47 protein-coding genes (1 of these 47 running past the window's edge) are annotated in these 57,671 nt (G+C 49.8%); 29 read left to right on the forward strand and 18 right to left on the reverse strand.

Going from position 1 to position 57,671, the window contains the following annotated elements:
• Positions 1-20 precede the first annotated feature (20 nt).
• The 4 genes from MO867_RS05765 to can all read right to left on the reverse strand — a co-directional run bounded on the left by MO867_RS05765 (position 21) and on the right by can (position 3,953).
• Positions 21-773, reverse strand: a complete 753-nt coding sequence (locus MO867_RS05765; protein ID WP_252465291.1) for a glycerophosphodiester phosphodiesterase — start codon at positions 771-773, stop codon at positions 21-23.
• Positions 774-943: 170 nt separating this feature from the next.
• Positions 944-1,456: a flavin reductase family protein gene (locus tag MO867_RS05770; protein WP_252465292.1), complete on the reverse strand. Its 513-nt coding sequence runs from the start codon at positions 1,454-1,456 to the stop codon at positions 944-946.
• Between the two features lie 103 nt (positions 1,457-1,559).
• The gene (locus MO867_RS05775) at positions 1,560-3,200 is read right to left on the reverse strand and encodes an FAD-dependent oxidoreductase (RefSeq protein WP_305884233.1); all 1,641 of its coding nucleotides are present in this window, start codon (positions 3,198-3,200) and stop codon (positions 1,560-1,562) included.
• 96 nt (positions 3,201-3,296) lie between these two features.
• Complete coding sequence (gene can / locus MO867_RS05790; protein ID WP_252465293.1) at positions 3,297-3,953, reverse strand: carbonate dehydratase; 657 nt, start codon at positions 3,951-3,953, stop codon at positions 3,297-3,299.
• Between the two features lie 469 nt (positions 3,954-4,422).
• On the opposite strand from can, the gene MO867_RS05795 reads away from it, so the two are divergent.
• Positions 4,423-4,950 carry a GNAT family N-acetyltransferase gene (locus MO867_RS05795; protein WP_252465294.1) on the forward strand — a complete coding sequence of 176 codons (528 nt, stop codon included), beginning with the start codon at positions 4,423-4,425 and terminating at the stop codon, positions 4,948-4,950.
• 416 nt (positions 4,951-5,366) lie between these two features.
• On the opposite strand, the gene MO867_RS05800 is transcribed toward MO867_RS05795, so the two are convergent.
• Positions 5,367-6,089: a hypothetical protein gene (locus tag MO867_RS05800; RefSeq protein WP_252465295.1), complete on the reverse strand. Its 723-nt coding sequence runs from the start codon at positions 6,087-6,089 to the stop codon at positions 5,367-5,369.
• A gap of 611 nt (positions 6,090-6,700) precedes the next feature.
• On the opposite strand from MO867_RS05800, the gene MO867_RS05805 reads away from it, so the two are divergent.
• The 5 genes from MO867_RS05805 to MO867_RS05825 all read left to right on the forward strand — a co-directional run bounded on the left by MO867_RS05805 (position 6,701) and on the right by MO867_RS05825 (position 12,329).
• The gene (locus MO867_RS05805; RefSeq protein WP_252465296.1) at positions 6,701-7,423 is read left to right on the forward strand and encodes a hypothetical protein; all 723 of its coding nucleotides are present in this window, start codon (positions 6,701-6,703) and stop codon (positions 7,421-7,423) included.
• A 238-nt stretch (positions 7,424-7,661) separates the two neighbouring features.
• Complete coding sequence (locus MO867_RS05810; RefSeq protein ID WP_252465297.1) at positions 7,662-8,774, forward strand: phospholipase A; 1,113 nt, start codon at positions 7,662-7,664, stop codon at positions 8,772-8,774.
• A gap of 82 nt (positions 8,775-8,856) precedes the next feature.
• Positions 8,857-9,261 carry an NUDIX hydrolase gene (locus MO867_RS05815; protein WP_252465298.1) on the forward strand — a complete coding sequence of 135 codons (405 nt, stop codon included), beginning with the start codon at positions 8,857-8,859 and terminating at the stop codon, positions 9,259-9,261.
• Between the two features lie 234 nt (positions 9,262-9,495).
• Positions 9,496-11,556 (forward strand): aminotransferase class I/II-fold pyridoxal phosphate-dependent enzyme, encoded by a 2,061-nt coding sequence (locus MO867_RS05820; protein ID WP_252465299.1) that lies wholly within the window; start codon positions 9,496-9,498, stop codon positions 11,554-11,556.
• 32 nt (positions 11,557-11,588) lie between these two features.
• Entirely contained in the window at positions 11,589-12,329 is a 741-nt protein-coding gene (locus MO867_RS05825; RefSeq protein ID WP_252465300.1) for an SDR family NAD(P)-dependent oxidoreductase, read from the forward strand.
• A 271-nt stretch (positions 12,330-12,600) separates the two neighbouring features.
• Here the strand turns inward: MO867_RS05825 and MO867_RS05830 are convergent, their stop codons facing one another.
• Positions 12,601-14,259 (reverse strand): acyl-CoA dehydrogenase family protein, encoded by a 1,659-nt coding sequence (locus tag MO867_RS05830; RefSeq protein WP_252465301.1) that lies wholly within the window; start codon positions 14,257-14,259, stop codon positions 12,601-12,603.
• Between the two features lie 695 nt (positions 14,260-14,954).
• Between MO867_RS05830 and MO867_RS05835 the strand changes: the two genes are divergently transcribed.
• The 6 genes from MO867_RS05835 to MO867_RS05860 all read left to right on the forward strand — a co-directional run bounded on the left by MO867_RS05835 (position 14,955) and on the right by MO867_RS05860 (position 19,325).
• Positions 14,955-15,638: a helix-turn-helix transcriptional regulator gene (locus MO867_RS05835; RefSeq protein WP_252465302.1), complete on the forward strand. Its 684-nt coding sequence runs from the start codon at positions 14,955-14,957 to the stop codon at positions 15,636-15,638.
• Positions 15,639-15,685: 47 nt separating this feature from the next.
• Entirely contained in the window at positions 15,686-16,066 is a 381-nt protein-coding gene (locus MO867_RS05840) for a CsgE family curli-type amyloid fiber assembly protein (protein WP_252465303.1), read from the forward strand.
• The gene (locus MO867_RS05845) at positions 16,063-16,473 is read left to right on the forward strand and encodes a curli assembly protein CsgF (RefSeq protein WP_252465304.1); all 411 of its coding nucleotides are present in this window, start codon (positions 16,063-16,065) and stop codon (positions 16,471-16,473) included. Before MO867_RS05840 ends, MO867_RS05845 begins: the two co-directional genes overlap by 4 nt.
• A gap of 40 nt (positions 16,474-16,513) precedes the next feature.
• Positions 16,514-17,365, forward strand: a complete 852-nt coding sequence (locus MO867_RS05850; protein ID WP_252465305.1) for a CsgG/HfaB family protein — start codon at positions 16,514-16,516, stop codon at positions 17,363-17,365.
• A 250-nt stretch (positions 17,366-17,615) separates the two neighbouring features.
• Positions 17,616-18,092, forward strand: a complete 477-nt coding sequence (locus MO867_RS05855) for a hypothetical protein (protein ID WP_252465343.1) — start codon at positions 17,616-17,618, stop codon at positions 18,090-18,092.
• Positions 18,093-18,146: 54 nt separating this feature from the next.
• Positions 18,147-19,325 (forward strand): hypothetical protein, encoded by a 1,179-nt coding sequence (locus MO867_RS05860; RefSeq protein ID WP_252465306.1) that lies wholly within the window; start codon positions 18,147-18,149, stop codon positions 19,323-19,325.
• Between the two features lie 100 nt (positions 19,326-19,425).
• On the opposite strand, the gene holA is transcribed toward MO867_RS05860, so the two are convergent.
• The 3 genes from holA to leuS form a co-directional block, all read right to left on the reverse strand.
• Positions 19,426-20,430 carry a DNA polymerase III subunit delta gene (gene holA, locus MO867_RS05865; RefSeq protein ID WP_252465307.1) on the reverse strand — a complete coding sequence of 335 codons (1,005 nt, stop codon included), beginning with the start codon at positions 20,428-20,430 and terminating at the stop codon, positions 19,426-19,428.
• A 14-nt stretch (positions 20,431-20,444) separates the two neighbouring features.
• Positions 20,445-20,969, reverse strand: coding sequence for an LPS-assembly lipoprotein LptE (locus MO867_RS05870; protein ID WP_252465308.1), 525 nt, complete (start codon positions 20,967-20,969; stop codon positions 20,445-20,447).
• 86 nt (positions 20,970-21,055) lie between these two features.
• Complete coding sequence (gene leuS, locus MO867_RS05875; protein ID WP_252465309.1) at positions 21,056-23,653, reverse strand: leucine--tRNA ligase; 2,598 nt, start codon at positions 23,651-23,653, stop codon at positions 21,056-21,058.
• Positions 23,654-23,813: 160 nt separating this feature from the next.
• Here leuS and MO867_RS05880 point away from each other — a divergent pair, with 160 nt between their 5' ends.
• From MO867_RS05880 to MO867_RS05890, 3 genes are all read left to right on the forward strand, one after another.
• Positions 23,814-24,263, forward strand: coding sequence for a zinc ribbon-containing protein (locus MO867_RS05880; protein ID WP_252465310.1), 450 nt, complete (start codon positions 23,814-23,816; stop codon positions 24,261-24,263).
• Positions 24,260-25,042, forward strand: a complete 783-nt coding sequence (locus tag MO867_RS05885) for a YdcF family protein (RefSeq protein WP_252465311.1) — start codon at positions 24,260-24,262, stop codon at positions 25,040-25,042. Before MO867_RS05880 ends, MO867_RS05885 begins: the two co-directional genes overlap by 4 nt.
• Positions 25,043-25,203: 161 nt before the next feature.
• On the forward strand, positions 25,204-25,617 hold the full coding sequence (locus tag MO867_RS05890) for a hypothetical protein (protein ID WP_252465312.1): 414 nt from the start codon (positions 25,204-25,206) through the stop codon (positions 25,615-25,617).
• 14 nt (positions 25,618-25,631) lie between these two features.
• Here the strand turns inward: MO867_RS05890 and MO867_RS05895 are convergent, their stop codons facing one another.
• The 6 genes from MO867_RS05895 to miaB all read right to left on the reverse strand — a co-directional run bounded on the left by MO867_RS05895 (position 25,632) and on the right by miaB (position 32,428).
• The gene (locus MO867_RS05895; protein WP_252465313.1) at positions 25,632-26,549 is read right to left on the reverse strand and encodes a TIGR01777 family oxidoreductase; all 918 of its coding nucleotides are present in this window, start codon (positions 26,547-26,549) and stop codon (positions 25,632-25,634) included.
• Positions 26,550-26,679: 130 nt separating this feature from the next.
• Positions 26,680-28,197: an apolipoprotein N-acyltransferase gene (gene lnt / locus MO867_RS05900; protein ID WP_252465314.1), complete on the reverse strand. Its 1,518-nt coding sequence runs from the start codon at positions 28,195-28,197 to the stop codon at positions 26,680-26,682.
• A gap of 152 nt (positions 28,198-28,349) precedes the next feature.
• Positions 28,350-29,246 (reverse strand): CorC family transporter, encoded by an 897-nt coding sequence (locus MO867_RS05905; protein WP_373565870.1) that lies wholly within the window; start codon positions 29,244-29,246, stop codon positions 28,350-28,352.
• A 70-nt stretch (positions 29,247-29,316) separates the two neighbouring features.
• Complete coding sequence (ybeY, locus tag MO867_RS05910) at positions 29,317-29,787, reverse strand: rRNA maturation RNase YbeY (RefSeq protein ID WP_252465316.1); 471 nt, start codon at positions 29,785-29,787, stop codon at positions 29,317-29,319.
• Between the two features lie 17 nt (positions 29,788-29,804).
• Positions 29,805-30,866: a PhoH family protein gene (locus MO867_RS05915; protein WP_373565871.1), complete on the reverse strand. Its 1,062-nt coding sequence runs from the start codon at positions 30,864-30,866 to the stop codon at positions 29,805-29,807.
• A 194-nt stretch (positions 30,867-31,060) separates the two neighbouring features.
• Positions 31,061-32,428: a tRNA (N6-isopentenyl adenosine(37)-C2)-methylthiotransferase MiaB gene (gene miaB, locus MO867_RS05920; protein ID WP_252465318.1), complete on the reverse strand. Its 1,368-nt coding sequence runs from the start codon at positions 32,426-32,428 to the stop codon at positions 31,061-31,063.
• 180 nt (positions 32,429-32,608) lie between these two features.
• On the opposite strand from miaB, the gene MO867_RS05925 reads away from it, so the two are divergent.
• The 3 genes from MO867_RS05925 to olsF all read left to right on the forward strand — a co-directional run bounded on the left by MO867_RS05925 (position 32,609) and on the right by olsF (position 35,735).
• On the forward strand, positions 32,609-32,941 hold the full coding sequence (locus MO867_RS05925) for a DUF1820 family protein (RefSeq protein WP_252465319.1): 333 nt from the start codon (positions 32,609-32,611) through the stop codon (positions 32,939-32,941).
• Positions 32,942-33,258: 317 nt separating this feature from the next.
• Positions 33,259-34,050 carry a UDP-2,3-diacylglucosamine diphosphatase gene (locus tag MO867_RS05930; RefSeq protein ID WP_252465320.1) on the forward strand — a complete coding sequence of 264 codons (792 nt, stop codon included), beginning with the start codon at positions 33,259-33,261 and terminating at the stop codon, positions 34,048-34,050.
• Positions 34,047-35,735, forward strand: a complete 1,689-nt coding sequence (gene olsF, locus MO867_RS05935) for a bifunctional ornithine lipid synthase OlsF (protein ID WP_252465321.1) — start codon at positions 34,047-34,049, stop codon at positions 35,733-35,735. The genes MO867_RS05930 and olsF overlap by 4 nt, the downstream gene beginning before the upstream one ends.
• Positions 35,736-35,826: 91 nt before the next feature.
• Here olsF and MO867_RS05940 read toward each other — a convergent pair whose 3' ends face one another.
• Positions 35,827-37,101, reverse strand: a complete 1,275-nt coding sequence (locus MO867_RS05940; protein ID WP_252465322.1) for an aspartate aminotransferase type Ic — start codon at positions 37,099-37,101, stop codon at positions 35,827-35,829.
• A 214-nt stretch (positions 37,102-37,315) separates the two neighbouring features.
• On the reverse strand, positions 37,316-38,182 hold the full coding sequence (locus tag MO867_RS05945) for a DUF6279 family lipoprotein (protein ID WP_252465323.1): 867 nt from the start codon (positions 38,180-38,182) through the stop codon (positions 37,316-37,318).
• 240 nt (positions 38,183-38,422) lie between these two features.
• Here MO867_RS05945 and nagB-II point away from each other — a divergent pair, with 240 nt between their 5' ends.
• Both nagB-II and nagA read left to right on the forward strand, forming a co-directional pair.
• Positions 38,423-39,421, forward strand: a complete 999-nt coding sequence (gene nagB-II, locus MO867_RS05950; protein ID WP_252465324.1) for a glucosamine-6-phosphate deaminase NagB-II — start codon at positions 38,423-38,425, stop codon at positions 39,419-39,421.
• A gap of 22 nt (positions 39,422-39,443) precedes the next feature.
• Complete coding sequence (nagA, locus tag MO867_RS05955) at positions 39,444-40,586, forward strand: N-acetylglucosamine-6-phosphate deacetylase (RefSeq protein ID WP_252465325.1); 1,143 nt, start codon at positions 39,444-39,446, stop codon at positions 40,584-40,586.
• A gap of 46 nt (positions 40,587-40,632) precedes the next feature.
• Here the strand turns inward: nagA and MO867_RS05960 are convergent, their stop codons facing one another.
• Positions 40,633-41,682, reverse strand: a complete 1,050-nt coding sequence (locus tag MO867_RS05960; RefSeq protein WP_252465326.1) for a LacI family DNA-binding transcriptional regulator — start codon at positions 41,680-41,682, stop codon at positions 40,633-40,635.
• An 862-nt stretch (positions 41,683-42,544) separates the two neighbouring features.
• Here MO867_RS05960 and edd point away from each other — a divergent pair.
• The 9 genes from edd to MO867_RS06005 form a co-directional block, all read left to right on the forward strand.
• Complete coding sequence (edd, locus tag MO867_RS05965) at positions 42,545-44,362, forward strand: phosphogluconate dehydratase (protein ID WP_252465327.1); 1,818 nt, start codon at positions 42,545-42,547, stop codon at positions 44,360-44,362.
• 53 nt (positions 44,363-44,415) lie between these two features.
• Positions 44,416-45,876 (forward strand): glucose-6-phosphate dehydrogenase, encoded by a 1,461-nt coding sequence (zwf, locus tag MO867_RS05970; RefSeq protein WP_252465328.1) that lies wholly within the window; start codon positions 44,416-44,418, stop codon positions 45,874-45,876.
• A gap of 69 nt (positions 45,877-45,945) precedes the next feature.
• The gene (gene pgl, locus MO867_RS05975) at positions 45,946-46,656 is read left to right on the forward strand and encodes a 6-phosphogluconolactonase (protein ID WP_252465330.1); all 711 of its coding nucleotides are present in this window, start codon (positions 45,946-45,948) and stop codon (positions 46,654-46,656) included.
• Positions 46,657-46,677: 21 nt separating this feature from the next.
• The gene (gene eda, locus MO867_RS05980; protein ID WP_252465331.1) at positions 46,678-47,304 is read left to right on the forward strand and encodes a bifunctional 4-hydroxy-2-oxoglutarate aldolase/2-dehydro-3-deoxy-phosphogluconate aldolase; all 627 of its coding nucleotides are present in this window, start codon (positions 46,678-46,680) and stop codon (positions 47,302-47,304) included.
• Between the two features lie 74 nt (positions 47,305-47,378).
• Positions 47,379-48,413 (forward strand): type I glyceraldehyde-3-phosphate dehydrogenase, encoded by a 1,035-nt coding sequence (gene gap, locus MO867_RS05985; RefSeq protein ID WP_252465332.1) that lies wholly within the window; start codon positions 47,379-47,381, stop codon positions 48,411-48,413.
• A gap of 120 nt (positions 48,414-48,533) precedes the next feature.
• Positions 48,534-49,970, forward strand: coding sequence for a pyruvate kinase (gene pyk / locus MO867_RS05990; RefSeq protein WP_252465333.1), 1,437 nt, complete (start codon positions 48,534-48,536; stop codon positions 49,968-49,970).
• Between the two features lie 984 nt (positions 49,971-50,954).
• Positions 50,955-55,949 (forward strand): RHS repeat-associated core domain-containing protein, encoded by a 4,995-nt coding sequence (locus tag MO867_RS05995; protein WP_252465334.1) that lies wholly within the window; start codon positions 50,955-50,957, stop codon positions 55,947-55,949.
• A gap of 2 nt (positions 55,950-55,951) precedes the next feature.
• On the forward strand, positions 55,952-56,383 hold the full coding sequence (locus tag MO867_RS06000; RefSeq protein WP_252465335.1) for a hypothetical protein: 432 nt from the start codon (positions 55,952-55,954) through the stop codon (positions 56,381-56,383).
• Between the two features lie 187 nt (positions 56,384-56,570).
• Positions 56,571-57,671 carry the 5' portion of an RHS repeat-associated core domain-containing protein gene (locus MO867_RS06005; RefSeq protein ID WP_252465336.1) on the forward strand. The gene runs 174 nt beyond the window's last position, so the window shows 1,101 of its 1,275 coding nt (coding positions 1-1,101); its start codon is at positions 56,571-56,573; its stop codon lies off the right edge, out of view.

Here is a 57,671-nt window from a genome sequence, read left to right on the forward strand (position 1 = left end):
TCGACCAGAGCGCTGCTTGATCAGGCCTGTTGAACACCAGAATTGACAATAACTCTCTTGGCCGCAGTACGAGCGTTAAAATCCAGAACGATTTGTGGCTCATCGGTGAAAACCCCATCAACTCCCTGGGTCGCGAGTAATATCAAGTCATTGGGATCGTTGACTGTAAATACAAAATTCTTGAGACCGCGCTGTCTGGCATCCGCAATCAGGTCAGTGTTGACGAAGTCCACATTGGTATGAAGTGAATAGGCCTTAAGAGGCGCTGTACAGGCGGCCAGATCTAATGGCACTCCGGCGATGAGTACGCCCCGGCGAACTTCAGGAATCAACTGTAGGCACTCGTAAAGTTGGCGGTGGTCAAAAGATGAAACAATATATTGTTGGTAGGATGTGTCGCGATCATGTACGAAGGCTCGGATTTCACGGGCCAATAAAGCCGCGCAGTGAGGCCCTTTGAGCTCGATATTCAGCTGGGCACTATTTCCCACCAGTTCCAAGACCTCCCGTAACGTGGGAACTAAATTGCCACAGGGCAGGGGTCTTTCCCTAAGCGCTTCTGGACGCATTTCTGTAATCAATTCGGAGCCGGCGATCAGGCGCCCGAGTCGTCGATCGTGCTTTACTAGTAGTTGCCCACCGATATTCCATACATCAATCTCAACCCCCCCCACGGCGAGCTCCAATGCGTGCCCTATTGCCTGGAGGGTATTTTCGCTGGCCCGCTGTTGATAGCCTCGGTGGGCGAAACAGAAAAGCGTAGCTGAAGTCATGGTTTATCGGTCCAATCCACGGAAGAACTACAGACTGTTATTGAAGTATTACGAGCATATTCTGTAGCCACCAAAGTTTGTGCTGTTTGATGAACAATTGGAATCAAAAAATTATTGTTATAGCACTTGGTAATTATTTGAAGGACTGTATCCCAGATTTCGGCTGAGAATCAATCTCCGGCCAATGCGCGGTAGCGGCCTTGGTGAAAAAGTAGCGGTTCACCGCCAAAAGCAGAAAACTCCAGCACTTCCCCTAAAAGTATGGTGTGATCGCCACCTTCGATGCACTGTGAGCGACGGCAGTGAAAATAGGCTGCACACTCTTCCAGGCGGGGAATTCCATTGGCTCCCTCGAACCAGCTGATCTGCCCGAACTTGTCTGCGCCACGGCCCGCAAAAAGGTTGGAAACATGCTGCTGGTCTGCGCGCAAAATATGTATGGCAAAGTGCTCGCGGGTGGTAAATGCCTTATAACCCATCGACTGCTTATCGATACTCCAGAGCACCAGAGCCGGGTCCAACGAGACAGAGTTAAAACTATTGGCGGTCATTCCTGCTGGCTGCCCGTCGGCGTCCTGTGTGGTAATGACGGTGACACCGGTAGCGAAGTGGCCGAGCGTATCCCGCAGCAGCCGGCTTTGTTCGGGAGACGGGGAAATAGTACTGCTTTTCTCTGTCGTCATACTAAGGCTACTTGTACCAAAACTGTGCGGGGCGGCCATTTTAAGGCAAAAGTGTCGAGTTTGCGCGTTTTACCTCAAGCAGTTATTAAAAAAGAGATGATTATTAATCAGCTTGTGACCGGTCGTCCATTATCGGGCGGCATTGGCTGCTCAGTCTGTCTCGATGGGTTATGGCATTGCCGGTGAGCGCAAAGCCGAGCAAATCTCCGTTGCGGTTGCGATACTCAGCGCGCACGCCGGAACTGTCATGTGCAACCTGCCAGTGGCCTTCTGCTGTGGGACTGGGCGGACAAATCGTAGTCGGGTGCAGGGTAGTTTTGACGGCCACAGGAATCGCGCCATAGTGAACTTTACAAGGCTGGCCGTTCAGGGTTTGCGCCAGCACTCTTGCGCAGGCGATCAGTGGTGCGACATAAAACAGTTGGTGGCCGTCGACCTCAGCACAATCCCCCAGGGCGTAGATGGCAGGATCGCTGGTTTGCAGGTACCGATCGACAGTAATACCCCGCTGGACCTGTAGGCCTGCCATATTGGCCAGTCCGATATTGGCCTCCAGACCCAATGCGGCGAGAACTATGTCTGTTTCAATTTTATCGCCATTGTGCAGTTGAGCGCACAGGCCCGAGTTCGATCGTTCAATGCTTTTCAGTGAGGTTTCGCCATGAAATCGAACGCCATAGTTTGTCAGCTTGTGTTGTAGGTCACGACCGGCTACTTCGGGCAGAAGTGTTGCCAGGGGCCAAGCCTGCAGGTCGACCAAGTCCACTGCGAAGCCGGCTTGGATCAAGTCATTGGCAAATTCACAACCGATAAGCCCTGCGCCCAATAATGTGATGCGTTTACGCCCAGTGACAGCTGTGCGGAAACGGTGGTAGTCCCTCAAATTATTGATGCGGAAAATATCTGTATGGGCATCCCCTTCATAGTGCGGTAGTTTGCGGCACTTGGCACCGGTAGCCAGAATCAGGCGTCCGTAGAGTATCTTTGAAACATGCTCGGAACCTTCCTGTTGTAGGGTCAGGGTTTTGTTAAGGCGATCTATAAGAATTACGCGTGTATGCACCAGAATTTCTGCGTATAGCTCACGGGACATTTCTTCCGAGCTCGAGTTGCAGAGTTGCTGTGCTGTTTTTCCATGGGAGAAAGAAGCGGATAATAAGGGCTTGGAATAAAAGGCGCCGTCGTCGGCGCTGATCAAGAACAGCGAAGTGAGTGAGTCCAGCTTACGAAATTCTCGCGCCAGGTTGTAGCCGGCCAATCCGGTGCCAATAATTACCACGGGCATTGAGTGGCTGGAGCCAGATTGAGGCGGCACTTTAGGGGCTGCAGCAACAGGAGTTGCAGATACCAAAATCATATCGAACTCTTGTTTGCTGACACCACATTGGGGGCAGCTCCAATCATCCGGTATATCTTCCCAGCGGGTGCCCGGGGCAATGCTATCCTGCAGATGCCCTTTCGCTTCATCGTACGTCCAGCCACAGACCATGCATTCCCAAATACGAAATCCGCTGGTGGCCGCAAGTTCTTGCGGGGAGGTGTCAGAAGCACTAGCGGAGCGGTCTTTACCGATGACTTCCAGCATAGAGAAGTCTTGCTTGGCAGCGCCGCATTCTGGGCAATACCAATCTTCGGGTATGTCTTCCCAGTGGGTTTCGGGCGCAATACCCTCTTCGGGCCAGCCTTTGGATTCGTCGTAAATCCAGCCACAGTTCTGACATTGCCACTTTTTGAATGCCGACATATTTCTCCACCAAGTAAGGAAGCCCCGCTTGTCGCGAAATGGTCGAGGCCTCATCCATTTATAGTGGCAAAATCAGTCGAAGTACGTTGCGAAAGGCTAATCAGTACCGCGCTGGGCAATTTTGCTCAGAGCACGCTGGTAAATATTGGCTATCTCCCCAGGGTGCTTGATTGAGATGCCCGGATCGTGAACCAGGCCATCTTTCAGACCGTATACCCAACCATTGACACTAAGCTCCTGCCCAGCGCGCCAGGCATCGCGGACTATGGTGGTCTGGCAAACATGTATAACCTGCTCCAGGACATTCAGTTCGCACAGTAAATCCGTACGCTGCGATTGTTGAAACAGGTCGATTAAGGTGTGATGTTTATCCCTGACATCCTGAATATGTCGCAGCCAATTGTCGATCAGGCCCAATTGATCGTTGTTTAGTGCTGCCTGTACACCACCACAACCGTAGTGACCGCAGACAATAATGTGTTTGACCTTAAGAATCTCTACGGCGTACTGCAGTACAGATAGGCAGTTGAGATCTGAATGCACTACCACATTGGCTACGTTTCGGTGTACAAACAGCTCTCCGGGCAACAGACCTACAATCTCATTGGCTGGCACACGACTGTCAGCACAACCAATCCATAAGTATTCGGGAGTTTGCTGTTCGGATAATTTGAGGAAGAAGTCGGGCTTCTCTTGGCGTGTTGCCAGGGACCACTGCTGATTGTTTTTAAATAAGTGATTGAGCGGGTGCAATGCGATTGTATCCTAGGGTGACCAATTGGACATTTAGACGGCAGGATAGCGGCTTTGTTCGTGCGGGCCAAGTGTGGGTGGTCTAACCTAAAAAGTGACTAATAACCCGCCTTGAGTCTAACAGGAATTTAAAAATCATGGGAAGAAAGAAAAGTGCTGTATCCAGAAGGAGGCAGAGCGTTTCTCGGCACTCAACCTCCGTCGGTCGCCACCGTTTAAGAGTCCGCCAGTTATTGGCGCGGCGCACCCGATTGCGCAGCTACCTACAATATTTTTTGGCGGATGAGACAATAGATTTAGAAGCCAGGTTGGAAAAGACAGATACTGAAGTTATGGAATAAATTCGATATTGAGCACCGGAGCCGATATTCTTTGCTTTGCCCCAAGTTTGGTTCGGTTGAGCCCGATTAGTATAGGAACCTGCGGGTGCCATATTTCTGTTGCAAGGTCGTTGGTGAGAGAAGAGTGAATGAATAAAGAGAGTTTTACGGAATTATCAACATCTGAGGTTGCTCCGCCTGTGAGCGTTATTTTGGCCGATTATGGTGATCCACAACACGCAAGGGATATTTTGGCGCTGATGGATGAATACGCTCAGCATCCGTTCGGAGGTGGAGAAGCTCTGCCAGAACATACTCGTTCTGATTTAGTGCCTGCTTTGAGAGAATTTCCCGGAGCATTTAGTGTTCTAGCCTATAAAGGCGCTATACCCGTGGGGCTGGTGAATTGTTTAACGGGTTTTTCTACATTTTTGTGTAAACCACTGGTCAACATCCATGATGTCGTCGTTAACGAATCTGCCCGTGGTGCGGGTGTGTGTACCGCAATGTTAGACTTTGTGGCACGAAACGCAAAAGAAAAAGGCTGCTGTAAGCTCACTCTGGAAATATTGGAAAAAAACTTTGCTGCCCAGGCAGCTTACCTAAAAGTGGGATTTAAGCCCTACACATTGGATGAAGAGTTCGGGCGAGCCGAATTTTGGCAGCGTTACCTCTAATAGGCCATTGAAGACTTTCCCATAGGCTTTTCAATCTGGGGTTAGGGTCCAATTTTTGGTTCGGCTTAGCAGGCTATCGAATAAATGTTGTTGTCAGCTGGTCAAGGCGCCGTTTTCTGATGTTGATATTCTTAACAGCGGAAAACGGCAAAAGTCCTTAGTTTTGAAGTATATGGTAAGTTTTGTCTTCAGCTAGGCGAAAAAAATTACCCATACTTTTGACGGGGCATTGCATGATCAGCAGAAAGTAGTCATTCGAGCCAATGGACTGGGGTAAAGGTGGTTTATTAGGCCGGCAGAGCCGTATTGATGAAAATAATCCGCAACCAAAATATTTAATAGATTAATAATTTATTTTTCAGCGGATTATTATTCCAACAGACAATTAACCATTGCGATCTAAGTTTATCACTGCATTACTTGGTCACATCAATGAAAATGCCCATATGATCGGTTATTGCGGCAGCCATACTGGTGCCATTTACGGAAACCGGTGTACTTTGTGAAAGATAGTCCACTTTGATGACACTTATCGTTCCGGTATTATAGGCCGCCATATCGTATTTCTTACTGGCAGTACTGTTTGTGCCTGAAAAACTGCGTTGATAGGAGTCAGAGGGATTGATACTAGTGCCGGTATGAGCATCAGAGAAAGTGGAACCAGTGGCATTGCTGAGCACACTTGGGGTGAAGCTGGGACTACTTTGATTGGTGTCGCCCATAACGAGATCGATAGGACCGTTGCCGCTTTGTATTAACTGGTTATTGATACTGCGATAGAAAGCAATGGCTTCGTTTTCCTTTTTAGCGATGCTGTTAGGGACGTGGACAAAAACAGCATTCACATTGCCTGTCCTAACCGCAACCCACCCCATATTAGAGCCGATGACTTGATGCTGAGTGGTATTGGCTGCGTGCAGACTGAAACTGTTACATGCCTTTCCTGTTGAACTTGAGCCAACCAGCCCTCCTGCGTGCTGCTGCATAGAGCTCCATTCTTGATTCAGTCCATCCATTTCGCCATATACCAGTAAATCACAGGTCTGACCGAGAGATCGGTACAGATGTTGATGGGTCTGACGAGCCTTTCCCTCGATCATAGATAGGAATTGGTTGTTACCGTGCTGGTTTTTGGCCATGTATCCCTGTGGGGCTTGTGTGACCAGCTGGGCCGGTCCATGGATTGGCACTTGGGGCCTTAGACTGTTTGCTGTTGGCATGACCAGATGCCAGTGACTTTGACTGACAGCTTGATGATTGTGTGTCATCCGTGTGAAATATTGGCTATTAGACGCACCAACCCCATGATTGGCACTGGCATTTGAATTAATGGATTGATAAGCGAAAGTAGGCATGAAGTCAGATCGTCCCTGATTTAAATATTGACTTGGATATTACCCGGAATATCACGGCTTACGGAACTAAAAACCTCTGAATAATTCCATGAATCGCTTTAAAAATATCACCCGATATCTGCAGTATTCTAGCCCTGCAGCGACATTACGGAATGATTCAGAAGCGCCCTAGGTTGTTAAGTAAATGATTCAAATGGCTTTCCCGCTTTCTCCGCACGCAGGTTTTCTTTGGGAGCCTGTTGTTTTCATAGGGTTATTCAAGCGTTGACTTATCCGAGTAAGAAATACCGCGAAAGGTGGCGTTAAACTCGGCGTCATCATCCCTCCTTGTGCAATACTTTTTGGGTACTGAACCACTGGTCTCGTACATGCAGTGAACAAGGAGGGAATCTGCAATGCGGTTAAACTCAACTTTGGCACAAGGGCGCTACCACTACAGTTGTGATGGGCGAGAAATGCCCGTGCAGGATAGTTGGCAGTTGGGTGATGATGAGCAGGGGCGACGCTCTCTCGTCAGTCGACGCCTCGTGGGTGATAGAGGGTTTGGCATTGAAGTCGTCGCACTTCTTACCGGGGGATTGGTCAGTGAGTGTTTGGTACATTGGCGGGATCAAGTGGATGATGTGAGCGCTCACTATCGGCTGGTGCCTTTAGAGGGGCATAGCCCCGTCTTGGGAGATGCGATTGAAGCCAGTTGGACCGGTCCCAATGGACCTCAACAACTGAATCTTGCGGGAGACCAGCGACTGCTCTTTCCGCTTATGCGCGTATTTATGGGGCCGATATTGCTGAAACTGGTGAAACATCAAGAGGGGCTCGAGGTCGTATCCCCGGATATTGTTGACCCATCACAAAGAGGAAAATTGCTTTCCCCTAGGGTTAGTCATCGCTCAGCGAAGCCAATGGCCGGTGACATGCCCAGTCAAAGGGCGCAGGAATTGGGGCCCGATATCAGTGGTTATGTCTATCAGGGGGATGAAGCTGAGCGCGATGCTCACTGTTATGTCGATAGCCGCAGTCTGTTGGTTGGATATGACTGGCCGTCTAGTACCGGCCGCCTATGGCAGGTCCGGTTGAGGGATTTGGAGTGGTCACCAAACCTGGGAAGCCTGTTGTAAGACAATTATTAAAACTAAAACCCTTTATCAAGTCATTAAAGTTAATCTCTCTGGGCTAATAATTGCCAATATATGGGCAATGAGTGCGCAATCTGTCTTTATTGCTATTGACATGAAAGTCAAATTTGTTCGATTAGACATATTGTCAATTTAATCGTGAATTTATGTAGTGGGACTTGCAATGATCCACAGTGTAAGCTTGCATCCTACTTGCAAGAAATGACTGAGGAGGAGCGTTTTGTCCCGCTTTCGAAGAGGTTTTCCTGTTGGGCTCACACTGTTTTCTTCTGTCGCTCTTCTAACGTATTTGCCAATGGCCAGCGCTGAAGGTACGCCTGAGACGGCATTCTCCATCGAGGCTGAGAAGGGGCCGCAAACCTTGCATACACGCTGCCTTCATGAACAGATCCTTATTTCTGACGCCGACGTCACTATGCGGGAGATTCGACGGATTTGCGCTGAAAGGGTCCGGGCCCAGCTCACCCTGGAAGAGGACCCAGTTATTGCGGATTCGATAGTGCAAGAGTATGAGGAAGAGCTGCCAACCGATGACATTTTATTGGGGGGGCGTTCTCAAGCCATTAGAGATGCGGCAAATAACCCGTTCACACTGGCATCCCACAAAGCCAACTATGTATTGCCAATGGTTTACAACCCCTCTCCTGAAAAGGCTGGGTTGGCGAATATTGAGGGTCAGTCCGAGGCGAAAGAGCTGGACAACATTGAAGTTCAGTTCCAGCTCTCGGTGCAGGTTCCGGTATGGCGTGGCTTTCTGGGGCAGGCCTCAGTATTGAGTGTGGCTTACACCAACCGAAGTTTTTGGCAGGCCTATAATTCCGATGATTCTGCGCCTTTTAGGGAGACCAATCACGAACCGGAGGTGATTTTGAGTTGGCTTAATGACTGGAGCTTGTTTGGCTGGAGTAACGTTGCCAATCAAGTGGCAATCAATCATCAGTCAAACGGCCGCAGTGATCCTTACTCACGCAGCTGGAATCGGGTTTATGCCAATTTTATTTTTGAGCGTGACAACTATTCAATCAGTGTAAAACCCTGGTACAGGATCCCAGAGGAAAGGGAAGATGATGATAACCCGGATATTGAACACTATCTGGGTCATTTCGAACTGGGTGGGCGTTACCGGGATGGAGATCATACGCTCTCACTTATGCTAAGGAATAATTTACGTTCCGATAATCACGGTGCGGTAGAATTGACTTGGGGTTTTCCCCTCGGAAATCGTGTTGATGGGTATGTCCGGTACTTCAATGGTTATGGTGAAAGCCTGATCGACTACGATGAATCCGTACAGACTTTGGGTTTCGGTTTCATTTTGGCCCAAGGGTTTTAAGCTCTTTAATCGCGACCCGCAGGTTGTGCGGGTTTCTCTCCAAATATTCCATTCTTTTCCGACCAGCCAGCAGGTTTCGTTCATGGCATTTGATGATAGCTATCGCCTCAGTGCTCATGCCGTTATCACGAATGAAGCCGAAGAGGTTTTACAGTTGCGAGCCACTTATGCTGAGTGTGCTTGGGGTCTGCCTGGCGGGGCTTTAGATCCCGGAGAAACTATCCATGAGGCCCTGGTGCGGGAGTGCCAAGAAGAGCTGGGAAGAGAGGTGAGAATTGAGTACCTGAGTGGTGTTTACTTCCACCATTGCTATAACTCTCATGTATTTATTTTCCGTGCGCACTTTGCCGGTGAAGGGAATTGTATCCTTTCTACTGAACACTCCGACTTGGCTTATTTTCCCTTGCACCGTTTGTCAGAGGTGCAGCGTCATAGAATTAGGGATTGCCTGAGGTTCGATGGTGTAGTGCGTAGCGCAAAGTTCTAACTTTACTCGCTTCCTTGGCAATAGATCTGGTGCACCAAGGGACATTTGGCGAAATTCGCCAAATGTAAAGCAGTCGCGGAATTCCCCCCTTTCCTCCATTAATATTTGCTTCCTGGTTTTTTTACCCTGGAATTCCAGAGCCTCCGCAAAAGCAGGAGGGCTTATAAAAAGCGAATAAAATCAAATAGTTAAATAATTGATACGGCAGGCTGTAGACAGATACAGGCTATGCTGATGGATAAGATTATGGGTTTGGAATTGAAGATGCCTGATTTGGGCAACCTGAATGAAAGTGGTCACAAATTGGAATGTCGGGTGGCTTTGGTCAGCTCTGATAGCAAATTGGCCAATGAATGGATCAGTGCTCTCAATAGTACGGCTGCAGTGCACGACAATCCTTTTGGCCTCCAGTTTGAGGCGGTGGCACCGGCCGATGTCGAGCGATTGGCCCAGAGTGAGGATCACTTACAGGCAGTGATTGTAGATGGCGGTAGCGATGGCCAGGGCCTTGAAGCTGCTGATGATCTTGCTGACCGAATTCATGCACTTCGTTCTCAACTCAATATTTTTTTAGTGGCTCACAGCGGCTTTGCCGGAGCAACGTCCCTTCCCGGTAAATCCGGCTCCAAATCCCTAGCGAACTTACGTCGTCGCTTTGACGAATTGTTTGATCGCCGCGAGGGCAATTTCAACCATATGTTCCGCTTGGTGCAGGCCTTTATTGCGCGGAGGGCATCAACACCCTTTGCCGACACCTTGAAAGAGTATGTTTTTTCAGCCCGGGACGCCTGGCATACACCGGGGCATTCCGGTGGCGATGGTTTGCGCAACAGTCCGTGGGTGGGTGACTTCTACCGCTTTATGGGCGAGCATATTTTCAATACCGATTTATCGGTGTCGGTTCAGGTATTGGACAGTTTGCTGGAGCCACATTCCGTCATTCAGGAGGCGCAGGATCTCGCTGCCCAGGCATTCGGTGCGCGACATACCTTTTTCCTGACCAATGGCACCTCGACGGCCAACAAAGTTGTCATCCAGCAGATCCTCGGGGGCGGTGGCAAAATTATTGTCGATCAAGCGTGTCACAAGTCAGTTCACCACGCTATTGTGATGAATCGGTGTGAGCCAGTTTATCTGAAGTCAGTGCTGCATCCTGAATTTGGTATTTACGGCCCCGTAAAACGCTCGGACATTGAGGCGGCACTGGATGAGCACGGCGATGCACGCCTGCTGGTAATCACTTCTTGTACCTACGATGGCTTGCGTTACGACCTAAAGCCCATCATTGACTACGCCCATGAGCGAGGCGTTAAAGTACTGGTGGACGAAGCTTGGTTTGCTCATGGCTTCTTCCATCCTGAGCTACGCCCAACGGCATTGGAGTGCGGAGCCGATTATGTTACCCAGAGCACCCATAAAATGCTGTCGGCCTTCTCCCAGGCCAGTATGATTCATGTGCAGGATCCGGAGTTCGATGAATTTCGTTTCCGTGAAAACCTGAACATGCATGCTTCCACCAGCCCGCAGTACGCCATGATTGCCAGTCTCGATGTGGCGCGAAAGCAGATGGCCATGGAAGGTTATGGCCGTTTGAAGCAGTGCCTGAAAATGGTGGAAATCTTGCGGAAAGCGGTAAATGAGACCGGTGTTTTCCGTGCTCTCACCCGCGATGACCTGATTGCTGAACCCCTAGCCAGTGACAATATCCGTCTTGACCCCTCCAAGGTGACTATTGATATTTCTCAGAGTGGTTATTCTGGCAACGAGATGCAGATTAAATTGTTTGATCAGTACGGCATTCAGGTGGAAAAGACCACCTACAATACCATCACTGTGTTGGTCACTCTAGGCAGTACAGAAAGTAAATTGTTACGCTTGATTCACGCGCTCAAACAATTGGCGGGCAATACTCATAAACGCATCCATGTAGGGTCGCCACGACGCCTGCCAGAATTCACCCGTTTTACCTGCTTACCGGCAGATGCATACTTTGCGGATACGGAAGAGCTACCGTTAATGGACAATGGTATCGAGGCCGCTAAGCAGTTAACTGGGCGTACCAGCGCTGACGAAATTGTGCCTTATCCCCCTGGCATTCCTGTACTTGTACCAGGCCAGGAAATTTCTACTCAGATAGTGCAATTCTTGCAGCAGTTATTACAGGGGCAAAATACCACAGAAATTCACGGCCTGATTTTCCGGTCAGATGAACCGATGTTGAGGGTAGTAAGCGAAATTCCGGTCAATAAGGCGGAAAAAGGCTCTTCATCCGCTAAGAAAAAGGCTGGGAAATAGACTAAATTTTACTCTCCGGCACGGAGGCCGGTATGTTTGAAAATCCGCAGACAGTTTTAATCGCCGGAGCTTCTGGCGGTCTCGCACAGGCTATAGGCGCAGAAATTGTTCGGCGCCACCCTCAGATTACTTTGATGACCTTGAGTCGTATTACCGTCGATATGATCCCGGGTCATACGGGGGAGCGTCATCACCTGTCAGTCTCTTTAGAGGAGGCTGAATCGATCGATATCATCGAAAATTTTATGGCAGAACACTCGGTCCCTCCGGACTGGGTGATTAATTGTTGTGGGATATTACACGATGATTTTCATGGTCCAGAGAAGTCGCTGTCGCAGTGTGATGATCACTGGTTGATTCAGTCCATGCAAATTAATGTACTCTCTCATCTACATTTGGCACGGGCTCTCGATGGATTTCTGCAGCGTAGATTACCGGTATTATGGGTTTCACTTTCGGCAAAGGTGGGTAGTATCGGTGATAATCAATTAGGTGGTTGGTATAGTTATCGTATCAGCAAGGCGGCACTAAATATGCTGGTTAAAAACCTGTCTATTGAATGGGCGCGTAAGCTAGAGGATAGCTGTGTTGTTGCGATTCATCCAGGAACAACAGATACTTCGCTTTCCAAGCCATTTCAATCAAACCTGCACCCCGATAAGCTTTATGCTCCAGAACTAAGTGCCAAGCGAATTGTTGATGTTCTTAGCCAATTAAGCACTGCAGAGACGGGGCAGTTGCTTTTTTGGGATGGTAGCCAGCTCCCCTGGTAAACATTCTAAGGATCCTTAGCACATATATTGCAATAAAGAGCTATGGACAAAAAACGTTGTTATCAGATGGGCGATTTCCATCCCCTTATCTTTTAGTCAATTATTGGTAGAGTCAAATTGATAGGGCTCGTAGCAGATTACTTTACTGTGAGCAAGCTGCTTAAGAACATTGACTCTATTTTTTCCGTGGTCACACGAACAGCTAAGGTTGTTTAAATTCTATTATTTAATAAAACAACTCAGCGAGCACTGAGCTATTTTATCGGATATGTTATATCACGAGTGGGTTGGCGCGTTTCAGTAGTGTCTCTATGTCAATTCCTTTTGGTAGGCATCCAGTATTGTGTGCCCCAGTATTTTCCAGTCGTGATTTTATAAAGGCATCGCAAACTGCTTCGTTATTATTTTGAAGCAGCAAGTGTATTTGCATTGTAATGGCCATTTGATCAACAATATACCGGGCTCGGTACTCAAACTGATTTAGATCCGAGAGTTCTTTTCGTAAATTGTCGACGGCCTTATCAAATCGGGTATCTATCCCACGACTTATCCCAAGCTCATCAAACCAATGGCTCACTGCGGCAGGTGTTTTCGTGATGGCCCGAAGTACATCCATGGCCTGTATATTGCCTGAGCCTTCCCAGATCGCATTAATGGGAGCATCGCGGTAAATTCGTGCAGTAATGAAGTTCTCAATAGCGCCATTACCGCCCAAGCATTCCATCGCCTCGTATGCATGGTGAGGACTGCGTTTACATATCCAATACTTGCCAACAGCAGCTCCCAGCCGCAGCAGCATTTTTTCGTGCTCAATTTGTTCCTGATCCATTGCTCTGGCTATACGCATGGTGAGTGCGAGCGATCCTTCTACCTCCAAATGCAGATCGGCAAGGACATTCTGCATTAGTGGATAATCGATCAATGTCTGTCCGAAGGCTTTCCTTTTGGAGGCGTTATAAATTGCCTGCACAACAGCTTGACGTTGCCCCGCGGATGACCCAACCATGCAATCAAACCGGGTAATGGCAACCATCTTGATGATAGCGCTAACACCACGCCCTTCTTCTCCGATCAGCCAGCCAAATGCACCGCGGATTTCCATTTCGGAAGATGCATTGGAGACATTGCCACACTTCACCTTTAGACGCTGAATTTCGAGTGGGTTTTTTGTACCATCTGGTTTCCAGCGGGGGACAAGGAAACAAGAGAGGCCGCCGGGAGCTTGCGCCAGAATGAGAAACCCATCACACATGGGTGCGGACATAAACCATTTGTGCCCTAACAACTCATAGATACCATCACTAATAGATACTGCAGTGGTGGTATTGGCTCTTACATCTGATCCGCCCTGTTTTTCAGTCATCCCCATACCGATGGTGAGGGAGCTTTTCTCAAAATATGGGCGATTACTGCCGTCATATCCTCGGTTGGTAATTTTGGGAATCCACTCTTTTGCGATCTCTGGGTTTAATTCAATGGAGGGAACGGAGGCGAATGTCATAGTGACTGGACACCCATGCCCAGTCTCCAGCTGGGAGTGCAAATAATTTTTCGCTGCCCGGGCCACATGTGCCCCAGGGCGAGGGTCGGTCCAAGGGGAGCTATGCAGACCTTCGGAAAGGGCCAGCTGCATTAATTGGTGATAGGAGGGATGGTAGCGAACCAGATCGATACGGCGGCCTATACGGTCATGACTCTCAAAAATAGGTTTGAATTCATTGGCTGCATAGCCACGCTCTATCATCTCCGGCCGGCCACATACCTCTCCGTAGCGTTGTAGCTCATCTTCGGCCCAGTGTCCCCCATTGATATGTATATTTTCTTGTAAAGCCTGGTCAGCACCATAGAGGTTGTGTCCTGACAAGGGAAGCACCTGATTGTTCATCTGATAAGACGAGCTGCCATTAAATACTGGGTGATCGTTGCTCATAGCTTTGGTCCGAAGAGATACGTATACAATTTGTTCGACGCAATATTCAAACTTGAACGAATGTACTATTTGCCGTGTGGAAAATGGATCGCTGATAATATTTTAGAAGTATAAAACCAGATTATCTTGTTTACTATTTAGCCTATTTTTCTCTGTGTCGCAATTTTGTTGATTTTATTTTCAAGCATAAAGCCCGTGAATTTAACGGGAACAATATTCAAAGAAATATTGACTTAATTTTGCTGCAACTTATTTTTATTTGACTGGTATCGAATACCTTTTCATCAACATTCTTTTCGTGGGTGACAAGTACTCCATAATTTGTCGTGGAATTAATCAGAGGGGTGCTTTCCTACAGTAATTGATCGAATTATTTGCAACAATAGTGTGCGCCAGTACAAATTTTTTGATGTTGAGCGAATTATATTTTCACTTGAGAATCTATACCAAAGCATGTATTTTTTTTGTTCGAATTTACCTGATGGTAATACCTTTGTATGGCTAGTTGGCATGAATGAACCAAGTTGGCACACTTAAGATTGAATTTTTGATATCTAGATCACTACTGGTTGCAGGACGAGGGTTGATCGAATAGATTTAGCTCACGGCGTAAGGTGAGCGCAGAAAATTGATAAGAAATTATTAGCCCAGTGACATACTGGGTTACAAAAGGAACGCACATTGGGGGAACCCAGATGAATTTGCATAAGGATTATGCACCACTAAAGGTTGTTAGCTCCGCATCAGAAAAAAAGGAGCTAACAGTTGCTTTATTGACCGCTAGTGTCAACCTGCAATCCTCTATTTTTGCAGGAAGAATTGAAGATGAGTTTAAAACCAGTTGCGCTATTTTACAGCGTTCGACACTACCATCTCTGAACGACATAAAAGCGGAGTACCTGCTTCTGGATTGTGCTGATGTTAATGCATCGGATCTGGAGAAATTGTTGAGAGGTATCCACTCTTCGTCCAGCTCTCCAGGTATTGTGTTAATTAATGTTGACAAGGCCGGTGATATTGATTTTGTTCTTCATTGGGAGAAGGTGCTTGGGTTGATTCCCTTTGAATGTGATGGAAAAGTCATTATGGGGAGGTTGGGCAGGATATTTTCTGGAGAATATTGGTTTCCTAGGGATGTTCTTCATAACTTTCTGAGGCAACACAGAAAGCCCAGGAAATGGTGTGATAAGGCTTCCAATTTGACGCAAAGAGAACGGCAAATATTGCAGCTAATCTGTGATTGTAATACCAATGCAAATATCGCAGAGGCTCTTTGTGTAAGCGAGCATACGGTTAAAAGTCACCTGTATAAGATTTATCGAAAAATAGGTTGTAGAAACCGTTTGGAAGCCAGTAGCTGGGCCAGTCAAAATCTATAAAAATTATGAATTCACAGTTTCTAAAATCGGCTGTTTTTACAGCCGTGTTGTCCTTTTTTTCTTGCAATTGCCTTGCTCAAGAGGAGGATGACGCGGAAGATTCTCTACTGACGGGGTTGGTAATTGACAACACGGTGAGTGGTATTGGTCATGAATTTGCCCGCTCTTTATCGATATATATATCGTCTAATTTCGGCAGTTTTGATTACAACCTCACCGTCCACGAGCGGCCCTCAGCCAGGTGGGGTAGTGTTGTTTGGGTAACCTATGATGCCAGCCAGGTTTTTAAAACCGTGATTTACCCAGGCCGCAGGAAATTTGGTGAAGTGGTCGAGCAGGCAGCCTCACAAATTAATAATAATGTACGTCAGCAGCGGTTACAGGAGCTTTTTTCCCAGAATATTGATTTAGCGGGGGATGAGATATGATGAGATCGTCTTTTAGTTTGGTGTTTTTATTTTTTATTTTTTCTAGGGTTGCGGTGGCAACAGAGCTCGTATATACGCCGGTAAATCCATCTTTTGGAGGAAATCCACTAAATGGAAACTATTTGTTAAATAATGCAAGCGCACAAAATAGCAAAAAGGATCCCGATTCAGGGAAGTCACCTTATTCAGATTCCTCGTCCCTAGATAGATTTACGGACACGCTTGAGTCTCGATTACTTTCACAGCTGCTTACAGATGTAGGTAATGGCAACGATGGGACGCTGGTGACGGATGATTATATTGTAAATATCATCGACTTAGATGGCCAGTTGACAATAACCATTACAGATGCAGTAACTGGTGAGATATCTGAGATTGTCGTAGTTGGACTCAATCCAAGCAACTAATTTTCTTGGATTAATGGCCGTGGTTTTTTAAGGTGGCGTGATGTTATCTAGAATTTTTCTTATTGGTTTTATATTTTTCATTGGTGGTTGTGGTTCTTTCGAAAATGCTGGGGAAGCGCTGTTTGGGCCGGGGGAGCAGAAAGCCACTCTAACGGATCGGATGAGTACTTATGCTGATCTCGTAAGTTTGCCTTTGCCAAGAGGGAGAATAGTTGCTGCAGTATATGGGTTTAGTGACCAAACCGGACAATATAGGCCTGTGCCGTCCAGTTCATTTTCTACGGCTGTCACTCAGGGGGCTGCGGCGATGTTGGTTCAGGTGTTAAATGAATCTGGATGGTTTGTCACTTTGGAGCGTGAGGGTCTACAAAATCTGTTGACCGAAAGAAAAATAATTAGGGCTGCGCTTAAAGAGCATGATGAAAATACCCCGGCCTTTGATTTACCGTCTCTTATGTCTGCGAACATTATGCTTGAGGGCGGAATTGTTGGATATGATACAAATATTAAAACGGGAGGTGCAGGAGCGCGATATTTTGGTATTGGCATTTCCGAACAGTACCGAGTTGATGAGGTGACTGTTAGCTTGCGTGCGGTAGATGTGCGTAGCGGAAGAGTTTTAAGTAGTGTCTTAACCAGTAAAAAAATATTGTCCAGGCAAGTGCAGGGTGATGTGTACACGTTTGTCGAGTACAAGCGATTGCTGGAGATAGAGGCTGGGATGACCACTAATGATCCCACTCAGTTATGTGTCCTATCTGCTATCGAGTCAGCAGTTATTCACTTGATCTCTCAAGGTGTAAATTCCAATTTGTGGGCGCTAGAAGATAGTAGCCAGTACCCTCTGTCGGTGCTCAGCGAATACGCCGGGACGCCAATTAAAATTCTTTGATTTACCTGTTTATTTTATTTGTATGTATCACGTGACATACCGTGTAATTTAATCTTGTTTGTCGTTTTTTTCTTTCCTGCTTTTTATTGAATTCGTAATTTAATACGAAAGTTCTACGTTCTTCTTTTTGTTGGCCTTTGATTCTATTCTTTCTGCTGATTTAAGTGGTTTTGTTTTTTCTCTATAGTTGCTTTAGCTGGTTCATTGAGATGTTCATCTTTTCTTGATTGAGGAGTGGTTAGTGATTGCTATGGCTAAGCGGGTAACAATAGTGTTATTCCTTTTTTTAATTCTACCGCTTCCAATGGGTTGGGCTTCGGATCTAGATGATCATGATGAATTATCATCAGGGCAGGGGACTTTGGATCTTCTCTTGATGAGACAGGATTCGGTTATCGGTAATTTGGCTCAAGTTTCACAGGTAGGAGACTATAACGTCGCAGAAATCACACAGTCCGGTCTTTATAACCAGGCAGTGTTGATGCAGGAAGGTGATTCCAATACAGCTCTTGTACAGCAGGCCGGTGACTCAAATTATGCAGCGATATCTCAATCGGGAGCATATAACCAGGCAACTGCGGTTCAAAATGGCGTAGATAATGTTGCATTGATTAATCAGGTTGGTTACGGGAACTCTGCAAATATTATTCAAAGTGGCAATGGATTGTTTGGTTATGTCGCGCAGTTCGGTGACGACCATGCGGTGCAACTGGTGCAGTACGATTGAGGCATTGCACTATTTTACTTGTATTTAAAATTTTAGTCTGAGGGAGAACGTTAGATGAAAAAAATTACACTTGCTGCCGCTATAGCGTTAATTGCTGGTGCTGGCCAAGCCGTAGCCGATAGTAACTACGGGGATCAGGTACAGCTTGGTGAGAACAACCATGCTGATGTTTATCAGATGGATGGATCTACTAATAACGCTGCTTATCAGTGGCAGGAAGGCAGTAATAACATTGCTACTTCCCTGCAGGAGTATGCTGATGGCAACTATATTGATCAAACTCAAGTTGGTAATCGTAACTACGCAAATAGCGTTCAAAATGATCAGGTAGGTAGTGAATCCATTACCTACCAGAGTGGTGAGGGTAACAGTGGAACCGTCCACCAGTATGAAGGTTCTTATAACTCTAGCTATCTTGCCCAGATTGGCAGCGAGAATATGTTACATGTGGACCAATATTTTGGTTCAAATTTTAACTATGCAGATATGCTCCAGGACGGCAACGACAACATGGGCGTGCTGCAGCAGCAAGGCGATGGCAACTACTTTGTAAGTACCCAGATGGGTGATGCCAACGGTGTATGGAACAGCACCTGGTATCCCTCTGTAGATGGTTTTGTTGGTGGTCAGGTCGGTGATTTTAACGTTGGTACCGTCTACCAGTCTGGTTCCGCAAACACCGCCAACTTGATGCAAAATGGTGACTTCAACTTACTGGATCTTGCTCAATCAGGTGTAGATAATACTGCAACCATTTTGCAGGAAGGTGCTGGTAACACTGGAGTGGGTTATCAGTCAGGTGCTAATAACCTTGCCAATATTAGCCAAAACCAGACCAACAATTACGGTCTCATGGAGCAGGTCGGTAACGACAATACTGCCAATCTGGTGCAAACCGGTGATTCCAATACCACTGACTTTGCACAGTATGGTGATGCTAATTTGGTGAATATCGATCAAACGGGTAACAGTAACTATACCTTTGGTTACAGTGCTGGTGTTTCAAACACTGTAGATATTGATCAGGCTGGTGATTTGAATCTGGCAGAAATCCACCAGGATTTCGGTGGAGACAATATGATTACTGTTGCTCAAACCGGTCTCGAGCACACTGCTCATGTAGGGCAGGCTGGCTACGATAATATGGCAACGGTTAGCCAGACCAGTGCTTTGAATATGGCGAGTATTGAGCAAGTTGGTAGCAATAACTTGGCAACTATTTCTCAAAATTGATACTAATAAATTTTTGGTAATGAGCAAAACCGCCCCTTTGGGGGCGATTTTGCTTTATGTGTAGCTGGATATTTTATAGGTAGGGACAATTAAGAGAAGATCAGATCGTGCGCTGGCCACAAAAATTAAGGGTAAGTTCCAGTAGCCCCGCCCATGGAGACTGGTGTGTTGCGCCTCCTTTGATAGAGATGTCGATTGCGCGTGCGCGAATCAGTAGGCTCTCAAGTTGGCTTTTATTTAATCGGTGTAAAGCTCTCTGAACCAAAGGCTGTCTTTTTTGTAACCTCACCAGTCTAGATAAGGGTTGACCTTGATCCAGTTTCTCCGCGATATCAATCAGTGTCCGAAGCTCTCGCGCTATAGCCCACAGTACAATGGGAGGCTCAACACCCTCAACGCGCAGCCCATCTAAGGTTTTGATGGCTTTAGCAGCATCTGCTGCTAAAGATGTGTCTATCAGGTCGAAAACACTGTAACGTGCGGAGCTGGTTACGCTGTGTTCCATCATTTCTGTAGTGATTTGCCCTGCAAGCTTGGAAAGCTTGAGTTTTTCTATTTCCTGGCTTGCAGCAAGCAAGTTTCCCTCCACGCGTTCTGCCAGGATCTGCACGGCATCAGGCTCAGCCGAGAGGCCGGCGGTTGCAAGGCGCTGATTAATCCAGCGGGGCATTTCTTGAGAGCTAACTGGCCATATTTGGGTCAGTATTCCTGACTGCTCCAAAGTCTTTACCCATTTACTATTAAGCTGGGATTTATCAAGTTTTGGCAGTACGAGTAGCAGCAATAGGTCTTGGTCGGCCAGAGCAGTAAACTCCTGTAAAGCCTTACTCCCCTTGTCGCCAGGTTTTCCACCGGGAACACGAACTTCAATCAGCTTTTTCTCAGAAAAAAGAGACATGTTTCCAGCGGAGGCCAGTAATGTACCCCAGTCAAAGTTGTGCTCAGCATGAATAAGTTCACGTTCGGTAAAGCCGTATTTTTTAGCCGCGGAGCGAATTTGATCGCAGCACTCTTGCACCAAAAGGGGTTCATCACCGGAAACAATATAAATTGGTGATAGCCCCTTTTTCAGGCTTTGCTGTAATTGATTGGGATTAGTGCGCATTAAAGTCAATAAACCTAGTAACTTTTATCTTCCAGTGGTGCATTTACGTCAATGCGGCGAAGGCGGTCAATAATACGGCCGATGAGTTCTCGGCGCATTTCTGCTCGCAGTGTATTTTCCTCTTCACTTTTACTAACAATTTCAGAGATATCCCACTCTAAAGTACGGTATACATCGGCCTGGGCTTTATTGAGAAGTACTTCTCCCGTTCCAGTACGCACACTATAAATTGCACCGGTGATAAGTTCATATTCAGAGGCTCTGCCTTCTGAGTCTACGGCCACCGTCAGTTTTCGTTCTATTTCCTGATGAATGATCAATACATAATCGGCACTCATCGGTGACTCGGCAATGGGTACGCCGGCAGTGTTGAGTAACCGGGTCATTTGGTCTGCAATGTCACTGCGAGGGTTTTCACTGGAGATATACAGGGTGCTGCCGGGAGGGAAATTCTTTGGCGCACCTCTTAGGTGCCAGCCACAACTTGCGACGGCTATCGCGAGAAGAAAAATAAAGGCTCGACTAGTGATTGTTCTCATAAACTACCTTGCTTAATCGTGCCGGTCTTGGCGAGCCCGGCCATAGCAACCGAGAGCGGGGCTCCCGGTTGCTGCGTTGCGAGTTTTTACTTAGCGACTATATTTACCAGCTTGCCAGGAACGACTATGACTTTGCGTACGGTGGCGTCACCGATAAATTTCTGCACGCTGTCATTCTCCAGAGCCAGTTTCTCCAGGCTTTCCTTATCGGCATCTGCTGGAGCATCCAACTTTGCACGGACCTTGCCGTTGACTTGCACCACCAGGGTGATACTTGAGCGCACGAGTGCCTTTTCATTCACTTTGGGCCAGGGTGCATCAATCAGGCTGCTGGTATTACCCAAGACTTTCCACAGCTCGTGGCAAATATGCGGAGTAACGGGGGCCAACAGCAAAACCGTAGCCTGCAAAGCTTCTCGTTCAACCGCGAGGCCCTGTTCGCAATCGCGTTCTGCCAGTTTGCTCACTTCATTGAGGAGCTCCATAACTGCAGCGATGGCGGTATTAAATGTCTGGCGACGGCCGTAGTCATCACCCACTTTCTGGATGGTCTCGTGGGCTTTGCGGCGCAGTTGCTGCTGCTTGTCATTGAGAGATTGCTGATCAATCTGCGCATCACTGGAGCCCGCGGCAACATGGGTGTGAACAGTTTTCCAGAGTTTGCGCAGGAATCGGCTGGCGCCTTCTACGCCGGCATCGTGCCATTCCAGAGTTTGTTCGGGCGGTGCGGCGAACATAGTGAACAGGCGCAAGGTGTCGGCACCGTACTGTTCAACCGCCGCATGGGGGTCTATGCCGTTGTTCTTCGACTTGGACATTTTCACCACGCCACCAGCGGTAATTTCCTCACCGCTTTCACGCACAAAGGCCTTAATAGGCTTACCCTTGTCATCCCGCTCGACATCGACGTCGGCTGGGTTGAACCAGGTTTTGTGACCACTGTCGTCCTTGTAGTAAGACTCGGCCAAAACCATGCCCTGACACAGCAGTTGCTTAAAGGGTTCGTCGCTGTTGACCAGACCTTCATCACGCATCAGCTTGTGGAAGAAGCGAGCGTAGAGCAGGTGTAGAATCGCGTGCTCGATACCCCCTACATACTGGTCCACCGGTAGCCAGTAGTTGGCGCGGTCTGGGTCCAGCATCCCCTCCTCAAAATCTGGGCAAGTGTATCGGGCGTAGTACCAGCTGGACTCCATAAAAGTATCGAGGGTGTCGGTTTCCCGCTCTACGGGCGTACCGTTCAGTTCATCCTTACGCCACTCGGAATCGGCCTTAATAGGAGACTGGATGCCGTCGAGCTCTACATCTTCCGGTAACAAAATGGGCAGCTTCTCTGCCGGTACCGGAATCTCTCCGCCGTCAGCCAGATTGTACATGGGGATGGGCGCGCCCCAATAGCGCTGGCGGGAGACCCCCCAATCGCGCAGGCGGTAGTTGGTAGTCATTCGACCTTTGCCGGCAGCAAGCAGTGCGTCGGAGATCGCAGTAAAAGCGTCACTGAAATCCAGGCCGTCGAAATTGCCGGAATTCACCAGCTTGCCTTTTTCGGTATAGGCCGCTTTATCCAGATCGATGGATTGGCCATCAATAGATTCGATGACTTGCATCATCGATAATTGGTATTTGTGGGCAAACTCCCAGTCGCGTTGATCGTGGGCCGGAACTGCCATTACGGCACCGGAACCGTAATCCATCAATACATAGTTCGCGATCCAGATGGGGATTTCTTTGCCTGTGAGGGGGTGAATAGCCTTCAGCCCGGTATCCATACCGCGTTTATCCATTGTCGCCATATCGGCTTCGGATAGGGACTGCTTTTTGCACTCGGCAATGAAGGCTTTTAGCGCTGGATCGCATTCCGCCAGTTCCAGAGCAATAGGGTGCTCGGCCGCCAGGGACACATAGGTGACACCCATCAGAGTATCCGGGCGGGTGGTGTAGACGTCGAAGTGGTCCATGTCGGCGACGGTTTCGGGCAGCGCAAAGCTCAGCTCGACGCCGAGGCTCTTGCCAATCCAGTTGCGCTGCATGGTGCGCACTTGCTCTGGCCACTCGGGCAGTTTATCCAGGTCGGCCAGCAGTTCTTCCGCATAGTCGGTGATTTTGATAAACCACTGTGCCAGCTCACGGCGTTCTACGGTGGTGCCGCAACGCCAGCAGGCTCCGTCTTCCACCTGCTCATTAGCCAGCACGGTCTGATCGTGCGGGCACCAGTTCACTGCAGAGTTTTTCTTATAAACCAGACCTTTTTCGTACAGGCGAGTGAAAAACCATTGTTCCCACCGGTAGTAAGAGGGTTGGCAGGTAGCCAGTTCACGGGACCAGTCAAAGCCAAAGCCGAGGGCTTTCAGTTGACCTTTCATGTAATCGATATTGGCATAGGTCCACTTGGCTGGCGCGGTCTTGTTCTGGATTGCGGCGTTTTCTGCCGGCAGACCAAAAGCATCCCAGCCCATGGGGTGCAGCACGTTTTTACCCTGCATACGCTGGTAACGGGTGATTACATCGGTAATCGTGTAGTTGCGCACATGCCCCATGTGCAATTTGCCACTGGGGTAGGGGAACATGGATAGGCAGTAGAACTTTTCCCTGCCGGTATCTTCCTTAACCTCAAAGCTCTTCTGTGCCTCCCAGAATTCCTGGGCGGAAGCTTCGACTGCGGAGGGGTTGTACTGCTCTTCCATCGATTCGGGACCTATACTCTGTGATCAAAATTTGCGGGAAACTGTTCAGTGTTTTTCGGGAGCGATGAGTTAATGGCTATCGGAAATATTGATCGCGATCAAGTCTCGTCCCCGGTGCATCTTTTACGATGCGTAAACGCGGGATTATAGGAGGGATACCGTGACGAAGGAACCAAAGTTGCCGCCTAAGGATGATCTGATCAACGAGTTTCGTGAAGACTTGGAGGATTTGGTCGAGGGTGAGCTGGCTGTAGAGAACCTTACCGCCAATAAAATGGCTTTTTTACGTGCTTGGTTAAAAGATGATTTACATCAAGCGGCTGACTACCTGCGGGGGCTGGGGGGCGAGTTACAGACCCTGGAAGAGCGCAGTGGTAGTTGGCTGTTGGATGCGGCTGATCCGACAGAAACCGCCTGGCCAAATTTGATGCTTTGTATCAAGGATGGCAAGCCTTGGGCTCTGGCTGGAGAGTCTGTTGGGGCGGATGAGGAGCTGCAGTGTCTCGGGTGTGGTTATCGTGCTATGCCTCCTGAGAATGCCCAGATAACTCCCTGCCACCGTTGCGGCTATGGATGTTTTCGGCAGATTGAGGGTGGATTGGAGTATTGAGTGCGCTCTACTCGGCCGCTGCAACCTTATTAATGCCCCCGACGGCTCCACTCTTGGGGCTGCTGATTGCATTCTTGTTGCGATTTTTACCTGCCGGGTCACTGCTGGAGAAGTGCTCACTGCCGCTGGCTATATTCTCATTTGGCGTACTTTGGGTAAGTGCGACTCCGGCTTTTTCTTTCTGGCTGGGCAATCGCTTGGGGAAGGTGTCAGATCAATTTCAATCCAGGCCTGAAGCAGTGGTTATCTTGGGGGCTGGGCGCTACCGGGATCGGGTTTCAGGTAATGAGAGGCTCTCTGCCTCAAGTCTTGAGCGGGTCATCGGGGCATCCGAAGAAGCACCGAAAGGGCTGCCGATACTGGTTTCTGGTGGTCGAGTACATGACGGAGAGCGGCTGACAGAATCTCAGATGATGGCCTCCTTGCTGGAAGATAAGTTCTCTACCCCGGTCACTTGGCGCGATGATTGCAGCCGTAATACTGCAGAGAATGCGGTGAACAGTGCTGAAATATTGCATAGAGCCAAGGTAAAATCAGTCCTGCTGGTTACCCATTGGTGGCATATGCCGAGAGCTGCTGAAGTCTTTTCCAAGGCTGGTCTACAGGTAGAGCCCCTGTCGGTAGGTAGTGCTGAAGAATTGTTACCGCGAGCCCATCGCGGCATTGCGCGGTGGTTGCCGAATGCGGCCTCTCTGCTGCGTACCCAGGTTTACTGGCGGGAGGTGTTGGCAAGGGTTTGGTATCGCCGGAGTCCCCTGCCGCCAATTCGAAGTTGTTGAGGAACTTTTTCGAAAATGTGATCTCAGAGGCCTACAGAATATGAGGGATCAGGCGTCGCGCTGGATTATTTAGAGCTCTTGATTGCTAGTTGTACCGAGCTTAGGATGACTGGCGCCACAGGACATACCCATTGATTATTTTTTTATATGGAGTAGCAGCTGTGGACAAAAAACATAACAATAATCGAGATAACCTTATGATGAAGGGCATCCCACTTTCTTTCTCTCCGATACAGCTACACAATCGGTTGAACCGCGCAGTTTGGATCGGCTTCAAGCGTGTGGAGCAGGATGGTCGAACACTTGTATTTCTGTGTTCTGGTGTCGATAGTGGCGCCAAGCTCAGTAAGAATTTTGAGACCTTTGCGGGGCAGATAGTACGAGAGTTCGGTTTCGTCCCTGCAGAGGTGGAATTTATTGAGCTCCGTGAAAAAGCTGAGCAGTCTGACTGGTATCGCTGGCATGCCCAGTGGGTTGGCTCGGCGCCAATGGAGTGTCGCGGTGATTTGGTTACCAGTGAATCGAGCCGCCGCTACCTGGCTCAGGCGCTCGAAAGTAGTATGGCTGCTGCCTAGCGCAGCGATGTATATCAGGCGCTAGCCCTAGTGGTGGCGCTGTCTCCTTTAAGTAAGTCTGCGAGTGCCTGTCCAAGTGTTGGAAATTGGAAGGTGTAGCCACTTTCCAATGCCGTGCAGGGCTCGACTCTGTCGCTGGCCAATAGCAATTCGTCGGCCATTTCTCCAAATAAAACTCTTAGAGCCCAGATGGGTGTTCGAAGTATTGCCGGTCGATGTAACTCTTTGGCGAGAAGTCGGGCAAAACTGTTGTTTGTAACAGGTTCGGGGGCGCTGGCATTGAAAGGGCGGCACAGCTGGTTATCAATGGCGTGTAATATTAGCCCTACTTCATCCTCTTCATGAATCCAGCTCATCCAATGTTCGCCCGAACCCATGGGCCCTCCGAGGCCGAAGCGAAATGGCGGTAGCATCTGCGGGAGAGCGCCACCGCGCATAGACAGTACTATGGCGGTGCGTATGATACCTACGCTGACACCTGCCTGCTGAAGTGGCAGAGTTGCCCCTTCCCAGTCCCGACAAAGCTGTGCTGCAAAACCTCCCCCCGGAGCGCTACTCTCTTTTAATAGTTCTCCACCACGATCCCCGTAATAGCCGATGGCAGACCCTGATAAAAAATAACGGGGTTTATCCCGTTGGGCAAGGGTCCAGCGTACCAGCGTTTCAGTGGTGCCCAGGCGTGAGTTGCGAATCTCGGAGCGGCGCTTTTCGGTCCAGCGCTGGGAGATGGGTTCACCGGCCAGGTTGACAACAATATCTACCGGTTGCGTTACCTCACTCGGTTCGCGGCAGGCATCGGCGGATTCCCCGCAAAGAGCCCGGACTTTCTCCGGTTGCCGGGTTAGAACCGTAATGCTGTTACCTCGCTCCAGCCAGCGTTGGCAAAAGAGCCTACCTATAAGTCCGGTGCCACCGCTAATTAAGCAATGCATGGGGAATCACCTTGCCTTATATTCACTAGAAAATTGATTCAGCATAGCAGCCATATTTGACTGTCGCGGGCTCTCGGTAGTCGATCCCCCGTTTAGGCAGGGTTAGATAAGGGAGAGGGGTACCTCTCACTCAGTCGGGCAGCTCTCCGGTTAGGGATCTGTTGGGCTTAGGCTCAGTTCTTTTACGCAAAAACAGAGCCAGAGCCAGCATGGGCAGTGCCAAGGCAAATACTAATGAGACACCTCCCAACATAAAAGGCGTTGCGCCAATCATTGCTCTGATGTCGCCGGTCATATTGGCCTGTTCAAACTGCGGCAGTTTCTCAACGATGTGGCCCTGAGGGTCAACGATAGCGGTTATGCCAGTATTGGTACCCCTTACCAGAAAACGGCCGGTTTCGAGCGCGCGCATCTGTGCCATTTGCATATGTTGTAGGGGACCAATAGAGGCACCAAACCAGGCATCGTTACTAATAGTAAGTAGAACCTGGGCTGACAGGGCTGTGTCGGCCACCAATTGAGGGTACACAATTTCATAGCAAATCAGTGGCGCCCAGCTGGCTCCGGCGGCAGTCAGTGGGGGCTGTTCATCGGGTCCAGAGCGAATAAATGATGTGGGGAGATCGAAGAACTCTATTGTGCCTCGAATCAGCTCTTCCAGTGGAACATACTCGCCAAAAGGAACCAGATGACGTTTGTGATACACACTGGGGCTCTGCCCAAATACCGCAGCGGAGTTGTGAATTTGTCTGCCCCCCTGTGCCGGGTCCCTAGTGTCATAAAGAATGCCGGTGATCAGGTCGATATCGGTATTCTCGGCATTGCGCTGCAGTGCCTGCATCAGGTTGGGCGCTTGGCCATAGAGCATAGGCAGGGCGGCTTCAGGCCAGATAATGACATCCACATCCTGATCGCTGAGTGATCGGGTCCCCTCCTGATAGCGATTGATGGTCTCGCCACGGAATTCGGGTAACCACTTCTTCTCCTGAGGGATATTTGCCTGCACCATCCCTACGCTGATGATGCCGCCTTTGGGGCTTGTCCAGTCGATCTGGGAAAGGAGTGCGCCTATTGGCCAGGGTACCAGGGCGGCGACAATCAGGACGAGATGGCCGCGCTGTTTGATGGGTGCCAGACGGCCGCTGGCGGCCAGTGCCAACACGGCTGCGGTCAGGGCTAATAGCAAGCCTATTCCGTACACGCTGAACACGGGTGCCCAACCGGATAGCCAAGTGTCAGTATGGGCGTAGCCGGCGAAGAGCCAAGGAAACCCGGTAAATATCCAGCTGCGAAACCATTCGCTAATAAACCATATTGCAGCAAAGGCGAGGGCAAAGCTGAATCGGTTATCGGTAAACCGGCCGAGAAAGTAAAAAGGAGCCGCCAGCAATAGCGCCATTACGGCTACAAAACCGCCGGTTAGGGCCAGCCCCAAAGGTACTGATGAGTTGCCAAAATTCGTGATCGAAATGTAGACCCAGGATGCGCCGGTTGCGAAGAGCCCCACTCCGTAAAGGAAGGCCAGCCAGAGGGTGGTACGGCCTGGCAGTAGCTGATCTTTGGCGCTTGAGATGAGTACCCAGGCAAATATTGCCAGAGACAGAAGGCTACAAACCCAGTAATCAAACGGGGCAAAGGAGAGTGTCATAAGCCCACCAGCTCCAGCGCTGGCGAGCGGAGAAAATAATCTGCGCATAAAATTGCTAATCAGGACACCCCGGAATCACAGGGTATCTATGTGTTGAGACTTACTGAGTCAAACTGGTTCGAAGTACCATAATTCAAAGAGCGGTACGGCTTTTAGTTGTCCTCTTCCGGAGGCTTGCGCATATGGGCCACTCGCAGCAGATGTATCTGGCGGCTATCCGCATAGAGTACCCGGAACATAAAGTCCCCCAACCTAGTGACTTCATCCCGGCCCGGCAAATGGCCGAATGATTGCATAATGAGACCGCCAACAGTGTCGAATTCTTCGTCACTAAATGCGCTATCGAAAAATTCATTAAACTCTTCGATGGGGGTGAGTGCTTTGACTATGTAGTCGTTTTCTCCGACTTTGCGGATAAAGCTATCTGCTTCTTCCTCATCGGTTTCATCCTCAATTTCCCCGACTATTTCTTCGAGGATGTCTTCAATGGTGACAACTCCCGAAACACCGCCGTATTCGTCAATCACCACCGCCATGTGGTAGCGGTTCTCACGGAACTCCCGCAAGAGAATATTCAGGCGTTTGCTCTCAGGAATAATATTCGCGGGTCGAATCAGATTTTCGAGCTGAAATTCATCGAAGCCTTTCAGCAAAAGGGGTAGAAGGTCTTTGGCCAGCAGTATCCCTCGGATGTCATCGACACTCTCTCCGACAACGGGGAAGCGGGAGTGGCCCGACTCAATAATTTTGGGGAGGAATTCTTCAGGCTTGTCGTGGATGCCTACTACAACCATTTGCGAGCGGGGGATCATGATCTCTCGAACCTGCTGGCTGGATACATCCAGGGCGCCTTCGATGATAGATAGCGCCTCTGCGTCTACCAGTTGGTTCTCGGCAGCATCCTTGATGATATCCAGCAGTTCATCGCGAGATTTGGGTTCAGCGGAGAAAGCGCTGAACAACTTTTCCAGCCAACTTTTTTCACTCGGCCGGGATTTACCCGTTGAGTGGCTACTTGGGGGCTCGTCTGTGGTCATGGAAGTGGCCATGCTCCGGGATTCTCTCGTTTGTGGGTAAATTCAGTAGCAGCTTGCTATTAACTCGGTAGTACAGCGGCTATCACCCGGCTTCTTCAAGCGGGGTGTAGGGGTCTGCAAAGCCGAGGCTGGCCAGCAACCCCGTTTCCAGGTTTTCCATCTCTTCGGCATCTGCATCCTCGATATGATCGTAACCTAGAAGGTGCAGTGTGCCATGGACCACCATATGTGCCCAGTGCGCCAACAGTGATTTGCTTTGTTGCTCCGCTTCCTGTGCCACTATCGGGGCACAGATCACAAGGTCCCCGAGCATTGGAAGATCGAGCTCCGCAGGAAAATCTGTCTGGAAGGATAAAACGTTGGTGGGTTTGTCCTTGCCCCGGTACCGGAAATTCAGGTCCTGGCTCTCACTTTCGTCGACGATACGCACTGACAGTTCCGCCTCTTTTCGGTGGGTTGCAAGTGCTTTCTGTATCCAGGAGTTGATAACCTCATCAGAGGGGAGGCTATTGCAGCGGGTGGCCCGCTGCACGTCGAGTGTTAAATCAATCATAAATCGTGTGCGGAGCTCTACGCAGCATTTTCGTCTGCTTTACTGGGTGTCCTGTCTGCGGTTGCGGTGGCCATTTCGAGCTCAGCTTCGTGGATATCATAGGCCTCCACGATACGCTGCACGAGGGGGTGGCGAACCACATCTTTGGCTCCGAAGTGGGTAAAACTGATACCGTTGACCTTTCCCAGCACTCCGACCGCATGACGCAGGCCGGAAGCTTGTCCGCGTGGTAGATCGACCTGGCTGGGATCCCCGGTTATCACCGCCGTCGAGCCAAAGCCGATTCGCGTCAAGAACATTTTCATCTGCTCGCGAGTGGTATTTTGACTTTCATCGAGGATGACAAAGGCGTTATTCAGGGTGCGCCCCCGCATATAGGCGAGCGGAGCCACTTCGATAACATTGCGTTCAATCAATTTCCCCACAGTTTCAAAGCCCAGCATCTCGTAGAGAGCGTCGTAAAGAGGGCGGAGGTAGGGGTCGACTTTTTGGCTCAAATCACCGGGGAGAAAGCCGAGTTTTTCACCGGCTTCAACGGCGGGTCGAACCAGCAAAATTCGCTCGACCTCATCCTTGAGCAGTGCTTCAACAGCACAGGCCACAGCCAGATAGGTCTTGCCGGTTCCCGCAGGCCCGATACCAAAGTTGATATCGTTGGTTTGTACCGCGTGAACGTATTTGCGCTGATTGAGACCTCGGGGGCGTACCGAGCATTTTTGAGTGCGAATCAGGACTACTGAGTCAGCTTCTGTGGATTCGTTGTCTGAACCCTTATTGAGGAGTTCTTCAATGCCAGCTTGCTGCAGAGCTAAATGGATTTCATTGGGTGTCAGGTAATCCTTTGTATCGGTCTCTTTATAGAGAAATCGCAGTAGTTCGCCTGCAACACGTGCGGATTTGGACTCGCCATAAAACGAAAACTGGTTGCCCCGATTGCGTATTTCAATACCCAGGCGCTGCTCTATTTGGCGCAGGTGTTGGTCAAATTGACCGCAAAGGTTGGCGAGACGGCGAGCGTCATTGGGTTCTAGAGTGATGCTGTGAGCGAGGGTTTGTGTTTCCAAATTGGTTTCCGGCACCTTTAATCCAAGGGTTACATTGCTAGGGTATACCCATTTTCCCACTATGGGAAAGAGGTGATTCCTACAAATAGATTCTAACTCTACCTAATTTTAATTACAGAATGTAATTTGATCGGCAAGTGGAGCCTATTTTGGCGGCAGGATGTGGTTTTTGGGCACATCCTGCCGGGATTTAAGTGGTTTACAGGACACTAGAAAAGATCTTCATCCAGCTCTGAGGTGAGCAAAGTGCCGCGCAGGGAGTTTGGTAGTGCTTCCTCAACCAAAATATCGGCAAATTTACCAATCAGGGCGAGGTCGTCTGCGCGGAAATTGACGACGCGGTTGTTCTCTGTCCGCGCTTGCAGTTGCCCTGGGTCTTTCTTGGAAACTCCAGTCACCAGGACGCGCTCAGTATTCCCTACCATCCGGCGGGCAATAGCGGCCGCTTGCTGGTTGATACGGGATTGCAGAAGCTGCAGGCGTTGCTTCTTAACCTCTTCCGGTGTGTCATCTGGCAGGTCGGCAGCGGGTGTACCGGGACGGGGAGAATAAATAAAGCTGAATGAGATATCGAAGCCCACGTCCTGGATTAAATTCATCGTGGCTTCAAAGTCCCTGTCGGTCTCACCGGGGAAGCCGATAATAAAATCGGAGGACAGGCAGATATCTGGGCGAATCTTTTTCAGACGGCGAATTTTGGATTTGTATTCCAAGGCGGTATGGCCGCGCTTCATGGCCATCAGGATACGATCTGAGCCGCTTTGAACGGGCAGGTGCAAATGGCTGACAAGCTCCGGAACCTGGGCGTAAACGTCAATTAGAGCGTCCGAGAATTCGACCGGATGGGAGGTGGTGTAGCGGATGCGGTCGATGCCATCAATTGCTGCGACGTAGGTGATCAGCTCGGCGAAGTCGGCTTCGTGGCTGTCTTCCCCGGCAGCTCTGTAAGCGTTGACGTTTTGCCCGAGCAGGTTGACTTCGCGGACTCCCTGGTCGGCCAAATGGGCAACTTCTTCCAGGACATCAGCTACTGGACGGCTTACTTCTTCACCCCGGGTGTAGGGAACCACGCAGAAAGTACAGTACTTGGAGCAGCCTTCCATGATGGACACAAATGCAGAGGCACCGTCCGCTTCTGGTTGTGGCAGGCGATCGAATTTTTCAATCTCAGGGAAGCTCACATCGACAATGATCGCGCCACTTTTCTGCTCTTTGGTCTCCATCATTTCCGGCAACCGGTGCAGGGTCTGTGGACCGAAAATAAGATCTACATAAGGGGCGCGCTTAGCAATCGCCTCACCTTCCTGGCTGGCAACGCAGCCGCCAACACCTATCACCAAATCGGGATTTTTTTCCTTGAGGTGCTTCCAGCGGCCCAGTTGATGGAACAATTTTTCCTGGGCTTTCTCGCGGATAGAACAGGTGTTGACCAATAGTACATCTGCCTCCTTGGGGTCGTCCGTGGGGACCATATCGTGGGACTCCCCGAGCAGATCGCGCATCCTCGCGGAATCGTACTCGTTCATTTGGCAGCCGTGGGTTTTAATGTATAGCTTTTTCACCGATGTTTCGGACATATCGCGCCTGGTTAAAAACTGGTCAACAATTAGGGTGGGGCATTATAGCGATACGGCCCGGCACTGCATAGATGGCTATATTAGCTGTTGCGAACCTGTGCTATTCTTGCCCGCTTTTTCGGGCTTTGCCCGTCTTTTGATCAATTTGAGCTTCGGGGTCTTCCCCATCCTGAGAGACTTATGGCCAACCCGATTTATAAAGTTATTTTCCACAATCAAAACCAAGTGTATGAACTCTACGCGCGAGCCATTTATCAGAGTGATATGTACGGCTTTATCGAAATTGAGGAGTTTGTTTTCGGGGAGAAGGCCCAGCTCGTGGTGGATCCCAGTGAGGAAAAGCTGAAAACAGAATTTGCGTCAGTAACCCGCTCATACATTCCGATGCACAGTATTGTGCGCATCGACGAAGTTGAGAAAGAGGGTACCGGCAAGATTGTGGAAGTTAAAGGCGATAAAGTCGCCAAATTCCCCTTTGCGCCGCCGATCCGACATCCCCAAGACACCGAATAAATTCAGCCTCCGTTTTACTTCCCTCAAGACCGGGCCAAGGTCCGGTTTTTAGCGTCAAATTCATCCCCCGCACCTTTTTTTCCGCTGCAATATAAGCTTCAATAAAAATCCTCCTGACTGTCATCAAATCGCTGCAAAGTGGTGACCTTGACGATCAACAGGCTTATATAGGCCTGGTTGCTCTCAATTTGCTAGCAAGAGAATAAATACGAATTTATCGATTTTTCTCAAGTTAGCTCTGGCGACGACCTACATTTTGCTGCATATCTGCTCTTTAAATAGGTGGGCGGATAACTGGTACAGACTGGAACTTTGCTATGAGCAATCGCTATCGCGCACTGTGGATTTCCGATGTCCATTTAGGCAGTAGAGACAGTGAGCCCCATCGACTTGCAGATTTTCTGGCTCAGAATCGTGCCGATACGGTTTACCTGGTTGGGGATATTTTTGATATGCAGGCACTTTCTCAAGGACGAGGTACATGGTGCCAGGCCTCTTCTCTATTACTGGGCATGCTCTCAGAGCTAAGCAGTTTGACCCCTGAAGTTATTTATATTCCTGGAAATCATGATGCCCCCATGCGCAGTTGGGTGGGCAAGCGTCTCGGAAATATTCGTATTGAGAGAGACTGCATACATACCGCTTCCGATGGTCGCCGTTACTGGGTGACCCACGGTGATCAATTTGAGCACCGTATCAAAATAAATCCCGTGAGATACCACATTGGTGACCGCAGTTATTACATGATGCTGCGAATCAATCGCTGGATAAATTATTGGCGTAACCGTTTTAATAAGCCCTGGTGGTCTCTCGCCAGTCAGGTGAAAAATCGGGTGGGCGCGGCTCGGCAGATGATGAGTGATTTTGAGGATGTCGCTACCCGCGAAGCTATTTCTCAAGGATTTGATGGTGTGATCTGTGGGCATATCCATCGACCTGCATTAAGGCATAAGATGATGTCCGGTAGTGGAGTGACCTATGCCAATTGTGGTGACTGGGTTGATTCCATGAGTGCTGTGGTAGAACAACAAGATGGCAGTTTGGACCTGTTACATTGGTACCGGGCACCGAAAATTGCCAGCATAATGACAGAGGTCGTTGCGGCATGATTCAACTTGAAAATCTTTTGCTAAAAAATGCCTGGTACAGTGCGGCACCGCAAAAACCCACTCGCAAATTGGTTTCGGCCACACTAAAAAAAATTTGTTGTGATGAGCAATTGCAAGAATTTACCAGTGGCTTTCCTCATTTAGGCGGTCTGGATTTTATCCGGCAGGTTTTTGATGGACTCAATTTTCGTTATGAATTAACCCCTTCTGAGCTGGAGAGGATACCTGTCAGTGGCCCCTTGGTCATTGTTTCTAACCACCCGCTGGGAAGCCTGGACGGCCTAGCTTTGATAGATATGGTTGCCCGTGTGCGCAAAGATGTGCGCGCGGTGGCTAGCCAGTTATTGTGGAATATCAAGCCATTACGTTCCTATTTATTGCCGGTAGATAATTTTAACGGCCGCACTCGCAGAGCTGATATAGAGGGTATCTACAGCCATTTGGGGGTTGGAGGGGCGATTATTATTTTCCCTGCGGGAGAAGTGTCCAGGCTTACCCCGCAGGGGGTGCGTGATGGGCGCTGGAATCCGGGCTTTGCCCGTTTTGCGGAAAAAACTAATGCGCCCATTCTGCCAGTACAGGTACTTGGCAGGAACTCATGGTGGTTTTACGGCCTTTCTATGTTGAACAAGCCACTGTCAACGTTGTGGTTGATCAGGGAAATGTTTAAACAGGCCAGCCGCAGTATTGATATACGTATCGGACGCCCCCTTGAAGCAGAACACTTTCGCAGCTGGCCATTGATGCCCCGTGCCAAGGCGGCGCTATGGCGTAAACATGTGCATCAGTTACACCGCTCTCCGGCACCATTAGGGCCTGAATTAATTGTTGCGGCTGAACCCCGGGATGAGGTGAATAAAGCGGTTAAATCCTGTGAAATTCTCACCGAACAAGGTCAATTTTCTGTGCGGCTCTACCGGCAGAAAGCCGATTGTCCAGTGATGCGAGAGTTGGCACGGGTGAGAGAAATTGCCTTTCGCGCAGTGGGTGAAGGAACCGGCCAAAGCCGGGATTGGGATGCCTTTGATGCCCATTACGACCATCTTCTGTTATGGGATTCAGGGCGGCAGAAAATTGCGGGGGCTTATCGTATAGCGGCAACGGAAGAGTTAGCTGCTGACGATATTTACAGTAGTACCTTGTTTAATTACCCGCAGGCGCCTCGACAGTGTCTCCCGGATTCAGCCGAACTGGGCCGCAGCTTTCTGTTGCCGGATTACTGGAAAGGGCGAGGTTTGGACCTGTTATGGTGTGCGATAGGGCAGTGGGTTTTACGCAATAACGTGCGATATCTTTTTGGCCCCGTATCTATGCCTGGCACTTTTTCTGTGCGGGCAAAGTCGGTTATCGTTCGTTATTTTTCCCATTATTTTGCGCCTGAAAACTCCCTCGGCGATGCCCGCTTACCCTTTCCAGAAGCTCATGACGAATTGCCCAAGCTCCTCGGGAATTCAGTCTCTGATATGCGCCAGTTAAAACAAGTTTTGCGCGAAGAGGGAGTCATGCTTCCTCCTCTGTTCAAAAAATATGCATCCCTTACTAAACCGGGTGGAACCAGTTTTCATGCGTTTAACATTGATCCGGATTTTTGTGATTCGGTGGATGGGCTGGTGGTCGTAGATTTGTCACAGGTGGACGAGAAGTTTGCAAAACGCTACTTAAGCGCAGAAAATCATCTCCTGTAAAAAGGCAGCCCAGGGTTGCCTTTTTTGAAAAATGATTTAGCGGTTTGTTCATAAAACTGCTAGAGCCACAATGAATTTTGTGGCTGCTACGCTAAGCCATGTCGAGTTTTTTACGCAGACTTGCCAGCTTCACACAGAGCACAAATACAGACATTGCTGTATCCAATTCTTCTAATGGTGGGAAGCTTGGTGCGATGCGGATATTATTATCCTCCGGATCTTCTCCGTAGGGAAAGGTGGCACCTGCAGGAGTGAGTTTTACCCCAGCATCGGCGGCAAGTTTTACCACTGCTTTGGCGCAACCGGGAAGTGTATTAAAGGATACAAAGTACCCTCCTTCCGGTTTCTCCCAAGTACCCATAGCTGCATCTGTCAGTGCATTGTGTAAATGTTCCAGCACACATTTAAATTTAGGGCGTAAAATACTAGCGTGCTTACGCATATGCTCATTCAGACTGGTGTACTCGGTAAAAAAACGCGAGTGACGCAGTTGGTTGACTTTCTCAGGACCAATGGTCATGGCTTGCATTTGCGCTTTCAGTGAATTCAGGTTGGCTTGGCTGGCGCTGACGAAGGCAACCCCCGAACCTGCGTGGGTCACCTTTGATGTCGATGCAAATTGCAAGACGCAATCGGCAGTATCATTTTCTAGGGTTGCAGTGCGGATATTGGTGAGGTTTATAGGATGTCCAAAGTCGTGCACTGAGTATGCATTGTCCCAGAAAATCCGGAAGCCAGGGCTGGCAACCAGCCCCAGTTGTGCAATACGCCCTACAGTTTCTTTACTGTAAGTGGTTCCTGTGGGGTTAGAGAATTTGGGGACACACCAGATACCAATAATGTCTGAGTCTTCTTGGACCAGTTTCTCGACGGTATCCATATCGGGTCCATTCGCACCCATAGGGATATTGATCATCTCAATACCCAGCTGCTCACAGATGGTGAAATGGCGATCATAGCCAGGAACCGGGCAGAGAAATTTGGGGGCTTTCAATTCACGCCAGGCAGTGTTGCCGGCAAAGCCAAATAGGTAGCCGTTAAGAACGGCGTAATACATCAAGGTGAGTGAGCTATTACCACCAGCAATGACCTCCTCAACAGGCACCTGGAGCATTTCAGCGCCGAGTTCCCGGGCACAGTTTAGGCCAACTAAGCCGCCATAGTTACGGGTATCAGTGCCATCTGCTGTTCGGTAGTCCGAGGACAGAATACCATCGAGCTTGTCTGATAGGTTCAACTGCTCCGCCGAAGGTTTGCCGCGGGTAATGTCCAGGTTTAGCCCGTGCTGGCAAATTTTCTTATAGTGGGCACTTAATTCTTTTTCCCACTCGATCAATTGTTCTTGTGTGGCGGACTCGATATGCACTTGGACTCCCCTGGCGGAAAATTTGAGTGGGTGAGCTTATCAGTCTCGCACTGGGTTCGTCAGCAGAAATCAGCTTAAGAGCCGTTAGTTTCTATTGAATCTATTCTGTAATAATACCCTGGGGTGGATTGAACTTTTGATCCATGAAAGTTCCTCTGCCCAGTCAGCAGCGCTTCCATCACTGTATAAATCAGAGAGAAAGAAGTCTCTACCGTCATTGGCTGGATAAAGTGCGGAAATCCTGGGCGTAGTCTCGCAGGGTTTTACTCAAATGGTGGCGTTGGGCTGGGCTGGTGCTCGACAAAATTTGCTTGCCCAGCTCGCGAGCTTGTTGGTGGCGCTCTTCTTGGGTTTTACGATATTGGTCTGACCAGAGTTGTTCGGGATTCTCCAGCAGATCGCGTAATTTATCTAAATAGCCTGGCGGTTTTTGTCGTAGCAGATCAATAACGGCATCTTGCCAAAGGTGTTGTTGCTCACTGCGCAATAGCGGGTTGTATTCCACTTGTGCGACCCAGGCAGCAATGAGCTGCTTCTGTGACTCAGTCAAAGTGCCCAGCCAGCGCCTGCTTTCGCGTCTAATTTGCCGGTCTCGGCGCCGCTGGATTTTCCATGGCGAGCGCTGCCATTTTTCCAGCATTTTCCGTTGTTTTTTTCTTAGATTTTGCTGTAGTTGATCAATTTGGTGGGGTGTCAATTGTGCAGCTATCGGAAGTAGTAAATCGTAGGCGTTGCTACTGGCGGCATGTATAAATTGCCGCAATTGCTTTTCAACTGGCGCCAGCTGCGGTGTTTCCAATTGCCCTTGTTCAACTTCATTGGCTAGTTGGGAGAGGAAGTCGGCATAACGAGGTAGCTGAGTCTGCCGGTGCCAATGAAAAAAGCTGCTCAGAGCCGCCTGTAATTCCTGCTTCTGACGCTGGGTTAGGTTGACATAGTCATGCAGTTTCCAGCGTATTAAGTAGTCGACATTATTGTAAGCGAATTGAATACTCGAGCAGCTGCCGATAAACGTAGCTACCAGAAAAAGAAAGACAAAGTGCCACTTTAGCCTTGTACCATTGCCCCTAAATTGGGCCATTGATTGTTCCTGTGGTTTGTCCGGCAGTGAGTCACAGTACTCCATCAAGCATAGATGATGCTGTTGCAGCCAGTTATTAACCCTGCACATTGTGTCAATAATCCGAGCTGAGTCATTGCCAGGGCATAGACTGTTTGAGAGGAAGGCGCAATAAGACTGTCCGAATCGTACAGCGTGCAGATTAAAGGGTGGTCTTGTTGAGGCTGCACCCATATTTTTAGTGACGTAGGTGGGTCGAATATGGTTACCACAGTTATGGAAGCTGAAGCTCGCGAGGCACCTCAGCGGATCGCTGAACAATTGCGTGCTAATGCTAAAACCATGTCCCGGCTGGGGGAGAGGCTACGGCACTCGCCACCGCGTTTTGTCATGATCGTGGGGCGGGGCTCCTCAGATCATGCCGGTGTGTTTGCCAAGTATCTGATAGAAATTGAAACGGGTACGCCAACCTTTTCTGCAGCGCCGTCAGTATCCAGTGTTTATGGCCGCCAGTTGAATCTTGAGGGGGCGCTGGTATTGGTGATATCTCAATCGGGTAGAAGTCCGGACATCCTGGCGCAGGCTCGTATGGCAAAAGAATCTGGTGCCTATACGGTTGCTCTATTGAATGACGAGAATGCGCCTATCAAGGAGGAGGTTGATTTGGTGATTCCTCTTAAAGCCGGCCCCGAAAAGGCCGTGGCAGCTACAAAGAGTTATCTGGCCACCTTGTCAGCGGTGTTGCAGTTGGTGGCACACTGGACTGGCGATAAGGCTCTTTGCGAGGCGCTGGAGGAGTTACCCAAAACCCTGCAGTCTGCGATTAGAGCGGAGATTCAATTGCGCCCGGAGGATCTGGCGTCGGTACAAAACCTGGTGGTTTTGGGGCGGGGGCCGGGGTACGGCATTACTCGGGAGTTGGCGCTCAAATTAAAAGAGGTGTGTAATATTCATGCGGAGTCCTATTCCAGCGCTGAATTTTTACACGGCCCGGTCACTTTGGTCGAGGGGAAATTGACCGTGGTCAATGTTCCCATTGAGGATGAGTCGTTCCCGGCACATAGTGAGCAGGTGGATGAAATCAGGCGTCGTGGCGCGGCATTGATTAACTTGCATGTGCCGAGCAAAGGGGTGCATCCGCGAATTGCGCCGCTGGCCTTATTGCAGCGTTTTTATATTGATGTGGCACATGTGGCGGTGAGCCGCGGCATTAATCCCGATGAACCCGTAGGCTTAAAGAAAATCACCCGCACAGTCTAAATAGAACAGTGGAGTCGTTATTTTGGAGGGGAGAGAGGGGATTACCCTATTGGCGTCAAAACTCTTTGACGGTGAGCGAATACTGACGGATGTCGCGGTTACCATTGGGGAGAACGGGCTTATAGGCGCTATCGGAGGAGGGGTTACTTCTTCCGTGGAGCGGCTATCCGGGCTCTTGGTGCCGGGTTTGGTGGATATTCAGGTGAATGGTGGCGGTGGTGTTTTATTTAACCAGGACCCCACTTTGTCTGCGCTTCAACAGATAAGTGAAGCCCACGCACAGTTTGGAACCACCGCCTTCCTGCCAACTTTGATTACTGACCGGTTATCGGTTATGCAGCGCGCTGCCGATGCAGTCAGTGAGGCTTTGTCTGCAGGTGTACCGGGTGTTGTCGGTGTACATTTTGAAGGGCCTCATTTAAGTACGGCCAAAAAAGGCACCCATGAGCAGGGATTTATTCGTCCTTTAAGTGATGAGGAGCTGTCCCTTTACGCTCGCGATGACCTGGGGATACGCCTGGTTACTTTGGCGCCAGAGAGTGTTGCCAGTTCGGACATTCGCAATCTGGTTTCCCTGGGCGTCCATGTTTGTCTGGGTCACTCAAATACGAATGCGGAAACGGTCGAAGCGGCATTGAGTGCGGGCGCCACAGGCTTCACCCACCTGTTCAATGCAATGTCACCACTTCATTCCCGCGAGCCTGGCATGGTTGGCACGGCACTGATTCGAGATGATGCCTGGTGTGGCTTGATAGCCGATGGCCACCATGTGAGTGTCGGCGCCATTAAGCTTGCGCTCAAGGCCAAGCCTCGCGGGAAATTGCTACTGGTTACCGATGCGATGTCACTGGTGGGCAGTGAGAAAATGAGCTTCCCTCTATTTGATCGAATAGTTACTCGCAGAGGCAGTAAATTGACTTCTAGCACAGGTGAGTTGGCGGGCTCTCATTTGGACATGATTGGCGCAGTGCGAAATGTACATGATTGGTGCAATGTCGAGCTTGTAGAGGTGTTGCGTATGGCCAGTCTCTACCCTGCCCAATTCCTCGGCCTGAGAGCGGGGGTAATTGCAGAAGGGGTGCGAGCCAATATGGTTTTGCTGGGTGAGGACTTACAAGTTTGTCGAACCTGGATAGAGGGCGTCGAAGTCTATCAAGGCGATTAACCCCTAGCGGTTGCTCTTTCGCTGCAATTTAATGGGCGCCACTTATCTATGGTGCCGGCCCAGTGGACTCTCGAATAACCAACTGGGGGGTGAAGCTGCGATGGATTTTGTCTGAACTCTCCAGGCCATTACCATGACACGATTGAGCGCCTTTACAGCGAATCCTGCTGAGCGCAAGTTCGGCAGCAGACCGGGCTATTTCCTGATTAGGCTGATGTGCGGTAGTAAGCTTGGGCCATGTTTGCCGGGAAAATGGACTGTCCTCGAAGCCGACAATAGAGAGTTTTCCGGGGACATCAATATTTAGCAAGCGTGCGGCGAACAGAGCTCCGGCTGCAATCTCATCATTTCCGGCGAACAGCGCTGTAGGGGGGGTGTCGGAGTGCAGAATTTCTTTTGCACTGGCTTCCCCCGATTCAAACGAATACTCCCCTTTAATAATAAGTTGCCGATCTATCGCTATTCCCGCTTCTTCGAGCGCCTTGCAATACCCCTGCAGACGTCCGAGTGTGGATAGGTGTTCTTCTCCTCCGCTCAGGTAGGCGATTCGCCTGTGGCCGAGTGCTAGTAGGTACTGGGTGATATCGTAAGCTGCCTGGTAGTCGTCAATTTGAATACAGTTTTCCTCAATCGCCTCAGTGCTGTGAGAGGAAACGATGCGAACAAACTCCACATTTCTAGACTTCAATGTCTCGATAATTGATGGGGTTTCGGAGAAAGGCGGGGTTAATACTAGGCCGGCTACTTTGCCGTGGTCTACCAGTCTGCATAGGTCATCGGAAATGAGAGATGACTTCGAATCGCTTGGGTGAATCAACAATTCGTATCCATGCGCTCTGCAAGCTTCCAATATGCCGTTTTGCATGTCGATAACGTAATAGGCATTAGGGTTGTCATAGATAAATGCCACTGAGTAAGAGTGTGTACCAGCTAGATTTCGCGCGGCTAAATTGGGGCTGTAGTTGAGGGTTGTGACAGCGTCGAGCACTTTTTGACGGGTGCTGGCCCTGACGGAGGGTTCATTGTTGATCACCCTGGATACGGTTTTGATCGATACGCCCGCGCGCTCAGCGACATCATTAATTGTGACTTTCATGCATCCATCAGTTTTACTGCTGCTGTTTATACACGGGGGGTGCCCAGAGCATCTGCTGCGGGCTGGGTGGCCGATTGACTGGTAAGTATTGTCGGGTCTCAGGATTTTAACAGTTTTGAGCCGGCAATAACTGCCAGCCCATGGCAATTAGGCAGCTATCACACGTCTTTGTAGTTTGTGGTTTCTGCTATGAGGCGTGCTGTATTCTGTGATTTTTCTGTAAAATTTCTACATTCCTTTGCTTTTTCACCTCATGAATCTGGCTACTCATACTTACCCGGTCTCTAATTTAGCCTCATTAAGATGTTTTTTACGTCAATCCCCCTCGTAACTTTTGGTTATTTGGTGGGCATGCGTAATAGGTGTGGGGTAGCGCTTGAATTTTTTTGTAGTTTTACTACATAATGCGCTCCAATAAGATGGCGTGGCTACAAGGCTGGGGTGTTGCTCGAGTCGGGCGCCTGGAACCTCTACTACCTCTGAGGGGAGGAGGTTCTAGTATCGAATGATCACTAATATTTAGCGCCATATGGGCAGAGCGGCGTATGGACACGGACGTTTTGTTCAGTAACAAAGTTCTATGTGCGCCTCAAAAGGCAGCGCCTGAAAGAATTTTTCTGTTTCCTGTAGGGATATTTAATCCACAGACCGGGTAATGGCGGAACACTATTCCTTTGATTTCAGATTTTTCGCTGGGCATTAGGGCACTGGCGGCACTACAACCAAAGGGTTGCAGTGGTAGCTATCTGGCCGGGGAGCAGGCACAGGGAAAGACAATCGCAAGTGGCTGGTGCCACTGAAATGTGACCCTGGCGGTTTTTGTTTGTACCAACCGCCTCAACAAAGTTAATACGGAATAGTCATGGTTCACAGCAAGGTTCAGGCCGTTACTGAGCGCATCAAGCGGCGCAGTGAAGAAACCCGCGCAGCGTACTTGGCGCAGGTTGAGAGAGCACACATTGAAGGCCGGGCCACCACCCACCTATCCTGTGGAAATTTGGCCCATGCGGTTGCGGCCTCACCGGAGAGTGACAAGCAGTTGATCGCTTCAGGTCGGGGGCCGAACCTGGGCATCGTCAATGCCTACAATGACATGCTCTCTGCCCATCAGCCTTACGGTGCTTACCCCGCGAAGTTAAAGGAAGCGGCGGCACGGAATGGCGCAACGGCCCAGGTAGCAGGCGGTGTGCCGGCTATGTGCGATGGGGTTACCCAGGGCCGTGCGGGCATGGAGTTGAGCCTTTTCTCACGCGATGTGATCGCGATGTCCACAGCGATTGCCTTATCCCACGATGTTTTTGAGGGTGCCATGTTCCTGGGCATCTGCGACAAGATTGTCCCTGGGTTGGTTATTGGTGCTCTGTCTTTTGGGCACCTTCCCTCTATTTTTGTCCCCGCAGGACCGATGCCCACCGGGCTGTCCAATGCGGAAAAAGTGCGCATTCGCCAGCTCTATGCTGAAGGTAAAGTGGGGCGTAGTGAATTACTGGAGGCTGAAAGTGCCTCCTACCATAGTGCGGGAACCTGCACTTTCTATGGCACTGCCAACAGCAACCAAATGTTGGTGGAAATTATGGGGCTGCAATTACCGGGCAGCTCTTTTGTCAATCCGGGCACCGAATTGCGCGAAGCCTTAAACGAGGCAGCGGTAGCACAGCTGGTAAAAATTACTGAGCCCAGCTGCCATACCTCGGTGGCAAAAATTCTTACCGAAAAAGCCTTCGTCAATGGTGTCGTAGGGCTGCTCTCCACGGGTGGTTCCACTAACCATACCCTGCACCTGATTGCGATGGCGCGAGCAGCAGGTATTCAATTGACCTGGCAAGACATGGCTGATCTCTCCGAAGTCGTGCCGTTACTGTGTCATGTGTATCCCAACGGTACTGCTGATATTAACCACTTCGCCGCTGCAGGCGGGATGCAGTTCCTGATGCGTGAGCTGCGCTCTGCGAGGCTCTTGCACGACGATGTACACACGGTGCTGGGCGACTCCGGTCTCGACCCCTACTGCCAGGACCCCTTCCTGAAAGAGGATGGTGCAGGCGTGGTATGGAAGCCGACACCCGAAGAGAGCGGCGATACATCGGTAATTCGCCCCGCCAGTGATCCTTTCTCCGGCCATGGCGGCCTGCAGTTGCTCGAGGGAAACCTGGGTCGCAGCGTTATTAAAGTCTCTGCGGTTAAATCTGAACACCTTAAGGTGAAAGCGCCCGCCATTGTTCTGCATAACCAGGATGATTTGTTAAAACGCTTCAAAGCGGGTGAATTGGAGCGGGACTTTGTTGCCGTTGTGAGATTCCAGGGCCCGCGCGCCAATGGTATGCCGGAACTGCACAAGCTCACGCCGACACTCGGGGTGTTGCAGGATCGCGGTTTTAAAGTAGCACTGGTGACCGACGGCCGCATGTCTGGTGCTTCCGGCAAGGTGCCTGCCGCAATTCACATGTCACCGGAAGCGCTAGAAGGTGGTGCGATAGCCAAGGTACACGAAGGAGACATGATCGAGCTCGACTCCGAAGCTGGAGTCCTGCAAGTCATGGTGGATGAGGCTGAATTTAATGCGCGCGAGCCCGCCCAATGTGACCTGACAGAAAGCGCCCGAGGCACCGGGCGTGAACTCTTTGCCAATATGCGCGCGATTGCCAGTGGTGCAGAGAGTGGTGCCAGTATTCTCTATTAATGACTACGGAGCCAAAAAGGCGCCGGGACAAGAACGATCTCAGAGCAATTTTTATGATTAACCCTTTTGATATGGTGTTATTTGGTGGAGGCGGAGACCTTGCTTTACGCAAGCTGTTACCCGCTCTTTACCGTGCATTTAGAGAGGGCAGCCTGGCCGAAGGTTGTCGAATTCTTCCGGTAAGCCGCCGTCAATCAGATGTTGATCAATATATCGAAGCGGCTCACCGTGCACTGCAAAAGTATCTCGGTGACGGCGAGTATTGCGCTTCCAGCTGGAAGGGGTTTAGTCAGTTACTCCGCCCAGTTGCACTAGATATTGCCGTACCGGATGCCCAATGGGAACACCTGTCGGATATTCTCGGTTCAGATTCACAGCGAGTGCGGATTTTCTACCTAGCCATTCCGCCAGCGGTATTTGGTCCTTGCTGTGAAAACTTGTCGATTAAAGGCCTGATCACCGAAAACTCGCGGGTTGTTGTCGAAAAACCGCTAGGCTATAACGCCCAAACTTCTGATGAAATTAACAGCAAAATTGCCAGTTATTTCCCCGAAGACAGTATTTTTCGCATCGATCATTACCTGGGGAAGGAAACTGTCCAAAATCTCCTTGCATTGCGTTTTAGTAATGTACTGTTTGAGCATCTTTGGGATGCAAAAACCATTGATCATATTCAGATCAGTATTTCAGAAACGGTTGGACTTGAAGGGCGTGCCGGCTTTTATGATGAGACAGGCGCAATGCGGGATATGGTTCAAAACCATTTACTGCAATTACTTTGCCTGATTGCCATGGAATCCCCCAACAGCATGTCGGCCAAAAATATCCGTGCCGAAAAGATTAAAGTACTGGAAGCGTTACGTCCTCTTACGGGTGCTTTGGTCGATGAAAATGTAGTGCGTGGCCAATATGTGGCCGGAGAAATTAATGGGGGTGATGTCCCCGGTTATCTGGATGAACTAGATGGTGGTACCAGCTCTACAGAAACCTTCGTGGCAATCCGCGCGCACATAGATAGCTGGCGTTGGGCCGGTGTGCCGTTTTACCTGCGTACCGGCAAACGAATGGAAAAACGCTGTGCTGAAATTGTGGTGCAGTATAAAAATGTTTCCCACCATGTTTATGATGAAACCGCCGGCAATATTACCCCCAACCGTTTAGTGATCCGCCTGCAGCCAGAGGAAAGTATCAAGCTTGTGCTGATGGCGAAAAAAATGGATAGCCTCACGACAGAGCTGCAGCCAGCTGAATTGAATTTAACCTTATCGGACACCTACGATAGCTTCCGTAGCGATGCCTACAAACGCCTTATGTTGGACGCCGCAGCGAACAACTCTGCGCTATTTATTCACCGCGATGAAGTGGCAGCAGCTTGGGCTTGGGTCGACCCGATAATTGAACATTGGCGTGAAACCAACAATCAACCGCAGCCTTATCCTGCGGGCAGCTGGGGTCCTGAAGAGGCAGATAGTCTGCTGTCGCGCAGCGATCGCCACTGGTTCAATGCCAAATAAAACCGGGGAAAAATTTCACGGTAGCGAATCTACTGTGTGAGTTCCCAACAGAAATAAATGGAATAATCCATGGCAGAAGAAAAATTTTTTCAAGATCGCGAGCGTTTGGTGCAGGCCCTGGTTCACGACTGCGCTTGTGAACTTCAAAAAGGTATTAAAGAAAGCGGTAATGCCAGTTTTCTGGTATCGGGTGGCAGCTCGCCAGAACCGGTTTATCGCGAGTTATCCAAACGGCCCTTGCCCTGGTCAAAAATTACCGCAGCACTGGTTGATGAACGCTGGGTAGAAAAATCGGAGAGTGGCAGCAACGCAGCCTTTATTGAAAAGTCCCTGTTGCAAAACTACGCCGGCGAAGCTGCTTTTCTAGGTATGAAAAACTCACACGCAACGGCTGCGGAAGGTGAGCAGGAGTGTGAACGGTCCTACGCCGAACTACAGAGACCATTTGATGTGTGCCTGTTGGGTATGGGCGGAGACGGTCATACCGCTTCATTATTTCCCCATGCGCAGGGGTTAGAGGATGCACTCAATCCTGAATCAGATAAATTGTGTAGCGCAATTATTGCTAATCAAAGCGAAGTAACGGGCTCTAATACCGAGCGTATGACGTTAACTTTGAGTGCAATTTTACAAGCGCGCAATATCAAGTTGTTGATCACTGGCGAAGAAAAACTGAAAGTTTATCGTGAGGCACTGCTCGGCAGCGACGAAATGGAAATGCCGGTGCGCAGCATTCTCAAACAGGGGCTAAAACCAGTCACTGTTTATTGGGCGCCTTAACGAACGAGTTGGAATTAACTGATGCAGAAAAATATCGCCGAAATTTTGCAGATTGCTGGCGTTGTCCCAGTGCTGGTTGTAGACAAAGTTGAAGATGCACTTCCGCTGGCGAGTGCATTACTTGAGGGCGGCCTAACGGTGCTGGAAGTAACCCTGCGTACTGAGGCGGCCCTGGGAGTTGTAGAGCAAATTGCAAAGCACCTGCCAGAAGTTCATGTGGGTACCGGCACGGTATTAAATGGTGATGATCTGCGTCGTTCTATCGATGCCGGCGCCAGTTTTATGGTGAGCCCTGGCGCGACGGATCGCTTACTGGATGCGGCCGAAAACAGCGAAGTACCTCTGTTGCCCGGTGCCGCCAGTGTTTCCGAAGTGATGCGTTTGTACGAGCGGGGCTACCGTTATCAGAAGTTTTTCCCCGCGCAAGCGGCCGGGGGTGTACCCATGCTGAAGTCTATCGGTGGCCCACTGCAAGATGTTCGTTTCTGTCCTACCGGAGGCGTTGGGCCAGTGAATGCACCGGAATTTCTGGCGCTGACCAACGTTGTTTGTGTGGGCGGCTCTTGGATGGCGAGCAATGCGTTGGTTAGCGAGAAGAACTGGGCTGAAGTTACTCGCCTGGCAAAACAAGCTGCGGCACTGAAATAACACATGTTTGGTAAAGCGCACTCGCAGATGGGTGCTACATGGAAACCAGAAGCATATACAAAGGGTAAAGCGAGATGAAAATTAAAATTGCCATCAATGGTTACGGCCGGATTGGTCGCAACGTCACCCGAGCCATCTACGAGTCCGGTTACAGTGATCGTGTTCAATTGGTCGCAATTAATGACCTCGCCCCGGTAGCTTCTAATGCCCACCTGACCCGGTTCGATACTATTCATGGTCGGTTTGGTACTGACGTCAAAGTCGATGGAGATGCGTTGGTGATTGGTGGAGACCGCGTTCAAGTTTGCCAAGAGCGCGATCCGGCTAAACTACCTTGGAAGCAATTGGAGGTAGACTTGGTATTGGAGTGTACCGGTCGATTCACTGACCACACTTCTGCTTCTTCGCATATCGAAGCTGGCGCTGCCGCAGTATTGATTTCAGCGCCATCCAAAGATGCGGATCTCACGGTTGTTTACGGTGTGAATGACAGTAATCTCACGGGTGACCACCGTGTAGTTTCCAATGCATCGTGTACCACGAACTGCCTGGCACCGGTAGCGCAAGCGCTGCACCGTGAGCTGGGTATTGAGCGTGGTTTTATGACTACCGTACACGCTTATACTAATGATCAAAATACACAGGACGCCGTACATGCCGACATCTATCGGGCGCGTGCGGCGGCGGACAATATGATCCCCACCAAAACCGGTGCCGCAGCTGCTGTCGGCCTGGTATTACCAGAATTGAAAGGGCGCCTTGATGGAATGGCGGTCCGCGTGCCGGTGAGCAATGTTTCCCTGGTGGACTGCCAGTTTATTGCCGATCGTGAAACCACTGTTGAAGAGGTGAATCGCATCATGCAGGAAGCGGCACAAGCGAGTGGTGGTGTGTTGACTTATTGTGATCAGCCACTGGTATCGGTTGACTTTAATCACACTAGCGCATCCAGCCATTTCGATGCCAATCACACCCGCGTCAATGGTAATCTGGTGAAGGTAATGGCCTGGTACGACAATGAGTGGGGTTTCTCCCACCGCATGCTGGATACCAGCCTGGCCATGGCTGAGGCACTTCAGGTCAGTCAGCCTGTTGCAGCGTCTGCCTGACCCCTTCACCGTTAATTCGTTACGAGTAATTGAACTACCAGGGGCCATTAAGCGGACATGAAATCCCTGTTTGATAGTTCCCTAAAATACCTTCTTAAATCTACTAGCTGACGGGATCTTATGATTCGCCATACCAAAATCGTAGCAACTCTGGGCCCCGGCACGGACAAGCCTCGCGTAATTGAAGAAATGGTGCGCGCTGGCGTTAATATTGTACGTCTGAATTTTTCTCACGGGTCGGCAGAGGACCACCGCCATCGCGTGACTGAGGTGCGCAACGCCGCTGAGGCACAGGGAAAAACGGTCGCAGTATTGGGCGATCTGCAAGGGCCAAAAATTCGTATTGCACGTTTTTCCAAGGGCAGTGTACTGCTAGAAAACAATGATGAATTTACCCTAGACCTGGATTGCCCGGCGGATGGTGGGGATGAGCACCGTGTTAGTGTGGATTACCCTAGCCTGATCAGAGATTGCGAGTCCGGTAATATTCTTCTGCTTGATGATGGCAAGATTCGCATGGAGGTCACTGGTACCACCCCAAGTAAGCTGTACTGTCGTGTGTTACAGGGCGGTAAGCTGTCGAACAACAAAGGTATTAACCTGCTGGGAGGGGGATTGTCTGCTCCGGCACTTACAGAGAAAGACTACCGGGATATCAAGCTGGCAGCAGAGCTTGAGGTCGACTTTCTCGCGGTCAGCTTTCCCCGTTGTGCGGAGGATCTTGAGACCGCTCGTAAGGCAATGGAAGAGGCCGGTAGTCAGGCAGCGATCGTTGCCAAGATTGAGCGTGCGGAAGCGGTTGCCGACGATGAGCAAATGGATAGTCTGATACAGGCATCCGACGCCATTATGGTTGCGCGCGGAGACCTGGGAGTAGAAATTGGTGATCCGGCACTGGTGGGAGTTCAGAAAAAGTTGATCAATCGTGCTAACGCGTTGAATCGCGGTGTGATCACGGCGACTCAAATGATGGAGTCTATGATTGTTAGCCCAACGCCGACCCGAGCAGAAGTGATGGATGTCGCCAATGCGGTGCTCGATGGCACCGACGCAGTAATGCTGTCGGCGGAAACGGCAGCGGGGGATTACCCGGTCGCTGCTGTTGAATCCATGAGTGAAGTGATTATCGGAGCTGAGCAGTATTTAGGCAGTGTGCCTTACACAGCTGACGACCATGCCTCCTCACCGCTGGTCGATACAGTAATTGCTCAAGCTGCTATTGAAGTGGCGACCAGAGTGGAAAACCTCTGTGCGGTGGCAGCACTGACGGAGTCCGGGCGTACTCCGAGAATGATGTCCCGTGCAAATACCCGTTTGCCGATCTATGCACTTACCCGACACCCACGTATCGCACGCCAGTTGGTATTACTTCGCGGAGTTGAGCCAGTGAGCTTTGACCCGGCCTCGGTGCCGTTGGGACATCTGACCGAGGCTGTCATCGAAGTCTTAAACTCGCGGATTGATCTGCAAAAAGGTCAGCGTGTGCTTATTACTCAGGGGGAGCGTCTCAATGTCGGTGGACATACTAACTCTATGCGGATCAAAGAGATCGAGTAGAGTTTTACCGCGAGAGCCCACCGCGTACCAGCAGGCTATTGAATGAGGCCTTCGTTGGCTTTTTTAATCCGGGTTTGTGGCGTATGCCGGCAACCCCTCGCCGACCAGTCAAGCACTTACGGGCCTGACTGGAGGCCCGAACATCCCTGTTTGGGCTATTATGTATATTTTTTGGTCTGTAACCTTGCTTGGGCTTTACCGTCTTGATGCCCCAGTATTCCTCCGCCCCTGCCTCCGCACAAGGGTTTTAAATTGTGATTGATGTCACAGTTTTATGCTTAACCATTTTTTTAGCTACTTTGCTTTTCCCAATAAATTATTTTTATTGATGCCAGTTTGTTGATTTTCCTCTCACGTCACCGCAGTGAATTTTGGCATTGATTGCACAATAATTGTCCTGCTTGGGGGGTGGAAAAATAGCCTATTTTTATGAATGCGTACCGACTGGGATTTGAAATTAGAAAAATATTTGCCAGCAAACCGAAATATTTTTCATTATGATAGCTTTCCACGTTTTTTATTGCCCCATCCTTTTTTGTTTAACATTTCCTGCCTATCGTCATTTTCAGATTTGCGGTAACCTCGTCAAATAGATCTCAATCCTGTGTTTTATCTGGCGCCATAAGAGATTTTCGGTGCTCCTGAGAGAAGATGGAACCCAGGATCTAGTCATTATTATTCTGCTAGCAAGGCCGCCTTTAAACTTGTTTATTTCAGTAGCGAACCAACTATTTGGAGCGCCTCTATTAGAACAGTAATGGGGAGGGCTGTTGTCAGCGGTATCGTCTCAATGACAAATGGGGTCAATGTGGAACTCCTGTTATTGCAAAGGGATTCCTGTAAACAGAGAGTGAATTACGAAGAAAGTCGATTTGCTCAAACAGTATAAAAATACTCTAGGGAATCTCTGAGCCCCCAAACTGATCGGGGTTGAATCAGGTATTCGTTAGATCTGGATAGACGTGAGCGTTTGAAGGAATATCCATGCAGCTACGTATTGAGAACAAGCAAGGCATCGAGTATGTGGCGAGAGTTGGCTGGGTATACCAGATGGGTATTCCCATGCAAGTCGATGCCAGCCACTTGCTCTCGATGTTTAAAGATGCCGTTATTCAGGAGATTTACGAGCACTTTTTTAGCTTGGGAGGCAGCTCTTGTAATGTGCTCAGCACCAGTATTCAGTCCACTGTCTCAGGGGCTATTTTTCTGGGGCCACTCTCTGAACCCCCAGGACATCTGTCTTTGTATGAGCGGGAAATCTACCGGGCTTTAGTTCAGAATCGCCTGATTATCGAAGAAGCCCCTGTCGCGGCTGCAGCAATTGCCGATAAGCAGTCTGACTTGATCGCCAAGATCCGTATGGGTTTGCAACAAATTATCGCCCAGGAACGCGCTGAGGCAGCACAGATCCAGCAGCGCCACGAACAGCGCTCCACGCTGGAAAAGGTGGGTGCCTATATCGATCGTGGCGCCACCGGTCTGGGCAATGCCGCCTGGGGCTTGGCGGTATGGAGTAAAGATGTACTGGAAGTAGCGCAACTGCTGAATCCTATACGCCAGTCCCATCGGTTGGGTACGGCGACCACCGACTATTTTCTGCATGATAAGAGCTTTGCCGAGTCCGGCGAAGAGTATTTATCTGTAGTACAAAAGGAAGTAGTTGATGTTCTCGGTTTCGACCCCTCAAAAATCACCAAACAGCAACTAGAACTCGCCGTTGAAGTCACCCAGCTGGTCTACGATGAGCCGGCCCTGCGCGATAGTATCTACCGATTCGCCCAGGATTATGTCAAAGCTCAGCACAGTCTGGAGCTTACGGAAATGGCCGGCGGCGGTGCCTTTGAAGTAATTCTTACGATTGTGTTGGCGGCAGTGACCGGTGGTGCTGGCGCAGTGATTTCTCTGGCTAAAAATGCACGTCTGTTGAAGGCTTTCCGGGGTATTGGCGATCTAATGCTGGATTTTGCCAAGCTCAAAAAACAACGCAAGTTACTGGCTAAAAAACAGGGGGGCAATGCCAAAGGCAATAGTTTCTCTGATCTCAGTTCCTCAGAAGCGGCGGCACCCTCAGCTTTCAGTGGAGCTTCGTCGAGCAGTTCCAGCTCGGGTGGGGGCTCGAACTCTAGTAGTAACAGTCAAAGCGGCAACAGTCAAAGTAGCAGCAGTGAAGCCAGCAGTGGCCAGAGCAGTCCAGCCAGTGGCAGTAGTAGTCCCAGTAAATCCAGCGAGCCGGACAAAACCAATAGCGATACCGGGGAAAACCAGAACGGCGATACCTCCCAGTGCAATGCTAACGCCTGTGAAGGCGGAGAGCCGATCAACTTAAAAACCGGTGAAGAGCGCCTTACCCTGGTGGATACGGTACTGGATGGCCCACTGCCATTAACTGTAGCGCGTACCTACCGCAGCAGTAACGCCACGGACTTTGGTCTGGGCCATGGCTGGACTCACACATTAAATGAACGCCTGGTATGGCGCCCGGGCAAACCGGTACAGTTCCACGATGCCGAAGGGCGGGTAATCAGCCTGCCGACACCGGGAGACAGCGGTCGCAGCCATAATGTGGTGGAGCAGTTAACACTCACTCGCGTCAATGATGAGCACTGGATTATTGCTCCCTACGGGGCCCCCAACGGAGTGCAAAAGCACTTCAAAGCTACTGGTGATAAAGGCGCGCTCAAGCTCGCCGAGATCCGCGACGGCTACGGCAACTACTACCTGTTCCACTATATCGACGAACGCCTGATCTGCATTGAAAGCAGTCTTGGCGAAGCCCTGCATATCAGCCCCCCAGAAGGGCAGGCCAGTAGCCATCGTATCGGTGAACTGAAAAAAGAAACCCGCGATGGCCGCATCAAAGTACTGGCCCAATACGAATACAGCGATGAAGGCGATCTGATCAAAGCCACCGATGCGGATGGATTCAGCGAGCAGTATGAATACCGCCAGCATGTTATTTCCAAGCGCACCCTGAAAACCGGCTACCGTTTCCACTTTGAATGGGACGCCGAAGGCCCCGCTGCCCGCTGTACGCGCCAATGGGGTGATCCCATCGGTGGCCAGGATACCTACAACTACCAGTTCGCCTGGGATGACGATGGCAAGGGCGTCACCGTTACTGATACCCGAGGCGGTCAGGAACGCTATCGCTTTAACGACCGCGCCCTGCCCATTTATCATCGCGACCCAGAAGGGGCGGAAACACTTTACAGCTACAACGACCTGGGCCAAGTCACCAAAGTGCAGCTGCCCAGCGATGATGGCCGCCTGCGCGAAGAAATTTATCACTACGACGAGCAGGGTCGCCTGAGCCAAAAGACCGATGCCAGCGGCAACAGCCACCGTATCGAATACAATAGCGAAGGCCTGCCCGCAAAAGTGACCGACCCTGCCGGCAACTCCTGGCAGCGCCGCTACAACAAAAATGGCCAGATCGTAGGTACCGAAGATCCGCTGGGTAATAGCACCCAGTACGGCTATAACCCCGTGGGCCTGATCGGCAGTGTCACCGACCCCCTAGGCAACACCACTCGCTATCTGTGGAACCCCGAAGGTAAACTTGCCGCGGTTAAAGATCCCCTGGGCCGCGCCCAGCACTATCGCTACGACGGCGCCCGCCGCCTGGCAGAGGTGCAACACGCCCCGGGCCAAATCACCCGCTATGAATACGACGCCCAGGATCGCATTCATGCAGTTACTACCCCAGACGGCGCCCGCACCCAATACAGCTACAACCCCCAAGGGCTGCTTGCCGAAGTTACCGACTCGGAAGGCCGCAGCACCTGTTATGCCTACGACGGCCTCAGTCAGGTAAAAACCCGCACCAACCCGGACGGCAGCCGCCTCGAATACCACTACGACGGCGAGCGCAATCTCATTGGCCTGACCAATGAAAATGGTGAGCGCTACCAGCTGAAATACGACCTGAACGAGCGCCTGATTGAAGAAGTCGGCTTTGATGGCCGCGTTACCCGCTACGCCTATAACCGTGCCGGCCATCTGGTCAGCTCCAGAGCGGTCACGGATACGGAGAGCGGCAAGGGTATAGACACCCTCTTTGAGCGTGACCCTTTCGGCAGGCTGCTGGAAGAAGTCACCCCGGATGGCATGACCAACTTCCGCTACAACCGCAGCGGACAGTTAACCGAAGCGGAAAATACTCACCGCAAACTGCGCTGGGAATACGATGCTAACGGCCGCGTAACGGCAGACTGGCAAGGCAAAGAAAAGCTCAGCCACCAATACGATGCCGCCGGCAATCGCACTGCCACCACCTTGCCCGATGGTGAAGTACTCAACTTCGCCTTCAACCCCGCCGGCCAATTCCAAAGCCTGCACCGCCGCCCAGTGGGCAGTGATACCGACCAGCTGATTACCCATATCAGCCACGATGAACAGGGTCGGGAAACTGAGCGCCAACACGGCAATGGGTTGGAAAGCCAAAGGGACTACGACCCCCAGGGCCGCCTACAAAAGCTACGCCTAGGGAAAATCGGTAGTCCAGTATCAGACCCTACTCAGGACTCAATCCCAATCCTGGAACGCGGCTACCAATACAACAAAGCTGGCCAGATCGCCAAAATTGAAGATAGCCTGCGCGGCACCCGCAGCTATCACTACGACGCCCTCGATCGCCTTACCCAGGTAGACGGCCCCAACCCCGAACATTTTGTGCACGACCCCGCACACAATATTCTTGCTGCCGCCAACTCAAAGGATGAAGCAAAACAGCAGGCCAGCACCACCGAAACCAAAGGCAACCGCCTCGCCTTCCGTGGCGATACCCACTACCGCTACGATATCCACGGCAATCGTATCGCCGAGCTGCGCGGAAAAGGGCAAAAGCTACAAACCCGCTACCACTACAACAGCCGCCAACAGTTGGTGCGGGTTGAAAAGCTTAAGGTGGAAGAAGGCGCAGAGCAGCTTCAGCAAGAGATTCACTACCAGTACGACCCACTGGGTCGCCGTATTGGTAAAGCGGCAAACAGTGAACAAACCGACTTCCTCTGGGATGGCGATGTCCTGCTCCGTGAAAATAAAGCGGATATCCACACCCAACAAGACCTGAATACCCGCACCTACTACTTCGAGCCGGGTACCTTTAAGCCGGTTGCGCTTAAAGAAGGCACACAAGAAAAAGAGCAGGTCTACCACTACCATCTGGATCACCTGGGAACGCCTGATACCCTTACCAACCAAGAGGGTGAAGTGGTCTGGAGTGTTGCCTATAAGAGCTATGGCAATATTGCCTTAGCCCATGAAAATCAGATAGAGCAACCGATCCGCTTCCAGGGACAGTACTTCGATGAAGAGACAGGGCTGCACTACAACCGGTTTAGGTACTATGATCCGCAAGTAGGGGAGTTTACTCAGCAGGATCCGATTGGGTTGTTGGGTGGGGTTAATAATTATCGATACGTTTTGAGCCCGGTTTCATGGGTTGATCCTTATGGGCTAACTAGTAAGGATTGCCCCCCAGTAAAACTACTCCCTCCTCCAAATGATCCAGGCGCGATGCTAAATTCGGATGGTGTCTCTGTGATCGTTGATGAAGCATCATATCTTGAGTATTTTGTTCAAAAAGACCCTGCTGGAAATCCATTATTTGATAAGGATGGTAGTTACTTAATGAGTAGGGAAGCAGCTTTGCCGCCTGGTAAATATGTGACATTCACCGAAGATATTGAGGGTATGAATATAGTTGAGGCCAGAAAAGCTACAGGAACATATTCTGTGCCAGGCCGAGAGGATTATAGGGCATATGAAGGGACTAACTATCGAATTGATATAGATTTCTCTGATAATAAGGATATTCTGCAGATTCCAGGGAAAGACCCTTCTTATTTGAATGATATTGGTGGTCCTAGGGCTGTCGGAGGTGCGCGACAGCGTACAACGAAAGATTGGGTGACTATAGGGGATAAGGTACAAGGAGTCACGCGACTTGATCCACCCGTAAGACCAACTCCGGAGTAGTTATGAATAATATTGTAAAAAACCTAAAGGATCTTTTAGAGGGCAATTACAAATATGTCAAAAACACAAAGCTTGAAGAGTTTAAGGAATACGATGACTTTAAAAAGAGGTTCGTAATTGTCTCAAGTACGAAAGCTATTCTGGAGGCATTTCATGAAGTCTATAAGAGTATTGATGAAAGGTTCTTGCCAGGTTTTTTCTGGCTTGCCTCTTCATACAATATCCACTTATATAAACTGTTACCGAGAGTACTTTCAGATAAATTATCTGAGGAGAAAAAAAAGAGGTATTTAGAGAGTTGCCTCAATAAGTTTGACATATGGCCTAAAAGTACATTTGCTTCATATTCTGATAAAGAAAGAGCCGAAATTTTAAACTATGCAAATAATCATGGAGTTGCTCTTACCGATCAAGCATTAAAGGTTTTGGCTTAAGAGAATTTCTCGAGATGATAGAGAGACTAGGGTGCTCAAAGAGATAAGGATAGTGGATTGTGGAGAATGTTCTTCTGGATAACCACAGTTTCAAAATAGATTCTGACTGTGTTGTCAGCACAATATTCATATGATTTCTAACTGATTTAGCATTTAGGAGTTGTGAAACGCCAATATCGATGATGGCTTGCGTAGAAACCGCAGCTACGACAATGACGTTCTGAATCGCCTCACCCAGGTTGATGGCCCCAACCCAGAATATTTTGTACACGACCCCGCACACAATATTCTGGCTGCCGCCAACTCAAAGGATGAAGCTAAACAGCAAGCCAGTGCTACAGAAATAAAAGGCAATCGCCTAGCCTTCCGTGGAGACACTCACTACCGCTACGATATCCACGGCAACCGCATTGCCGAGCTGCGTGGTAAAGGGCAGAAGCTTCAAACCCGCTACCACTACAACAGCCGCCAGCAGTTGGTGCGGGTTGAAAAGCTTAAGGTGGAAGAAGGGGTAGAGCAGCTTCAGCAAGAGATTCACTACCAATACGACCCACTGGGCCGCCGTATTGGTAAAGCGGCAAACAATGAAAAAACCGACTTCCTCTGGGATGGCGATGTCCTGCTGCGTGAAAAAAAGGCTGATATCCACACCCAACAGGATCTAAAAACTCGGACTTACTATTTCGAACCGGGTACGTTTAACCCCGTTGCGCTGAAAGAAGATGAGCAGTTTTATCACTACCATCTGGACCATCTGGACCATCTGGATCATCTGGGAACGCCTGATACCCTGACCAATCAGGAGGGTGAAGTAGTTTGGAGTGTTGCTTATAAGAGTTATGGCAATATCGCTTTAGCCCATGAGAATCAAATAGAGCAACCTATTCGTTTCCAGGGGCAGTACTTCGATGAAGAGACTGGACTACATTACAATCGGTTTAGGTACTATGATCCGCAGGTAGGAGAGTTTACTCAGCAGGATCCGATTGGGTTGTTGGGTGGGGTTAATAACTATCAGTATGCTCTAAATCCTATCCTATGGATTGATCCTTATGGGTTGAGTAATTTAAAAGGCGTTGACTTTACTGGATCATCAGATCTTTTTCCTATAGCAGAAGACGGGCAATCTAATATTGTTAAAATTCAGTTGCAGGGTAATCGTTATGGAGATTTTAAGCAGGCGAATATTGCTGGAGGTTTCGGGAAGACAGGAAAATCACATCCCGAAGGGTATACTTGGCATCATCTGGATGATTATGATCCCGTAACTAATACATCTACAATGCAG

The organism is Microbulbifer okhotskensis (assembly GCF_023895975.1).
GTDB lineage: Bacteria > Pseudomonadota > Gammaproteobacteria > Pseudomonadales > Cellvibrionaceae > Microbulbifer > Microbulbifer okhotskensis.

Coding starts and splice junctions, on each gene's coding strand:
- MO867_RS05995 (WP_252465334.1), top strand. CDS start 50,955: ATGCAGCTACGTATTGAGAACAAGCAAGGCATCGAGTATGTGGCGAGA.
- MO867_RS05960 (WP_252465326.1), bottom strand. CDS start 41,682: ATGAAAGTCACAATTAATGATGTCGCTGAGCGCGCGGGCGTATCGATC.
- olsF (WP_252465321.1), top strand. CDS start 34,047: ATGATTCAACTTGAAAATCTTTTGCTAAAAAATGCCTGGTACAGTGCG.
- MO867_RS05770 (WP_252465292.1), bottom strand. CDS start 1,456: ATGACGACAGAGAAAAGCAGTACTATTTCCCCGTCTCCCGAACAAAGC.
- MO867_RS05850 (WP_252465305.1), top strand. CDS start 16,514: ATGTTATCTAGAATTTTTCTTATTGGTTTTATATTTTTCATTGGTGGT.
- MO867_RS05825 (WP_252465300.1), top strand. CDS start 11,589: ATGTTTGAAAATCCGCAGACAGTTTTAATCGCCGGAGCTTCTGGCGGT.
- MO867_RS05820 (WP_252465299.1), top strand. CDS start 9,496: ATGGATAAGATTATGGGTTTGGAATTGAAGATGCCTGATTTGGGCAAC.
- eda (WP_252465331.1), top strand. CDS start 46,678: ATGCAGAAAAATATCGCCGAAATTTTGCAGATTGCTGGCGTTGTCCCA.
- lnt (WP_252465314.1), bottom strand. CDS start 28,197: ATGACACTCTCCTTTGCCCCGTTTGATTACTGGGTTTGTAGCCTTCTG.
- ybeY (WP_252465316.1), bottom strand. CDS start 29,787: ATGATTGATTTAACACTCGACGTGCAGCGGGCCACCCGCTGCAATAGC.
- MO867_RS06000 (WP_252465335.1), top strand. CDS start 55,952: ATGAATAATATTGTAAAAAACCTAAAGGATCTTTTAGAGGGCAATTAC.
- leuS (WP_252465309.1), bottom strand. CDS start 23,653: ATGGAAGAGCAGTACAACCCCTCCGCAGTCGAAGCTTCCGCCCAGGAA.
- MO867_RS05775 (WP_305884233.1), bottom strand. CDS start 3,200: ATGTCGGCATTCAAAAAGTGGCAATGTCAGAACTGTGGCTGGATTTAC.
- MO867_RS05805 (WP_252465296.1), top strand. CDS start 6,701: ATGCGGTTAAACTCAACTTTGGCACAAGGGCGCTACCACTACAGTTGT.
- zwf (WP_252465328.1), top strand. CDS start 44,416: ATGATTAACCCTTTTGATATGGTGTTATTTGGTGGAGGCGGAGACCTT.
- MO867_RS05845 (WP_252465304.1), top strand. CDS start 16,063: ATGATGAGATCGTCTTTTAGTTTGGTGTTTTTATTTTTTATTTTTTCT.
- nagB-II (WP_252465324.1), top strand. CDS start 38,423: ATGGTTACCACAGTTATGGAAGCTGAAGCTCGCGAGGCACCTCAGCGG.
- edd (WP_252465327.1), top strand. CDS start 42,545: ATGGTTCACAGCAAGGTTCAGGCCGTTACTGAGCGCATCAAGCGGCGC.
- MO867_RS05945 (WP_252465323.1), bottom strand. CDS start 38,182: ATGGCCCAATTTAGGGGCAATGGTACAAGGCTAAAGTGGCACTTTGTC.
- MO867_RS05835 (WP_252465302.1), top strand. CDS start 14,955: ATGAATTTGCATAAGGATTATGCACCACTAAAGGTTGTTAGCTCCGCA.
- pgl (WP_252465330.1), top strand. CDS start 45,946: ATGGCAGAAGAAAAATTTTTTCAAGATCGCGAGCGTTTGGTGCAGGCC.
- holA (WP_252465307.1), bottom strand. CDS start 20,430: ATGCGCACTAATCCCAATCAATTACAGCAAAGCCTGAAAAAGGGGCTA.
- MO867_RS05815 (WP_252465298.1), top strand. CDS start 8,857: ATGGCATTTGATGATAGCTATCGCCTCAGTGCTCATGCCGTTATCACG.
- MO867_RS05765 (WP_252465291.1), bottom strand. CDS start 773: ATGACTTCAGCTACGCTTTTCTGTTTCGCCCACCGAGGCTATCAACAG.
- MO867_RS05895 (WP_252465313.1), bottom strand. CDS start 26,549: ATGCATTGCTTAATTAGCGGTGGCACCGGACTTATAGGTAGGCTCTTT.
- MO867_RS05830 (WP_252465301.1), bottom strand. CDS start 14,259: ATGAGCAACGATCACCCAGTATTTAATGGCAGCTCGTCTTATCAGATG.
- MO867_RS05870 (WP_252465308.1), bottom strand. CDS start 20,969: ATGAGAACAATCACTAGTCGAGCCTTTATTTTTCTTCTCGCGATAGCC.
- miaB (WP_252465318.1), bottom strand. CDS start 32,428: ATGTCCGAAACATCGGTGAAAAAGCTATACATTAAAACCCACGGCTGC.
- MO867_RS05925 (WP_252465319.1), top strand. CDS start 32,609: ATGGCCAACCCGATTTATAAAGTTATTTTCCACAATCAAAACCAAGTG.
- MO867_RS05800 (WP_252465295.1), bottom strand. CDS start 6,089: ATGGCCAAAAACCAGCACGGTAACAACCAATTCCTATCTATGATCGAG.
- MO867_RS05855 (WP_252465343.1), top strand. CDS start 17,616: ATGGCTAAGCGGGTAACAATAGTGTTATTCCTTTTTTTAATTCTACCG.
- MO867_RS05795 (WP_252465294.1), top strand. CDS start 4,423: ATGAATAAAGAGAGTTTTACGGAATTATCAACATCTGAGGTTGCTCCG.
- pyk (WP_252465333.1), top strand. CDS start 48,534: ATGATTCGCCATACCAAAATCGTAGCAACTCTGGGCCCCGGCACGGAC.
- gap (WP_252465332.1), top strand. CDS start 47,379: ATGAAAATTAAAATTGCCATCAATGGTTACGGCCGGATTGGTCGCAAC.
- MO867_RS05860 (WP_252465306.1), top strand. CDS start 18,147: ATGAAAAAAATTACACTTGCTGCCGCTATAGCGTTAATTGCTGGTGCT.
- MO867_RS05930 (WP_252465320.1), top strand. CDS start 33,259: ATGAGCAATCGCTATCGCGCACTGTGGATTTCCGATGTCCATTTAGGC.
- MO867_RS05905 (WP_373565870.1), bottom strand. CDS start 29,246: ATGGCCACTTCCATGACCACAGACGAGCCCCCAAGTAGCCACTCAACG.